General features: G+C 62.8%; 58 protein-coding genes (1 of these 58 running past the window's edge). 26 read left to right on the top strand and 32 right to left on the bottom strand.

Features of this window, described 5'->3' with window-relative positions:
• Together QM609_RS21495 and iolC are read right to left on the bottom strand one after the other, a co-directional pair.
• On the bottom strand, positions 1-405 hold a 405-nt coding region (locus tag QM609_RS21495; RefSeq protein ID WP_502942723.1), incomplete at its 3' end, for a Cgl0159 family (beta/alpha)8-fold protein.
• The gene (gene iolC / locus QM609_RS21500; protein WP_172933431.1) at positions 398-1,402 is read right to left on the bottom strand and encodes a 5-dehydro-2-deoxygluconokinase; all 1,005 of its coding nucleotides are present in this window, start codon (positions 1,400-1,402) and stop codon (positions 398-400) included. The genes iolC and QM609_RS21495, both read right to left, overlap by 8 nt.
• A gap of 199 nt (positions 1,403-1,601) precedes the next feature.
• On the opposite strand from iolC, the gene QM609_RS21505 reads away from it, so the two are divergent.
• From QM609_RS21505 to iri, 4 genes are all read left to right on the top strand, one after another.
• A complete protein-coding gene (locus QM609_RS21505) occupies positions 1,602-2,339 on the top strand; it encodes a GntR family transcriptional regulator (protein ID WP_050654863.1) in 738 nt (245 codons plus the stop codon).
• 106 nt (positions 2,340-2,445) lie between these two features.
• Complete coding sequence (locus QM609_RS21510) at positions 2,446-3,594, top strand: Gfo/Idh/MocA family protein (protein ID WP_050654864.1); 1,149 nt, start codon at positions 2,446-2,448, stop codon at positions 3,592-3,594.
• Positions 3,595-3,624: 30 nt separating this feature from the next.
• Positions 3,625-5,007: an MFS transporter gene (locus QM609_RS21515; protein ID WP_021332508.1), complete on the top strand. Its 1,383-nt coding sequence runs from the start codon at positions 3,625-3,627 to the stop codon at positions 5,005-5,007.
• 121 nt (positions 5,008-5,128) lie between these two features.
• Entirely contained in the window at positions 5,129-6,556 is a 1,428-nt protein-coding gene (gene iri / locus QM609_RS21520) for a rifampin monooxygenase Iri (RefSeq protein ID WP_050654865.1), read from the top strand.
• Between the two features lie 2 nt (positions 6,557-6,558).
• Here iri and def read toward each other — a convergent pair whose 3' ends face one another.
• From def to QM609_RS21535, 3 genes are all read right to left on the bottom strand, one after another.
• Positions 6,559-7,167 (bottom strand): peptide deformylase, encoded by a 609-nt coding sequence (gene def, locus QM609_RS21525; protein WP_228232563.1) that lies wholly within the window; start codon positions 7,165-7,167, stop codon positions 6,559-6,561.
• Between the two features lie 131 nt (positions 7,168-7,298).
• Positions 7,299-7,610 carry a hypothetical protein gene (locus QM609_RS21530; RefSeq protein ID WP_050654913.1) on the bottom strand — a complete coding sequence of 104 codons (312 nt, stop codon included), beginning with the start codon at positions 7,608-7,610 and terminating at the stop codon, positions 7,299-7,301.
• Positions 7,611-7,752: 142 nt separating this feature from the next.
• A complete protein-coding gene (locus tag QM609_RS21535; protein ID WP_050654866.1) occupies positions 7,753-8,937 on the bottom strand; it encodes a phytanoyl-CoA dioxygenase family protein in 1,185 nt (394 codons plus the stop codon).
• A gap of 192 nt (positions 8,938-9,129) precedes the next feature.
• On the opposite strand from QM609_RS21535, the gene QM609_RS21540 reads away from it, so the two are divergent.
• On the top strand, positions 9,130-10,170 hold the full coding sequence (locus QM609_RS21540) for a Gfo/Idh/MocA family protein (RefSeq protein ID WP_050654867.1): 1,041 nt from the start codon (positions 9,130-9,132) through the stop codon (positions 10,168-10,170).
• Here QM609_RS21540 and QM609_RS21545 read toward each other — a convergent pair.
• Together QM609_RS21545 and QM609_RS21550 are read right to left on the bottom strand one after the other, a co-directional pair.
• Positions 10,167-10,943, bottom strand: a complete 777-nt coding sequence (locus tag QM609_RS21545) for a TIM barrel protein (protein ID WP_080726629.1) — start codon at positions 10,941-10,943, stop codon at positions 10,167-10,169. The two genes, QM609_RS21540 and QM609_RS21545, sit on opposite strands and share 4 nt — an antisense overlap.
• Positions 10,940-11,965, bottom strand: a complete 1,026-nt coding sequence (locus QM609_RS21550; RefSeq protein ID WP_050654868.1) for a Gfo/Idh/MocA family oxidoreductase — start codon at positions 11,963-11,965, stop codon at positions 10,940-10,942. The genes QM609_RS21545 and QM609_RS21550 overlap by 4 nt, the downstream gene beginning before the upstream one ends.
• Before the next feature lie 115 nt (positions 11,966-12,080).
• Here QM609_RS21550 and QM609_RS21555 point away from each other — a divergent pair, with 115 nt between their 5' ends.
• The 4 genes from QM609_RS21555 (at position 12,081) to QM609_RS21570 (ending at position 16,182) form a co-directional block, all read left to right on the top strand.
• Complete coding sequence (locus QM609_RS21555) at positions 12,081-13,082, top strand: LacI family DNA-binding transcriptional regulator (protein WP_030535068.1); 1,002 nt, start codon at positions 12,081-12,083, stop codon at positions 13,080-13,082.
• Positions 13,083-13,242: 160 nt separating this feature from the next.
• Positions 13,243-14,244: a substrate-binding domain-containing protein gene (locus tag QM609_RS21560; protein ID WP_007727338.1), complete on the top strand. Its 1,002-nt coding sequence runs from the start codon at positions 13,243-13,245 to the stop codon at positions 14,242-14,244.
• A gap of 63 nt (positions 14,245-14,307) precedes the next feature.
• Complete coding sequence (locus tag QM609_RS21565; RefSeq protein ID WP_003940759.1) at positions 14,308-15,366, top strand: ABC transporter permease; 1,059 nt, start codon at positions 14,308-14,310, stop codon at positions 15,364-15,366.
• A 3-nt stretch (positions 15,367-15,369) separates the two neighbouring features.
• Positions 15,370-16,182, top strand: coding sequence for an ATP-binding cassette domain-containing protein (locus QM609_RS21570; RefSeq protein ID WP_007727336.1), 813 nt, complete (start codon positions 15,370-15,372; stop codon positions 16,180-16,182).
• Between the two features lie 58 nt (positions 16,183-16,240).
• Here QM609_RS21570 and QM609_RS21575 read toward each other — a convergent pair whose 3' ends face one another.
• Genes QM609_RS21575 through QM609_RS21590 form a run of 4 tightly spaced genes read right to left on the bottom strand, consistent with a single transcriptional unit; the run spans position 16,241 to position 19,933 of the window.
• Positions 16,241-17,242, bottom strand: a complete 1,002-nt coding sequence (locus tag QM609_RS21575) for a Gfo/Idh/MocA family protein (RefSeq protein WP_076948981.1) — start codon at positions 17,240-17,242, stop codon at positions 16,241-16,243.
• Positions 17,239-18,105: a TIM barrel protein gene (locus QM609_RS21580; RefSeq protein ID WP_050654869.1), complete on the bottom strand. Its 867-nt coding sequence runs from the start codon at positions 18,103-18,105 to the stop codon at positions 17,239-17,241. The genes QM609_RS21575 and QM609_RS21580 overlap by 4 nt, the downstream gene beginning before the upstream one ends.
• A complete protein-coding gene (locus QM609_RS21585) occupies positions 18,102-19,142 on the bottom strand; it encodes a Gfo/Idh/MocA family protein (RefSeq protein ID WP_050654870.1) in 1,041 nt (346 codons plus the stop codon). The genes QM609_RS21580 and QM609_RS21585 overlap by 4 nt, the downstream gene beginning before the upstream one ends.
• Positions 19,142-19,933: an SDR family oxidoreductase gene (locus QM609_RS21590; RefSeq protein WP_003940964.1), complete on the bottom strand. Its 792-nt coding sequence runs from the start codon at positions 19,931-19,933 to the stop codon at positions 19,142-19,144. The genes QM609_RS21585 and QM609_RS21590 overlap by 1 nt, the downstream gene beginning before the upstream one ends.
• Before the next feature lie 75 nt (positions 19,934-20,008).
• Between QM609_RS21590 and QM609_RS21595 the strand changes: the two genes are divergently transcribed.
• Positions 20,009-21,031 carry a LacI family DNA-binding transcriptional regulator gene (locus QM609_RS21595; protein WP_037129077.1) on the top strand — a complete coding sequence of 341 codons (1,023 nt, stop codon included), beginning with the start codon at positions 20,009-20,011 and terminating at the stop codon, positions 21,029-21,031.
• Between the two features lie 58 nt (positions 21,032-21,089).
• On the opposite strand, the gene QM609_RS21600 is transcribed toward QM609_RS21595, so the two are convergent.
• From QM609_RS21600 to sdhC, 4 genes are read right to left on the bottom strand one after another with little or no spacing between them, the layout of a single operon-like run.
• Complete coding sequence (locus QM609_RS21600) at positions 21,090-21,857, bottom strand: succinate dehydrogenase iron-sulfur subunit (protein WP_003940925.1); 768 nt, start codon at positions 21,855-21,857, stop codon at positions 21,090-21,092.
• On the bottom strand, positions 21,857-23,608 hold the full coding sequence (sdhA, locus tag QM609_RS21605) for a succinate dehydrogenase flavoprotein subunit (protein ID WP_003941011.1): 1,752 nt from the start codon (positions 23,606-23,608) through the stop codon (positions 21,857-21,859). The genes QM609_RS21600 and sdhA overlap by 1 nt, the downstream gene beginning before the upstream one ends.
• A gap of 15 nt (positions 23,609-23,623) precedes the next feature.
• The gene (locus QM609_RS21610) at positions 23,624-24,079 is read right to left on the bottom strand and encodes a succinate dehydrogenase hydrophobic membrane anchor subunit (protein ID WP_003940699.1); all 456 of its coding nucleotides are present in this window, start codon (positions 24,077-24,079) and stop codon (positions 23,624-23,626) included.
• A 1-nt stretch (position 24,080) separates the two neighbouring features.
• Positions 24,081-24,485 (bottom strand): succinate dehydrogenase, cytochrome b556 subunit, encoded by a 405-nt coding sequence (gene sdhC / locus QM609_RS21615; protein ID WP_020969155.1) that lies wholly within the window; start codon positions 24,483-24,485, stop codon positions 24,081-24,083.
• A 253-nt stretch (positions 24,486-24,738) separates the two neighbouring features.
• Between sdhC and QM609_RS21620 the strand changes: the two genes are divergently transcribed.
• From QM609_RS21620 to QM609_RS21630, 3 genes are read left to right on the top strand one after another with little or no spacing between them, the layout of a single operon-like run.
• Positions 24,739-25,143 (top strand): cytidine deaminase, encoded by a 405-nt coding sequence (locus QM609_RS21620; protein WP_042449639.1) that lies wholly within the window; start codon positions 24,739-24,741, stop codon positions 25,141-25,143.
• The gene (locus QM609_RS21625) at positions 25,136-26,431 is read left to right on the top strand and encodes a thymidine phosphorylase (protein WP_050654871.1); all 1,296 of its coding nucleotides are present in this window, start codon (positions 25,136-25,138) and stop codon (positions 26,429-26,431) included. The genes QM609_RS21620 and QM609_RS21625 overlap by 8 nt, the downstream gene beginning before the upstream one ends.
• A gap of 9 nt (positions 26,432-26,440) precedes the next feature.
• Complete coding sequence (locus tag QM609_RS21630; RefSeq protein ID WP_050654872.1) at positions 26,441-27,526, top strand: adenosine deaminase; 1,086 nt, start codon at positions 26,441-26,443, stop codon at positions 27,524-27,526.
• 15 nt (positions 27,527-27,541) lie between these two features.
• On the opposite strand, the gene QM609_RS21635 is transcribed toward QM609_RS21630, so the two are convergent.
• Genes QM609_RS21635 through QM609_RS21655 form a run of 5 tightly spaced genes read right to left on the bottom strand, consistent with a single transcriptional unit; the run spans position 27,542 to position 30,796 of the window.
• Entirely contained in the window at positions 27,542-28,780 is a 1,239-nt protein-coding gene (locus QM609_RS21635) for a SatS C-terminal domain-containing protein (protein WP_050654873.1), read from the bottom strand.
• 47 nt (positions 28,781-28,827) lie between these two features.
• Positions 28,828-29,127 (bottom strand): YbaB/EbfC family nucleoid-associated protein, encoded by a 300-nt coding sequence (locus QM609_RS21640; RefSeq protein ID WP_007727324.1) that lies wholly within the window; start codon positions 29,125-29,127, stop codon positions 28,828-28,830.
• Positions 29,124-29,465, bottom strand: coding sequence for a hypothetical protein (locus tag QM609_RS21645; protein WP_050654874.1), 342 nt, complete (start codon positions 29,463-29,465; stop codon positions 29,124-29,126). The genes QM609_RS21640 and QM609_RS21645 overlap by 4 nt, the downstream gene beginning before the upstream one ends.
• Positions 29,466-29,474: 9 nt before the next feature.
• Positions 29,475-30,485: a C40 family peptidase gene (locus tag QM609_RS21650; protein ID WP_050654875.1), complete on the bottom strand. Its 1,011-nt coding sequence runs from the start codon at positions 30,483-30,485 to the stop codon at positions 29,475-29,477.
• The gene (locus QM609_RS21655) at positions 30,482-30,796 is read right to left on the bottom strand and encodes a type VII secretion target (protein ID WP_050654876.1); all 315 of its coding nucleotides are present in this window, start codon (positions 30,794-30,796) and stop codon (positions 30,482-30,484) included. Before QM609_RS21655 ends, QM609_RS21650 begins: the two co-directional genes overlap by 4 nt.
• Positions 30,797-30,877: 81 nt before the next feature.
• Between QM609_RS21655 and upp the strand changes: the two genes are divergently transcribed.
• Complete coding sequence (upp, locus tag QM609_RS21660) at positions 30,878-31,501, top strand: uracil phosphoribosyltransferase (protein WP_007727319.1); 624 nt, start codon at positions 30,878-30,880, stop codon at positions 31,499-31,501.
• Here upp and QM609_RS21665 read toward each other — a convergent pair.
• Positions 31,498-33,090, bottom strand: coding sequence for a phospho-sugar mutase (locus tag QM609_RS21665; protein WP_050654877.1), 1,593 nt, complete (start codon positions 33,088-33,090; stop codon positions 31,498-31,500). The two genes, upp and QM609_RS21665, sit on opposite strands and share 4 nt — an antisense overlap.
• The gene (locus QM609_RS21670; RefSeq protein ID WP_283337433.1) at positions 33,087-33,884 is read right to left on the bottom strand and encodes a purine-nucleoside phosphorylase; all 798 of its coding nucleotides are present in this window, start codon (positions 33,882-33,884) and stop codon (positions 33,087-33,089) included. Before QM609_RS21670 ends, QM609_RS21665 begins: the two co-directional genes overlap by 4 nt.
• Positions 33,885-33,951: 67 nt before the next feature.
• Here QM609_RS21670 and QM609_RS21675 point away from each other — a divergent pair, with 67 nt between their 5' ends.
• The 4 genes from QM609_RS21675 to QM609_RS21690 are packed head-to-tail and all read left to right on the top strand — an operon-like array spanning position 33,952 to position 38,100.
• The gene (locus tag QM609_RS21675) at positions 33,952-34,650 is read left to right on the top strand and encodes an enoyl-CoA hydratase-related protein (protein WP_003940710.1); all 699 of its coding nucleotides are present in this window, start codon (positions 33,952-33,954) and stop codon (positions 34,648-34,650) included.
• A 12-nt stretch (positions 34,651-34,662) separates the two neighbouring features.
• Entirely contained in the window at positions 34,663-35,823 is a 1,161-nt protein-coding gene (locus QM609_RS21680; RefSeq protein ID WP_050654878.1) for a M20 family metallopeptidase, read from the top strand.
• Positions 35,820-36,968 carry a M20 family metallopeptidase gene (locus QM609_RS21685; RefSeq protein ID WP_003940741.1) on the top strand — a complete coding sequence of 383 codons (1,149 nt, stop codon included), beginning with the start codon at positions 35,820-35,822 and terminating at the stop codon, positions 36,966-36,968. The genes QM609_RS21680 and QM609_RS21685 overlap by 4 nt, the downstream gene beginning before the upstream one ends.
• Before the next feature lie 55 nt (positions 36,969-37,023).
• On the top strand, positions 37,024-38,100 hold the full coding sequence (locus tag QM609_RS21690) for a hypothetical protein (RefSeq protein ID WP_030535059.1): 1,077 nt from the start codon (positions 37,024-37,026) through the stop codon (positions 38,098-38,100).
• 13 nt (positions 38,101-38,113) lie between these two features.
• Here the strand turns inward: QM609_RS21690 and QM609_RS21695 are convergent, their stop codons facing one another.
• On the bottom strand, positions 38,114-38,584 hold the full coding sequence (locus QM609_RS21695; RefSeq protein WP_003940753.1) for a gamma-glutamylcyclotransferase family protein: 471 nt from the start codon (positions 38,582-38,584) through the stop codon (positions 38,114-38,116).
• A 154-nt stretch (positions 38,585-38,738) separates the two neighbouring features.
• On the opposite strand from QM609_RS21695, the gene QM609_RS21700 reads away from it, so the two are divergent.
• Together QM609_RS21700 and QM609_RS21705 are read left to right on the top strand one after the other, a co-directional pair.
• The gene (locus QM609_RS21700) at positions 38,739-40,142 is read left to right on the top strand and encodes an NAD(P)H-quinone dehydrogenase (protein WP_003940987.1); all 1,404 of its coding nucleotides are present in this window, start codon (positions 38,739-38,741) and stop codon (positions 40,140-40,142) included.
• Positions 40,143-40,323: 181 nt separating this feature from the next.
• Positions 40,324-41,505, top strand: a complete 1,182-nt coding sequence (locus QM609_RS21705; RefSeq protein WP_050654879.1) for an aminotransferase-like domain-containing protein — start codon at positions 40,324-40,326, stop codon at positions 41,503-41,505.
• On the opposite strand, the gene QM609_RS21710 is transcribed toward QM609_RS21705, so the two are convergent.
• Both QM609_RS21710 and QM609_RS21715 read right to left on the bottom strand, forming a co-directional pair.
• Entirely contained in the window at positions 41,486-42,271 is a 786-nt protein-coding gene (locus QM609_RS21710) for a CoA-transferase subunit beta (RefSeq protein WP_050654880.1), read from the bottom strand. The genes QM609_RS21705 and QM609_RS21710 overlap by 20 nt on opposite strands.
• Positions 42,268-43,182 carry a CoA transferase subunit A gene (locus QM609_RS21715; RefSeq protein ID WP_283337437.1) on the bottom strand — a complete coding sequence of 305 codons (915 nt, stop codon included), beginning with the start codon at positions 43,180-43,182 and terminating at the stop codon, positions 42,268-42,270. Before QM609_RS21715 ends, QM609_RS21710 begins: the two co-directional genes overlap by 4 nt.
• A gap of 83 nt (positions 43,183-43,265) precedes the next feature.
• Between QM609_RS21715 and QM609_RS21720 the strand changes: the two genes are divergently transcribed.
• Positions 43,266-44,162, top strand: coding sequence for a LysR substrate-binding domain-containing protein (locus tag QM609_RS21720; RefSeq protein ID WP_030535055.1), 897 nt, complete (start codon positions 43,266-43,268; stop codon positions 44,160-44,162).
• Here QM609_RS21720 and QM609_RS21725 read toward each other — a convergent pair.
• Both QM609_RS21725 and glpK read right to left on the bottom strand, forming a co-directional pair.
• Positions 44,159-45,574, bottom strand: a complete 1,416-nt coding sequence (locus QM609_RS21725) for an MFS transporter (protein ID WP_007727299.1) — start codon at positions 45,572-45,574, stop codon at positions 44,159-44,161. The genes QM609_RS21720 and QM609_RS21725 overlap by 4 nt on opposite strands.
• 171 nt (positions 45,575-45,745) lie before the next feature.
• Positions 45,746-47,236 (bottom strand): glycerol kinase GlpK, encoded by a 1,491-nt coding sequence (glpK, locus tag QM609_RS21730; RefSeq protein WP_007727296.1) that lies wholly within the window; start codon positions 47,234-47,236, stop codon positions 45,746-45,748.
• Between the two features lie 108 nt (positions 47,237-47,344).
• Here glpK and QM609_RS21735 point away from each other — a divergent pair, with 108 nt between their 5' ends.
• From QM609_RS21735 to QM609_RS21745, 3 genes are all read left to right on the top strand, one after another.
• A complete protein-coding gene (locus QM609_RS21735; RefSeq protein ID WP_003940825.1) occupies positions 47,345-49,087 on the top strand; it encodes a glycerol-3-phosphate dehydrogenase/oxidase in 1,743 nt (580 codons plus the stop codon).
• A gap of 174 nt (positions 49,088-49,261) precedes the next feature.
• Positions 49,262-49,729, top strand: coding sequence for a hypothetical protein (locus QM609_RS21740; protein WP_228232568.1), 468 nt, complete (start codon positions 49,262-49,264; stop codon positions 49,727-49,729).
• A 50-nt stretch (positions 49,730-49,779) separates the two neighbouring features.
• Entirely contained in the window at positions 49,780-50,496 is a 717-nt protein-coding gene (locus QM609_RS21745; protein ID WP_030535052.1) for a GAF and ANTAR domain-containing protein, read from the top strand.
• On the opposite strand, the gene QM609_RS21750 is transcribed toward QM609_RS21745, so the two are convergent.
• Complete coding sequence (locus QM609_RS21750; protein ID WP_050654883.1) at positions 50,465-51,412, bottom strand: LysR family transcriptional regulator; 948 nt, start codon at positions 51,410-51,412, stop codon at positions 50,465-50,467. The genes QM609_RS21745 and QM609_RS21750 overlap by 32 nt on opposite strands.
• Positions 51,413-51,565: 153 nt before the next feature.
• Here QM609_RS21750 and QM609_RS21755 point away from each other — a divergent pair, with 153 nt between their 5' ends.
• A complete protein-coding gene (locus QM609_RS21755) occupies positions 51,566-52,942 on the top strand; it encodes an MFS transporter (protein ID WP_050654884.1) in 1,377 nt (458 codons plus the stop codon).
• Positions 52,939-53,682 (top strand): 3-hydroxybutyrate dehydrogenase, encoded by a 744-nt coding sequence (locus QM609_RS21760; RefSeq protein ID WP_030535050.1) that lies wholly within the window; start codon positions 52,939-52,941, stop codon positions 53,680-53,682. The genes QM609_RS21755 and QM609_RS21760 overlap by 4 nt, the downstream gene beginning before the upstream one ends.
• 36 nt (positions 53,683-53,718) lie before the next feature.
• On the opposite strand, the gene QM609_RS21765 is transcribed toward QM609_RS21760, so the two are convergent.
• The 4 genes from QM609_RS21765 to QM609_RS21780 form a co-directional block, all read right to left on the bottom strand.
• Positions 53,719-54,603: an aldo/keto reductase gene (locus QM609_RS21765; protein ID WP_050654915.1), complete on the bottom strand. Its 885-nt coding sequence runs from the start codon at positions 54,601-54,603 to the stop codon at positions 53,719-53,721.
• Positions 54,604-54,689: 86 nt separating this feature from the next.
• The gene (locus QM609_RS21770; protein WP_102999358.1) at positions 54,690-55,613 is read right to left on the bottom strand and encodes a hypothetical protein; all 924 of its coding nucleotides are present in this window, start codon (positions 55,611-55,613) and stop codon (positions 54,690-54,692) included.
• Positions 55,603-56,076, bottom strand: coding sequence for a hypothetical protein (locus QM609_RS21775; protein ID WP_007727281.1), 474 nt, complete (start codon positions 56,074-56,076; stop codon positions 55,603-55,605). The genes QM609_RS21770 and QM609_RS21775 overlap by 11 nt, the downstream gene beginning before the upstream one ends.
• 324 nt (positions 56,077-56,400) lie before the next feature.
• On the bottom strand, positions 56,401-56,456 hold the 3' portion of the coding sequence (locus QM609_RS21780; RefSeq protein WP_003940745.1) for a hypothetical protein. The gene runs 481 nt beyond the window's last position; 56 of the gene's 537 nt are visible here — the last part of the coding sequence; its start codon lies off the right edge, out of view; its stop codon occupies positions 56,401-56,403.

Here is a 56,456-nt window from a genome sequence, read left to right on the forward strand (position 1 = left end):
GTATCCCGTCATGCGGTCGTCGAGTTCGAAGCTCGCGCCTGCCAGGCCGCCGCGGTTCATCGACGAGAAGACGACCTTGTCGTCGAGGGCGCCGAGGAGGAGCAGATCGTCGAGAATGTCCGCAGTACCGAGAACGCCGTCGACTCCAGGATTGTCGAGAGCAGTGCGCAACCGGTCCAGCAGATCGGTACGACTGTTCATCGCTGTCGGCTTGCCGCCGACAGACAGCGCCCCACGCGCCGGATGATCGGCCGCGACGATCATGAGCCGGCCATTGCCTCGAACAGTGGCGCGAGGAGTTCGCGCTGCCCAGGCCTTTTCGATGATCTGCGGATCGCTCGCACGCAGTTCCGTCACTTCGGCGTAGGTGGTGGCGAGGGGGCGGGCGGCGAGCTTGTCAGACATTGACTGCCTCCGTGGCTGTGGCTTCGGCGAGATCGTGGACTTCTTCGGCGGTCGGCATCGCAGTGGAGCATTCGAGCCGAGATGCGACTATCGCGCCGGCCGCGTTGGCGTACCGCAGTACCTTCTCCAGCGGCCACCCGGCCAACAGTCCGTGGCACAGTGATCCGCCGAAGCTGTCGCCTGCTCCCAGCCCGTTGACCACGTCGACGGCGTTGGGCGGCACGGTGATCGACTGCTTTCGCGTTTTGCCGAGTACACCCTTCGGGCCCTGCTTCACGATGGCCAGTTCGACTCCGAGGTCGAGAAGCGCGTCGGCGGCCTTGTTCGGGTTGGTCTCACCGACAGCGATTTCGCACTCTTCACGATTCCCCACGGCTACTGTCACGTGCGCCAGAGCGCGCTGCACCTGAGTGGTTGCTTCTTGGGGCGTCGACCAGAACATCGGGCGGTAGTCCAGATCGAGGACCGTCAGCGGGCGTCGTTCGCGGGCTTCCCAGGCCGCGAAGTGTGCACTGCGACTCGGTTCTTCGGACAGCCCCGTCACAGTCGACCAGTAGAGGGACGCTGTTCGAACGGCGTCGAGGTCGATGTCTTCCGGGGTGATCCGAAGATCGGGCGCATGCGGCTTGCGGTAGAAGTACAGCGGAAAGTCGTCCGGAGGGAAGATCTCGCAGAACGTCACCGGTGTCGGGTACTCGGAATTGGTGACGACAAACCTGTTGTCGACGCCCAGACGTGCCAACTCGCGTGTGACGAACTTCCCGAAAGGATCGCTGCCTACGCCGGAGATCAGTGCTGCTCGCCGGCCGAGGCGCGCGGCCGCCACCGAGACATTGGCTGCGCTGCCGCCGAGGAACTTGCCGAACGTCTCGACGTCCTCGAGTCCGACACCGGTCTGAAGTGGGTAGATGTCCACACCCGATCGGCCGATGGCAAGCACGTCGAAGGGTGCGTCAGGGATGTGTGACCCGCTCTGGTGAGTGTTGATGCTTGTCAAGACTGACTCCCGAGAGTTCGTGGTGGGCTGCCCGCGCAGGGCACCGTTGTATGACTGAAACTGTGCGCCGCGACACAGCGATTGTCAATAGTTTGTCTGGACATTATGACTTGCGGTCAAGTGAATGTTAGTGTTCGCATACACTGCCGAGAGAAGTAGCGTCGATACGGCGCCTTCCCAAGACAGATCGGAGTTGGCCGTGGTCGCAGCACTCGCCGTCGAGTTGGACCGCTCGAGCCCGGTGCCGCTGTATTTTCAGCTGGCACAGGCAATCGAGGGCGCTATTCTCGGTGGCGAACTTGCCCCAGGTGATCGCTTCGAGAACGAACTGGCGTTGGCCAAACGGCTCAATCTCTCACGTCCGACCACTCGACGCGCGATCCAGGAACTGGTGGACAAGGGACTACTTGTTCGTAAGCGGGGAGTCGGAACTCAGGTGGTGCAAAGTCCGGTGCACCGCCCGGTCGAGCTCACCAGCCTGTTCGACGACCTTGCGAGGGCCGGCCAGGCGCCGACGACCAAGCTGCTCGAGTTCACGGTGGGAGTTCCCGCCGAGGGCGTTGCCGCGGAACTCAACCTCGAACCTGACGCCGAAGTGGCCACCATCAGGCGTCTGCGAAGCACCAACGGCGAACCGCTTGCCGTGATGACCAATTACATTCCGGTGGACATCGCACCCGATCCCGAGGAGTTGGAGACGCAGGGGCTGTACCAAACCTTGCGAACTCGCGGCGTTCACATCCGTGTGGCGCGGCAGCGAATCGGCGCTCGGGCGGCGACTCGCGAAGAAGCAGGATTGCTCGACGAGAAAGTGGGTGCTGCCCTCTTGACCATGAGCCGCACTGCATTTGACGATTCAGGTAGCGCCGTCGAGTACGGCAGCCACTGCTACCGAGCGTCGCGTTACTACTTCGACACCACCGTGGTCGACCGCTAGATCTCGATCCCGGTGACACGAGTACCCGCCTGACCGAGTCAGTGGGGGTGATTTGTGATCCCAGCATTTCTGCGATCCTTCGATCATTTGACCCGAACGGAGCCTCATGACAGGCATTTCAGTAGCAGTTGCCGGATTCGGATGGATGGGCCGCGTCCACACGCAGGCGTATCTGCGTCTGCGGCAGCACTATCCGCAGCTTCCCGTGATCCGCCTGGCCGCCGTCGCCGACGAGGTGCCGGGCCGAGGGGAGGAAGCAGCGGACCAGTTCGGTTTCGAAGCTTTCACCCAGGATTGGCGCGATATCGCAGCCGATCCGGCCATCGACACGGTGAGCATCACGGCCCCGAACTTCTTGCACCGTGAAATCGGCGTCGCAATGGCAGAGGCCGGCAAACACATCTGGATCGAGAAGCCCGTCGGCTTGTCCACGGAAGACGCCAAAGCTGGTGCCGTAGCAGTCTCGAAGGCCGGTGTGCAGTCGACCGTCGGCTTCAACTACCGAAACGCGCCGGCTGTGGCCCTGGCAAAGAGCCTGATCGACTCAGGGGAGTTGGGCACGATCACGCACTCGCGTTTTCGTTTCCTCAGCGACTATGCGGCCCACCCTGAAGGTGCTTTGAGTTGGCGATACGAGCGTGAGCGCGGCGGCGCCGGCGTCCTGGGCGACTTGGCTTCGCACGGCATCGATCTGATTCGTCATCTTCTCGGTGACGTCGACGCTCTCGTTGCGGATACTGCGATCTTCATCCCGGAGCGTGCGCGTCCGTCCGCCGCTACCAGTGGACATGCGCGGGCCAGCGGTGGGGAGATGGGGGCTGTCGAGAACGAAGACTTCGTCAGCGCACTTCTGCGCCTCGGGTCGGGTGGCCGGTGCACCCTCGAAGCATGCCGCGTCGCCGTGGGAGAGCAGAACAATTACGGATTCGAGATTCACGGCACGAAAGGTGCCGTGTTCTGGGACTACCGCCGGATGGGTGAACTGGGCACCAGCCTCGGCTCGAAGTACCAGGACCAATCCGTCACGACGGTTCTGGTCGGCCCCGAGTCCGGTGAGTTCGGCCGCTTCCAGCCTGGCGCGGCCAACGCGATGGGCTACGACGACCTGAAAGTGATCGAGGCTCGCAATTTCATCGCCTCGATCGTGGACGGAGCGCCGCAGGGCGCGACCATCGCTGATGCAGTCGCGTCCGCACAGGCTCTGGACGCGATGGTCGCCTCGGTGACCTCCGGCAGCTGGATTTCTCTCGGCTGATCGACAGCTCCTCCGAAAGGCTCTGGTGCAGTGACATTTCCCCGCGGACTGGCGCTGCTCGTGGCAGCAGCGCTGTTCATGGAGATGCTGGACGCGACGATTCTCGCAACGGCACTGCCGTCGATCGCCCAATCTTTCGGAGTTGATGCCGTCGACGTCAATGTCGCCGTTTCTTCGTACCTCCTGGTGTTGGCCGTCCTGATCCCGGCGAGCGGATGGATGGCCGACAGATTCGGAACGCGACGTGTCTTCATCTCTGCCATAGTCGTTTTCACGGTGGCGTCGGTGGGATGTGCACTGAGCACCTCCCTCCCGATGCTGGTGGGAATGCGTGCTTTACAAGGGGTAGGCGGCGCCATGATGGTGCCGGTGGGGCGGCTCGCAGTATTGCGGGTGACGTCGAAGGCGGAACTCGTACGGGCTATCGCCTACTTGACGTGGCCGGCGCTCACAGCGCCGGTTCTTGCGCCCGCTGTGGGTGGAGCCATCGTGTCGATCGCTTCGTGGCGCTGGATCTTTCTGATCAACGTTCCGATCGGGATCGTCGGGTTTCTGCTGGCGTTGCGCATGGTGCCCGACATTCGGGAGGCGCAGAAACGGAGCCTCGACTGGCTGGGATTGGTGGTGATCGGAGCAGGCGTCGCAGTGCTTGTCGTGGCGCTCGATAACGTGCACAGTGCCGGAACCGACTGGCTACGAGTGGGCCTCGGGATCGTTGCGGCTCTGATCTTGTTGAGCTTGGCCGTCATTCACCTCGTCCGGTCGGATCATCCGCTCATCGCGCTCGGCGTCCTCCGACTTCGATCGTTTCGGCTCGTCGCGTCGAGCGGCTCGCTGTACCGGCTCGTGATCATGGGCGTGCCGTTTGTGCTGCCGTTGTTGTTCCAAGTGGGATTCGAAATGTCGGCGTTCAAGGCCGGTCTGCTGGTGATGGCTCTGTTCGCGGGGAATATCGCGATCAAACCGCTCACCACTCCGCTCATGCGCAGGTTCGGGATCAGACTAGTTCTGGTGGGAAACGGAGTTCTGTCGGTGGTGTGCTTCGGTGCGCTGGTACTGATCTCGTCGACGACACCGGACGTCGTAATCGCTGTCGCACTGTTTGTCAGTGGCGCGTTGCGATCCATCGGGTTCACCGCGTACAACAGCTTGGCGTTCGCCGACGTCGACTCGGGTGAGCTGACCGATGCCAATACTCTGCATGCAACGCTGCAAGAGTTGGCGTCCGGTCTGGGTATTGCACTGTCCGCTTTGGTGATCACGCTCTGTACACCGTTGGCGGAGTCGGAGGATCTGAGCGGCGGAGTGCCGTTTTCTCTGACGCTGGGTGTTCTCGGGGCCATGCTGGTGCCGACGGTGATCGAGAGTTGGCGGCTCCCACGCGATACGGGTGCTGTGGTGTTGGTGCGCTGATGAAGCGTCTTCCGCCACTTTCATCATAACGCGGGACCCGGGGCTTGCGGCAAGGCCCCGGTGATGGTGCACACTCGTCTGCTGCGAGCAAGCAAAAGCCTTGCCCGAAGGAGGGGATCGCATGAGTGATGTCATCATTGTCGGTGCTGGACCAACTGGATTGATGCTGGCAGGTGAGCTCCGGCTGCAGGGCGTCGATGTCGTCGTCGTGGACAAGGACGAGGAGCCGACTCAGTTCGTCCGTGCCCTCGGTATCCATGTGCGCAGCATCGAAATCATGGAGCAGCGCGGGTTGCTGGACAAGTTCCTCGCGCACGGCCGCAAATATCCGCTCGGTGGATTCTTCGCGGGGATCAGCAAACCGGCACCGGCGCACCTCGATACTGCGCACGGGTACGTACTGGGCATTCCTCAGCCCGAGATCGACAGGATTCTTGCCGAACATGCCACCGAAGTCGGTGCGGACATTCAGCGAGGGAAGCGCGTCGTCGCGATCCGTCAAGATACCGATAGCGTCACAGCGGAATTGTCCGACGGCACAACACTTCACGCGCGTTATCTCGTGGGCTGCGACGGCGGCCGCAGCACTGTTCGGAAGCTGATCGACGTCGGGTTTCCCGGCGAGCCGTCGAGCGCCGACACGTTGATCGGCGAAATGGACGTGACCATGCCGGCTGATGAACTGGCCGCCGTTGTCGCCGAAATCCGGGAAACGCACAAACGATTCGGAGTCGGTCCCGCCGGCAATGGTGCTTTTCGCGTCGTGGTACCCGCGGCCGAAGTTGCCGACGGTCGCGCGGTTCCCACCACCCTCGACGACATCAAGCAACAGCTACTGGCCATTGCGGGCACCGACTTCGGTGTGCACTCACCGCGGTGGCTCTCGCGCTTCGGTGACGCCACCCGTCTGGCGGAGCACTACCGGCGTGACCGGGTGTTCCTCGCCGGCGATGCCGCACACATCCACCCACCGATGGGCGGACAAGGCCTCAATCTCGGTGTCCAAGATGCCTTCAACCTCGGCTGGAAGCTCGCCGCAGAGATTAACGGTTGGGCGCCGGAGAGCCTGCTCGACACGTACGAATCGGAACGGCGTCCGGTGGCTGCCGACGTTCTCGACAACACGCGCGCGCAGGCGGAGCTGATCTCCACCGCAGCCGGTCCACAAGCTGTGCGACGCTTGATCTCCGAGTTGATGGACTTCGAAGACGTCAAGCGTTATCTGACCGAGAAGATCACTGCGATCTCGATTCGCTACGACTTCGGCGAAGGTGACGACCTACTCGGTCGGAGGCTGCGGAACATCGCGTTGACGCGCGGCAACCTGTACGACCTGATGCGATCCGGCCGCGGACTTCTTCTCGACCAGGGTGGCCAACTGTCCGTCGATGGTTGGAGCGATCGCGCCGACCACATCGTTGACACAAGCACTGAATTGAACGCTCCGGCTGTCCTGCTTCGGCCGGACGGTCATGTGGCATGGGTCGGGGATTCGCAGGCGGAGTTGGATACTCAGCTGTCCATGTGGTTCGGCCGGCCAACGGCGTAGGGCTATCTGGTTCCACCTCTAAGCCGACTGGTCGCTTGACACGCCGGCCAATGGGCTGTGTATTGGTCCGATACTTCGTCGTGGTCGCGATAGAGCTGTTTGCGTTTGCGCGTTGGAAGTCGGTCGCCGAAGACAATGCCGTTGATGTGGTCAGTCTCGTGTTGGAAGCAGCGCCCGAGGGTGCCACCTGCAGTGATTTCGATCGAGTTGCCGTATTGATCGTTTCCGCGACAGGTGGAGAAGTCGGGTCGTGCGAGGTCAGTGTATGAACCGGGAAGGGACAGACAGCCTTCGCCGTAGTCGACTAGCTGCCGGTGGACTCCTTCAGGAAGGTCGACGACCGGATTGCAGACGACGCCGGTGCGTTGCGTCCCTACTTCGTCGGTGCAGTCGTAGATGAACACCGCGAGGTCGACGCCGATCTGTTGAGCTGCGAGTCCTGCGCCGTGTGCGGCGGTGTTGGTAGCGAACATGTCTGCCAGCAGATCTTGGAGATCGCTGCCGAATTCAGTCACTGGCCGAGCAGGCGCATGAAGGACAGGGGTGCCCCAGCGAATGATCGGTTGCGCGGTACCTAGGCGGAGAAGTTCGGAGACAGGCATGAGGTTCATGTTCCGCTCTGCTCCTGCCCAACGCAACGAGAGTGTTCGCGTTCGACCGTTGTGTTTCTCACTGCAGTACATTGCCGATTTACTCTCGGGCGTCGCGGACCGCTGTCTGAACATTGGATCTGGTGCAACTTTCACTCAGCTCGCTTGGCGGTCCCTTCGCCTCCACGCTGTCGAGCCTGACCTGGGTTGATGTGGAGTCGAACACCCTCGTAGGTGACTGTGTACGGCACGTCGTCGTCCGGGTCGCCGGAGTCCGCAGGGTCCGGTAGTTCCGCGATCTGTTCGATGACGGTCTGGGCTCGCGCAGCGCCGGGATCGAACATCTCCTGAAACGGCCCGACGAACGATCCGCCGAGTCCGCGGCGCTTCGCCCGGACAGCCGCCCACCCGAATACGGCCAACGGGCCGATCATGGCGAACAGCACTAACAAGTCCCACCCCATGCTTCGAGCGTACCGACCGACCGCCTTCAAACGGCATTTCGGCCATTCCGGACGGCGCATGGCCCAACATCAGTGCGAAAAACGCGCGGCTATTCGACACAGGGACTCCTTCGCTATGGTCAGGCCGTCCTGCCAAGTCTCCTCAGCTCATTCGTCTCTCGGACTGTGCCTTCAGTAGATCGGCCAGTCGATCAGGTGAGATCCGCTCGCGAACCGCCTCCGTCACGAGTTCGGCCTGCGTCTGAGGCGCGAGGCCGTCGATCGGTTGGTCTCGGTCCAGATTGGTCGGGAAGGCGTAGCCCTCGGCCGAGGCGGCGACGGCGCACCGAACTGCCTCGTCGGACCCCGCCTCGCTGAGAGCGAGCAGTGCAGGATAGATCGCGTTGACGAGTGCCTCCCGGTCGATGGTTCCGAGGGCTCGACCGAAGGCCGACGACACCTGGAGAAGATTTGCCATACGCAGGACGTCCGCGGACTTGTTGTGGCCGGCGGCGTGGAATAGTGCTGGGTTGAAGAAGACGGCATCTCCCTTCTTCAAAGGTAATTGGACGTAGTTGGCTTCGAAGAACTCCTTGAACTCGGGACGCTCGAACGCGAGGTATCCGGATTCGTATTGCTGGGAGTACGGCAGATACTTCGTCGGGCCCGTTTCGGCAGGCATATCCACGTGGGCGACGGCACCTTGCAGGGTGAGGGCCGGGGTCAATCGGTGAACATGCGCCCGAAACTTTGCGGCTACGTCGCTCGACATGAAGCCGAGGTGGTAGTCGCGATGTGGATTCTGTGCGGCGCCACCGGGATTGACGACGTTGACGTCTGACGTCACCTGATACATGGGGCCGAGCCAGGCTTCCGAAGCTAAAGCGACAATGCTGTTTGCGTAGTAGTCGACGTAAGCCTTGGGATCTTCGAGCGCCAACTTCAGTTGTGCTCCCCAGATCCGGTCATTGGCTCCGGGTTTGGCGAAGTGATCCCCGGACGTCGCGCCGGATTCGTGTTGGCGCGCAATGAGTTCACGGAAGACCGCACTGGCGCGATCCAATACCTCCGCGTCGAACGCGCCTTGGAAGACCGTGATGCCTGGACCGGTGAGTAACGCGCGGGCGATCTCGTCCTGAATCTCCGCCCGGATTTCAGGATTCGACAATTTGTCGACCAGAGCATCCGAGCGGTAGAGAAGAACGCCGTCGGCCACCGAATGGGCGTACGGGTAATCGGCGGGGTCTGTCTCGTGTGCGACCAGAGCGGCGAAGTCTTCGATGTTGCAATCTTCTCGGTGCAACCTACCCGCGGACGGCACGGTGTTGTCGGTCAGTGCTCGAGTCATTCGGGGACCTTTCCTGCAGTGTTCAAGATGCGCTGTACCTCAAAGACTGCCAAGGAGAAGCCATCGAAACTACCCCCGAAATCCATCAAAAAGACCTCAGAATTCTTCGCTCAATAGCTTGATCCAGTTCCAATTTAGCTGGACAACATAATGTCCTTACATATTTCGAGATTCGACTCTACAGTTCGAGGCATGACAACTTCTACTGTTCTGGAACTTCCTCGCACCCGGGTTGCCGATCCGATCGACGCCCCGACTTTGTGCTGGGGGATCCTCGGTCCCGGCTGGATTGCACAGTGCTTCGTGGAATCCCTGCAGACCGATACAGCTCAAGAGGTGGCGGCAGTTGCTTCGCGCGGACTGGCCCGAGCTCAGGCCTTCGCGGACCAATGGGGGATCCGATGCGCTCACGGTAGCTACGGCGCTTTGCTTGCGTCCGAGGAGGTGGACGTCGTCTACGTTGCAACGCCGCACACAGCCCATTTCGATTGTGCGATGGCTGCATTGGATCACGGCAAGCATGTCGTGATCGAAAAACCGCTTGCCTTGAACGGTGCACAGGGGCGTGCCATTCGAGAGAGGGCAACGGCGCTCGGACTGTTCTGTATGGAAGCGATGTGGACGTCGTTCTTGCCCAAGTTCGACGTGATCGACCAGATCATCGAGGCTGGATTTCTGGGAACCATACGTACGGTTCTGGCAGATCACGGTGAACGGTTCGAGACCGATCACCGTATTTACGATCCGGCGCTCGCGGGCGGGCCGCTTCTCGACCTCGGGACCTATCCGGTCAGTCTTGCGCATCGCGTACTAGGTGTTCCGAGTTCGGTTCTCGCTCTCGGCCAACCGGCCAACCACCAAGTGAACGGCCAGATTTCCGCGGTGCTCTCGTGGTCCGGTGTAGCTCAGGCCAGTCTGAGCACCACCATCCTCGCTGACACGCCCAACACCGCGTCGATCTGCGGTGACAAGGGGATGATCATTCTGGACTCGACGTTCTACCGCCCCGGGTCCTTTACGGTCCGGCTCGGAGACGGAAGATCTGCGCGCTACGACGACCCGGTCGACGGATACGTCGGAGGTCTCGCGTTCGAGGCGGCCGAGGCGGCGCGGCGGATCACCGCCGGGGATATCGAGTCGCCGGTCCATCCGCTCGACGCGGCCATTGCGACGCTCGACATCCTCGACGAGATCCGCCGTCAGGTAGGGATCACGTTCCCGGGGGAGGCCTAGAGTGTGAAGGCGTTCCGGAAAGCAGTGAGTGCGGTGTCACTGTCTCCGGATGCCCAGCCCTCCAATCCGATCGTGCCGGTGTAACCCTGCTCGGCGAGAACGCGTGCGATGGCTGGGTAGTTGATCTCGCCGGTTCCGGGTTCGCATCGGCCGGGTACGTCGGCCACCTGAATCTCGCCGATGTTGTCACCACAACGCCGCACGAGTTCGATGAGGTTTCCTTCGCCGATCTGTGCGTGGTAGAGGTCGAGCATCATCTTGAGGTTGGGGTGTGAGACGGATTCCACCAGTGCCAGAGTGTCTTTGGCTCTGGCCATCGGTACGCCAGGGTGATCGACGATCGTATTGAGATTCTCGAGGCAGAAGACGACTCCGGCGTCTTCACCCAGTCGCGCGATCTTCTCGAGAGCGCGTTGGGCCGTCAGCCACATCGCTCCCGTAGTTCGATACTGCGGGCGCGCGGCCTGTCCGTCGATCAGCTCGCCGGTATGGAAGTTCAGCCGAGGAACGCCGAGTTTCGCTGCCGGCGTGAGGCATAGCGCCGCTGTACGTACGAGTTCGGCGCTGCCCGCTTCGTCGAACAAATCGCCGTGAAGATAGCCGGTCATCGAGGAGAACCGAGCCCCGGTGGCGACCAGAGCATCGAGGTCCTTGTCTTGCCAACTCCAGATCTCGGCTGCGAACCCCGCCTCCGAGATCCGCCGAATGCGTTCGACGACAGGGAGTTCGGTGAACGTCATCTCGGCAGAGACTGCCAAATCGAAGGGGCTCACTGCGGCACCGACAGCAGCGATACGGGCAGTCCGGTTTCCACGGATTCTTTTGCAGCCAGTGCGATTTCCAGGGCGTTGCGAGCATCGAGACCGTCGACCGACGGCGCGCTGCCGGAGCGGATGCAGTCTGCGAAGTGCGCTAGCTGGGCAACATAGGCGTCGTGAAACAGTTCGATGTTCACCCGAGGTGTGTCGGCCCGAACGCCCGGTGAGCTGTAATGACGCATCGCGGTCCGCGTGACCTCGCCTGCACTCACCATTCCACCGGAACCGAAAACCTCGCCGCGAACGTCGTAACCGTAGGTGGCCTGGAAGTTGGCCTCGGCCGACGCGAAGGCGCCGTTGTCGAACCGCAACTGAACCATCGACGTATCGAGGTACCCCTGCTCCTTGTACTGCGGATGGACGAGAGCATCGGCCTGCGCGAACACCTCGACGACGCGTGCCCCCGGGTTGAGCCAGAGCAGGGCGTCGAAGTCGTGAATCAGTGTCTCGTTGAAGATCGTCCACGGCTTGACTCGAGAGGCGACGTCGGCGGTGATTCCCGGATCGCGAGTCAGAGAGCGAAGTAGCTGCGGTGTCCCGATCCCACCGGAGGTGATCACGTCGTGTGCCGCGGCGAAGTCGGCGGCGAAGCGCCGGTTGAAACCGACCTGCAGCGCAACATTGTTCGCGGCGCATGCGCCGATTGCGCGATCGGCGTCCTCGAGTGTCAAAGCCATCGGCTTTTCGCAGAAGACATGCTTGCCGGCCTCCGCTACTGCTACCACGAGATCGGTGTGAGTTGATGCGGGCGTACTGATGAGCACCGCTTCGACGGTCGGATCGGCAATCAGCTCAAGGGCGTCGGTGTACGCGCGGGCGTCGGGACTGACACGTTCGATCAACGACGCCGCAGCGCCGGGCGCAGGATCGGCGACGGCGACGAGACGGGTGCCGGGGATACGCAGCGCGACGGACTCGCCGTGGAAACGGCCGATCCATCCAGCGCCGATCAGACCGACTGCAACAGAGGCAGACATGGGGGCTCCGTTCGGAGTGAGGATGAGGAACTAGATCGTTCTAGTCGTGTCAGTAAAGCGCTGGTTGCCTCGTGCGTCAACGTTTCGGCGTGTATTCGCTGGAACGATCTAGTCTGTGGAGGTGAACAGTCGACGCCCCACCTTGCAAGACGTAGCAGACCTGGCCGGTGTGTCACGCGCACTGGTGTCCATCGTCATTCGTGATGTCCCGGGTGCCAGCGATGCGACGCGGGTACGGGTCAAGGCGGCCGCGGACGAACTCGGCTATCGACCCGACAACGCGGCGCGACTGCTGCGCCAGCATCGCAGCCGCCTGATCGGTGTCAGTTATGTTGCCGCGCAAACCTTTCACGCGGAGCTGCTCGACGAGATCTACGACGCAGCCGAACGCTTGCGCTACGACGTCGTTCTCAGCGCCGTCTCGGACCGCAGGCCTGGCTCGCGCGCCGTGCGCACCCTGCTCGACGACCGATGCGAGGCGATCTTGCTGTTGGGTTCGCAGGCGCCGGAATCGGAGATCGTCGACCTGGCGGCCAAGGTTCCCGTCGTCGTGCTCGCCCGGAAGATGCCCTCAGCACAGGTGGACGTTGTCCGCACGGACGACGAGGCGGGCGCCGTGATGGCCGTGAATCATCTCGTCGGACTCGGGCACCGCTCGATTGTCCATGTCGACGGCGGACGCGGTCCGGGCGCCCAGGAGAGGCGTCAGGGCTACCGGAAGGCCATGCGGGCGGCCGGACTGGAATCGCGGATACTTCCCGGCGGCCTCACGGAGGAGTTCGGCGCGGACGCCGCGCGGTCGATGGTCGAACAAGGGATTCCCGGTGCGGTCTTCGCTTTCAATGATCGTTGCGCGCTAGGAGTCCTGGACGTCTTCTTGCGTGCGGGAGTCTCGGTGCCCGGCGACGTCTCCGTGATCGGATTCGACAACAGTGCATTGGCAGGTTTGGCGCACATCGATCTGACCAGTGTCGGGCAGGACACGGCGTTTCTGGGTGGCGCCGCGGTGGAGCGAATCTCCGAACGCCTCGACGGCGGAAGTGGACTCTTGGGCAGGGACATAGTCGCGCAACCACAACTTGTAGTTCGAGGTTCAACTGGACTCGTAGGGCGTTGACCTGGTTTTTCGACCTAAACTCGTTTGTCCGGTCTTTGATAAGCAGTCCTAATGTCAGAACAAACTATTGACATTCGACTGTGACGGGTATTACATCTTTCACATACAACCGAGCACCATCCGTTCGCGGGCCGTTGGTTGATGTCGAGAGGGAGTTCACATGTCGTTTCTCACGGGACGCAAGAGCGTTGCCGTACTGGCCGGAGCCTCAGTCGTGGTCTTGGGTCTGGCCGCCTGTTCCAGCACCGGCGGTAAGCCGGATTCTTCCGGATCCGGAATGGGCGCGGGTACGGCGGACACGCCCCGCGCCACCATTGCGATGATCACCCACGAAGTTCCCGGTGACACGTTCTGGGATCTGGTGCGCAAGGGCGCCGAAACCGCAGCGGCCAAGGACAACATCGAACTTCGGTACTCCGCCGATCCCGAGGCGCCGAATCAGGCCAACTTGGTTCAGAGTGCGATCGACAGCAAGGTCGACGGGATCGCCGTCACCCTCGCGAAGCCCGACGCCATGGTTGCCGCGGTCCAAAGTGCCACCGCCGCGGGCATTCCGGTGGTCGCCCTCAACTCGGGCCTCGAAACCTGGAAGGACATGGGCGTCAAGGAGTACTTCGGTCAGGACGAGTCGATTGCCGGTGAAGCTGCCGGCGAGCGACTCAACACCGAAGGTGCCACCAAGGTGCTGTGCGTGATTCAGGAGCAGGGCAACGTGAGCCTCGAATCACGGTGCGCCGGTGTGAAGAAGTCGTTCAAGGGAACGACGGAGATTCTCAACGTCAACGGCAAGGACATGCCGTCGGTGGAGTCGACCATCACCGCGAAACTTCAACAGGACCCGGCAATCGATCGAGTTCTCGCGCTCGGTGCGCCGTTCGCATTGACGTCCGTGACGTCGGTCGGCAATGCGGGCAGCAAGGCGAAGGTCGTCACCTTCGACACCAACGCGGCGCTCGTCGACGCCATCAAATCCGGTGACGTGCAGTGGGCAGTGGACCAGCAACCCTTCCTGCAGGGCTACCTCGCCATCGATTCGCTGTGGCTTTACCTCAACAACGGCAACGTGATCGGTGGTGGCTTGCCCACCCTGACCGGACCCGCGTTCATCGACAACACCAACATCGACTCGGTCGCCGAGTACGCCAAGAACGGAACTCGCTGATCCGGGCGCACGGAGGGCTGAGAGTCCGCCCTCCGTGCGCCTGTCCAGCACGGAAGGGAAATCATGTCCACTCAGGCAGATCTCGACCTTGCCGCCCATAAAGTCGTGACCGATGAACGGGTGAAGGAGCAAAAGCGCATTCAGCGTCTGCTGCTCCGCCCGGAGATGGGTTCACTTGTCGGCGCCATCGCCATCTTCATCTTCTTCTGTATCGTCGCGGCACCGTTCCGTACGCCGGAAGCGCTTGCGACAGTGCTCTACTCCAGCTCCACGATCGGCATCATGGCGTGCGCGGTCGCCCTGCTCATGATCGGCGGCGAGTTCGACCTCTCCGCCGGCGTCGCAGTCACCACGTCCTCGCTCGCCGCGTCGATGATCGCCTACAACCTGCACCTCAACCTTTGGGTGGGCGCGATTCTGGCGCTGGTCGTCTCGCTCGCCGTCGGATTCTTCAACGGCTACCTCGTCATGAAGACGAAGATTCCCAGCTTCCTCATCACCTTGAGTTCTTTCCTGATGTTGACCGGTATCAACCTGGCCGTCACCAAGCTCGTGAGTGGTCAGGTGGCCACACCCAGCGTCTCCGACATGGCTGGATTCGATTCCGCCAAAAAGGTATTCGCGTCGTCGTTCTCGGTCTTCGGGGTGTCCGTCAAGATCACGGTCGTGTGGTGGCTGCTGTTCACCGCGATTGCAACATTTGTTTTGTTCAAGACCAAGATCGGCAACTGGATCTTCGCGGTCGGCGGCAATCAGGACAGTGCCCGCGCGATCGGTGTGCCGGTGACCGCAGTCAAGATCGGTTTGTTCATGACCGTCGGCTTTGCTGCCTGGTTCGTGGGCATGCATCTGCTGTTCTCGTTCAACACCGTTCAGTCCGGTCAGGGTGTCGGTAACGAGTTCCTGTACATCATCGCCGCAGTCATCGGCGGTTGCCTGCTCACCGGTGGTTACGGAACCGCGATCGGCGCTGCGATCGGCGCATTCATCTTCGGTATGACCAACCAGGGCATCGTCTACGCAGGCTGGAACCCGGACTGGTTCAAGTTCTTCCTCGGCGCCATGCTGCTGTTCGCGGTCATCGCCAACAACGCATTCCGCAACTACGCTGCGAAAAGGTGACACATGAGTACCACAGCTGAAGTTCCCGCTCTCTCGAACTCGGGCGGCAACGTGCCACTGATCGAGCTCAAGGACGTCGGTAAGCAATACGGAAACATCATCGCGCTCAAGGGAATCAACCTGCGCGTCGGTGCGGGTGAAGTAACGGGCGTGCTCGGTGACAACGGCGCAGGCAAGTCCACGCTGATCAAGATCATCGCCGGTCTGCACCAACAGAGCGAAGGTGAACTACTCGTCGACGGTGAACCGACAACGTTCCACTCGCCGAAAGAAGCTCTCGGCAAAGGCATCGCGACGGTCTATCAGGACCTCGCCGTCGTTGCGTTGATGCCGGTGTGGCGCAACTTCTTCCTCGGGCAGGAACTGCGCAAGGGTGGTCTGATCAAGTCGCTCGACGCCAACGCCATGCGCGCGACGACTCTTTCGGAACTGTCGAAGATGGGCATCGAACTACCTGACGTCGACGCACCGATCGGTAGTCTCTCGGGCGGTCAGCGTCAGTGTGTTGCCATCGCCCGCGCCATCTTCTTCGGCGCGCGCGTGCTGATTCTCGACGAGCCGACAGCAGCGCTCGGCGTCAAGCAGTCGGGAATGGTGTTGCGCTACATCACCGCTGCCAAGGAACAGGGATTCGGCGTCATCTTCATCACGCACAATCCGCACCACGCGTACATGGTCGGCGATCACTTCGTGCTCCTCAACCGAGGCAGGCAGAAGCTCGACGCCAAGTACGACGACATCTCACTCGAAGAACTGACCAAGGAGATGGCGGGCGGTGACGAGCTCGAGACGCTGACCCACGAGCTTCGCCGCTAGATCAAAACCTCGCGACTACAGCCTCGGTTCGAATCGAACCGAGGCTGTAGTCGTTTCGTCAGAGGATGGTCGTCGGCCGAACCCCGAGGCCGGAATGCATGTACGCCTCGTCGATCATCGTCATGTTGGCTACCGCGTTGCCCGGCCCGATCGGCAGCGCCGAGACCCCGGACAGATGATCGGCGAACGCTTCGAGTTGACAGGTGTACGACGACTTCGTGCCCAGATGCTCGACGCTCGTGCGCCCACCGGCCGTGACGGAGACACGGTCGTCGATGTTCGGCTGCAGGAAGTTGTGCACCAGGACGTCTCCTTCAGTGCCGAATACTCGGAAGGTGAAGTGATACCGCTCGTCCAACATCGTGGTCACCACGGATGCCGTGGCGCCGCTGGGGTATTCGAGTTCGATGTCGAACCACGAATCGACCCCCGGAGCGTATTCCTCGTGGCGGGTCCCGGTCACCACTGGCGCACCGCCACAGACGTCACTCAGCGTCCGGGAAGCATGTAACCCGTAGCAGCCCAGGTCCATCAGTGACCCGCCTGCCAATGCGAGCTCCCACCGCGGGTCGTTCTCGGATGGTGTGGGCATCCGCAGTACGGTTTCCACCCGAGTGACCGCGCCGACTGTGCCGCTCCGAACCACATCCAGCAGGCGCCGGTTCACCGGATGAAAGAGGTAGTGGAACCCCTCGAGCAGCGTCACTCCGCTCACGCGCGCTGCCTCGGCTACAGCACGCGCTTCCACCGCGTTGCTCGAAAACGGTTTCTCAGTCAGCACGTGCTTGCCGGCCCGAACGGCGGCGAGATTCCACGGTCCGTGCAGGCTGTTGGGCAGCGCGTTGTAGACGACGTCCACCTCCGGATCCGAGATCAGCTCGGCGTACGAACCGACCACCCGTTCGATCCCATGCTGGGCCGCATAGGCTCTGGCCCGCTCGGGGTCGCGTGCGGCAACGGCCACCAGGCGGTGCCCGGTGGCCGTTGCAGGTTTGATCATCGCGTTCTCGGCGATGCGTGAGGCTCCCAGAATGCCTATCCGCAGCGGGGTAGGTGTCACAGAACCGACCGCAGATACTCGACGCTCGCTCGCACATCGCGCACCGGTCCCTCGTCCGACGGCGCTTCGGCCAGAATGGTGTCCTGCTCGAGCACGTACCACCCGTCGAAACCGTGGCGCTGCAATATGGCTGTGACACCGGCGATGTCGACGTCGCCGCCACCGAGTGGACGGTACATTCCCGCCTTCACGCCGTCGGTGTAGGTGAGCTCACCACTGCGAACGCGTGATGCGAGGGCATCGTCGACGTCCTTGAGATGCACGTGGGTGATGCGCTCGGGAGCCTGACGCGCCAGGTCGACCGGATCGGTGCCGCCGATCAACAGGTGGCCGGTGTCCAGGCACAGGGGGATGGCCGAGCCGTCGAGCACTCGCAGGACCTCGTCGCGCTGCTCGATCATCGTTCCGACGTGAGGGTGGACAACTGCCCTGATTCCGCGCTCGGCCGCGGCGTCGGTGAGGCGATCGAGATTGTGCAGCAGGGTTTTCCAACTCTGCTCGTCCAATTCCGGACGCGAATCGTAGCCGTCGGAACCCGTCGCGGCGGCCAGGACCAAAACCTCGGCACCCGAGGCGACGAAACCATCGAGGATGGGGGAGATGCCGGGAACCGGATCATGATCGCGATCATGCAGCAGTACCGGTGCGAACCCGCCGACTGCGCTCAGATCGTGATCCGCGAGCACCTTGGCCATTTCGGCGGGTGCAGTCGGCAGAAATCCCTCCGGTCCGATTTCCGTTGCCGCCAGACCGACTTCGCGCATTTCCCGGAGGACTTGCGCAGCGTCGAGCTGGTAGCCCCAGCCCGGGACTTCGCACACGCCCCAGGAGATCGGTGCGCCGGCGATGCGAGGAGTGCTCATGTGTGTGCCTCATTCTTGTCGTGAAGGAACAGATCTTTGACTTCGGTGATCGTGACGGGCCGACCCTGGCGCAGAGAGTGCGTTGCAGCTTCGGAGATCCAGGCCGACTCGACCGCATCTGCGGGCGTGCACGGTGATTCCCGACGCCCGGCGACAACGCCGAGGAATGCTTCGAGTTCCGCACGGTAGGCGGACGTGAAGCGGTCCATGAAGAACGTGTACGGCTCCTTCGAGGGGAACGATGTTTCGGGGTCGAGAGAGCGCAGTGGCAAGCGGTCGTCCAGCCCGGCAACGACGGAGTCCGCCGAGCCGAGTACCTCGAGTCGGCAGTCGTAGCCGCGGCCGTTGTAGCGGGTATTCGACACGACCGCGATGGTTCCGCCTTCGAAAGTGAGAACCGTTGCGGCGGTGTCGACGTCACCGGCATCGGCGATCCCGCGATCACCCTGATTCGAGCCGGTGGCAAAAACCGTGGTGACTTCGCGGCCGCTGATCCACCGGACGATGTCGAAGTCGTGGATCGAGCAGTCGCGGAAGATGCCGCCGGAGTGTTCGATGTACGAGATCGGCGGGGGAGCGGGGTCGAGGGTGGTCGATCGGAGAGTGTGGATCCAACCGAGTTCTCCAGATCGAACCGCGTCGTACGCCGCCACAAATGACGGGTCGAATCGGCGCTGAAATCCGATCTGGACTGGTACCGACGTCTGTTCGGCAGTCGCGAGTACACGAACGGAGGATTCGATGGAGTCGGCTACCGGCTTTTCGCAGAACGTCGGGATGTCTCGGCGGACAGCGGCTTCGATCAAATCGGCATGTGAACTCGACGACGCGGCGATCAGAACGCCGTCGATGCCCGACGCTAGAAGCGCGTCGGGATCGGCAGCGGACTCCACGTCGAGTTCGCTTGCCACGTCCGAGGTTCGACGTGCGTCGACATCGGTGACAACCAGTGCGTCGACGCCGTTTAGCGTCAGTAGATTTCGGGCGTGGTAGCTGCCGATTCGTCCGAGGCCGACGACTCCGATGCGAGCGCCCATCAGTCCAGCCCTCCGAAGACGTTCTGGTCCCAGTCGATGATCGAACCCGTCACGACTCCGCTGCGATCGGAGAGCAGGAAGACGACGAAGTCGGCGATTTCGTCGACCTGTCCGAGCTTGCCCATGGGGAGGGTGCTGCCCGCGCGTTCCTGCCAGTCGTCACCAGCGTCGTGAAAAGCTCTCTGCGTGAGGTCTTCACCCTCGGTCTGTGTCCACCCGATGTCGAGACCGTTGATCCGGATACGATCCCAGCGATGCGCATGGGCCGCGTTGCGGGTCAGCCCCGCCAGCCCGGCCTTCGCTGCCACGTACGGCGCGAGATAGGGCTGCCCGCCGAGTTCGGACGTGGAGATGATGTTGACGATGGACCCGGGGACCGCACGCTCGCGCATGTCTTTGACTGCTGCCTGCATCGTGAAGAACGGACCGCGAAGGTTCACCGCGATGTGCTGGTCGAAGAGTTCTTCGGTGGTGTCGAGCAGCGTTCCGCGTGAAGTGAGCCCGGCGGAATTGACCAGAGCATCCACGCGGCCGAAGTGAGAGATCGTCTCGGCCACGCTGTCGAGCGCGGAATCCGTCTGTGCCACATCGGCTTCGATGAAGTGAGTTCCCGGAAGTTCTGTCTCGAGAGCCTTTCCGACGTCCGGGCGTCGGCCGGTGAAAGCCACCTGAGCGCCCTCACGGACTGCGGCGCGTACGATTCCGGCGCCGACGCCTTGCGAGCCGCCACTGACCAGTAAGACGGTGTCGGCCAGGAGTGCGGGCCTGGTTACGCCCGGCGTAGAAGTCATGGGTTTAGTCTGGCTGTGACGAAGACCTCGAGCAACAGCAAAAAACCATCAAATATCCATCATCGTGAGGTAGTTGTGGCGCATCGATTCAAAGTACGGGAGATCGCTCAGCAGTCGGGCCTGAGTGAGGCCACCGTCGACCGGGTGCTCAACGACCGTCCTGGAGTTCGCGACGGCACACGATCGGAGGTTCGCCAGGCGATCACGGACCTGGAACGTCAACGCTCGCAACTGAAACTGGTCGGTCGCACGTTCATCGTCGACGTCGTGTTGCAAACTCCTGCAAGGTTTTCCGACGCTGTCCGTGACGCGCTCGAGGCCGAACTGCCCACCCTTGCACCCGCTGTTGTTCGTTCTCGGTTTCACTTTCGTGAAACCGGTTCGGTAGAAGCGATGACATCGACGCTCGACAAGATTCGCCGGCGCGGGTCCCACGGTGTCATCGTCAAGGCTCCCGACACTCCGGAAGTCGTGGCGGCGATCGATCGGTTGGTGGCGGCAAGGATTCCGGTCGTCACGTTGGTGACCGACGTTGCCGGCAGCAGGCGAGCCGCCTACATCGGCATCGACAACCGAGCCGCCGGAGCCACCGCCGCGTACTTGATAGATCAGTGGCTGGGGGATCGGGAAGGCAACGTGCTGGTCAGCATGAGCAGCGGGTTCTTCCGCGGGGAGGAAGAACGGGAGATGGGATTTCGCTCCGCCATGCGAGTCTCGGCTCCGCATCGACGGTTGATCGACATTCCGAACAGTGACGGTCTGGATCAGACGAGTAGGAAACTGGTGCGAGCGGCACTCGAATCCGATCCGCAGATCCGTGCCGTGTATTCGATCGGTGGTGGCAACCTGGCCACTGTCGACGCGTTCGAAGAACTGAACCGGGAGTGCAGTGTCTTCATCGCCCACGATCTCGACGGTGACAATCGAAAGTTGCTGGGGGAGAGGCGAATATCAGCGGTGCTCCACCACGATCTGCGGGCGGATGTTCGCACTGCCTGTCAGGTGGTCATGAAGGAACACGGCGCCATGGGCGCTCACTTCGGCTTTACGACGTCACCGGTTCAAGTCGTGACACCGCTCAACATGCCCCCGACATAGCTGTGCGCGGTCAAGGAGTCCGGAGACTCCCTAACCGCGCACAGGGCCGAAGGCCTGACTATCGAGCGAAGAGCAGTGCTCGCTTGACTTCCTGAATAGCCTTTGTCACCTGGATGCCGCGGGGGCACGCGTCGGTGCAGTTGAACGTGGTGCGGCAACGCCACACGCCGTCTTTGTCGTTCAGGATGTCGAGACGCTCGGAAGCGGCCTCGTCACGGCTGTCGAAGATGAACCGGTGTGCGTTCACGATGGCAGCGGGACCGAAGTAGCTGCCGTCGCTCCAGTACACGGGGCACGACGTGGTGCAGCATGCGCAGAGGATGCACTTGGTGGTGTCGTCGAAACGAGCACGGTCGTGCTGGCTCTGGATGCGCTCACGAGTGGGCTCGTTGCCACTGGTGATGAGGAACGGCTTCACGGCGCGGAATGCGTCGAAGAAGGGCTCCATGTCGACAACCAGGTCCTTCTCGACGGGCAGGCCCTTGATGGGCTCGACCGTGATGGTGACCGGCTTGCCGTCCTTGGGCAGCATGTCCTTCATCAGCAGCTTGCAGGCCAGACGGTTCACACCGTTGATCCGCATGGCGTCCGATCCACAGACACCGTGTGCGCAGCTGCGACGGAACGTGAGGGTGCCGTCGAGGTAACCCTTCACGTACAGGAGCAGGTTGAGCAGACGGTCGGTGGGCAGTGCCGGGACCTGGAAACTGTCCCAGTGCTGGCCCTCGCCCGATTCGGGGTTCATCCGCGCGATCTTGAGAGTGACCATGACGGCCCCCTCGGGAACAGCGGGGAGTTTGGGTGCATCTACAGCAGGCGCAGACATCAGTACTTACGCTCCATCGGCTCGTAGCGGGTCTGGATCACCGGCTTGTAGTCCAGACGGATGTCGGAGAGCAGGCCGTCACCCTCCTTGTACGCCATCGTGTGCTTCATGTACTCGGCGTCGTTGCGGTCCGGGAAGTCCTCGCGAGCGTGGCCGCCGCGCGATTCCTTGCGGTTGAGGGCGCCGACGACGGTGACCTCTGCCATTTCGAGGAGGAAGCCCAGCTCGATGGCCTCGAGCAGGTCGCTGTTGTAGCGCTTGCCCTTGTCCTGGACCGTGATGTGGTTGTAGCGCTCCTTGAGAGCACGCACATCCTTGAGAGCCTGGGTGAGGCGCTCTTCGGTGCGGAAGACGGAGGCGTTGTTGTCCATCGACTGCTGCAGCTCGGTGCGGATGTCCGCAACGCGCTCGTGGCCGTGATCGGACAGGATGACGCCGACCCAGTCTTCGACCATCGCGGCGGGGGTTTCCGGCATGTCGACGAACTCGGTGGAGTTCGCGTACTCGGCCGCAGCGATGCCGGCGCGACGGCCGAACACGTTGATGTCGAGGAGCGAGTTGGTACCGAGACGGTTTGCACCGTGTACGGAGACACAGGCGCATTCGCCGGCCGCGTACAGACCCTTGACGATCTCGTCGTTGTTGCGCAGCACCTCACCGTTGATCTTGGTGGGGATACCGCCCATGACGTAGTGGCACGTCGGGTAGACGGGCACGGGCTCCTTGACGGGGTCCACGCCGAGGTAGGTGCGCGAGAACTCCATGATGTCGGGGAGCTTCTCGTCGAGAACTTCCTCGGGGATGTGCGTCACGTCGATGTAGACGTAGTCCTTGTTCGGGCCGGCGCCGCGGCCTTCGAGAACCTCGAGGACCATCGAACGCGCCACGATGTCACGCGGAGCGAGGTCCTTGATGGTGGGTGCGTAACGCTCCATGAAGCGTTCACCGTCGGCATTACGGAGAATGCCACCTTCACCGCGGACGGCTTCCGAGATCAGGATGCCGAGACCGGCGAGTCCTGTCGGGTGGAACTGGTGGAACTCCATGTCCTCGAGGGGCAGGCCCTTGCGGAAGATGATGCCCATGCCGTCACCGGTGAGGGTGTGCGCGTTGGACGTCGTCTTGTACATGCGTCCCGAGCCGCCGGTCGCGAAGACGATCGACTTGGCGTGGAAGATGTGCAGCTCGCCGGTCGAGAGCTCGTAGCAGATGACACCGGTGGCAACCGGGCCGTCCTCGGTCTCGGTGATGGCGATGTCGAGCGCGTAGAACTCGTTGAAGAACTCGACGTCGTGCTTGACGCAGTTCTGGTAGAGCGTCTGCAGGATCATGTGACCGGTGCGGTCGGCGGCGTAACACGCACGGCGGACGGGTGCCTTGCCGTGGTCGCGTGTGTGGCCACCGAATCGACGCTGGTCGATCTTGCCTTCGGGCGTGCGGTTGAACGGCAGACCCATCTTCTCGAGGTCGAGCACCGCATCGATGGCCTCCTTGGCCATGATCTCGACGGCGTCCTGGTCGGCGAGGTAGTCGCCGCCCTTGACGGTGTCGAAGGTGTGCCACTCCCAGTTGTCTTCCTCCACGTTCGCCAGTGCGGCACACATGCCGCCCTGGGCCGCGCCGGTGTGGCTGCGGGTGGGGTAGAGCTTGGTCAGTACGGCCGTGCGGGCACGGGGGCCAGCTTCGATTGCCGCACGCATGCCTGCGCCACCGGCGCCGACGATGACCACGTCATAACGATGTTCCTGCATGAAGTCTGTGCTCCCCTAGCTCGCCGAGATATTGGGGTCGAAGGTGAAGATGACGTACGTGCCCAGGCCCATGATCAGGATCATCGAGAGAACGAGGATCGTGGTCAGCCAGAAGCGCGTGGAGTCCTTGCGGGAGTAGTCCGCGATGACCGTGCGCAGACCGTTACCGCCGTGCAGCTGTGCCAGCCACAACATCGTCAGATCCCAGAACTGCCAGAACGGGCTGGACCAGCGACCTGCGACGAACGCGAAGTTCAAACGGTGAACGCCACCGTCGAGCATCAGCATGATGAACATGTGGCCCAGGACCAGAACGATCAGGGCGACGCCGGAGAAGCGCATGAAGAGCCATGCGTACAACTCGAAGTTGTTCCGAGCCTTCGCGCGCGGGGACCGCGGGTTGTCCAGGCTTGCGGGACGGTCGTATGAGGTGCCCAGGCTCTTGGCTTCGGGTCCGTGAGTAGTCGCCATGTCAGTGCTCCGCAAACATGTTGATGAGGATGCGTCCGGCGCCTGGGATCATCACCAGGAACCAGATCGTCAGAATGGTCCAGAGCATGACGCGCTGGTACTTCGGGCCCTTCGACCAGAAGTCCACCAACATCACGCGCACGCCGTTGAGGGCGTGGTAGAGGACTACGCCGACGAGGCCGATCTCCATGAGGCCGACGAGGGGGTTCTTGTACGTGTCGATGACGGCGTCGTACGTATCGGGATTGACCCGAACGAGTGCCGTATCGAGAACGTGTACGAATAGGAAGAAGAAAGTAGCGACGCCTGTGATCCGGTGTAGAACCCAGGACCACATTCCGGGGTCGCCCCGGTAAAGCGACCTCGTGCGCTCCTTCTGAGGAGCGGCTTCAGTCGTAGTACTCATCGAGTGCTGTGCCTCCAACGTCATTGGTGGACGCGTCGAGCCTGCAGAGAGCTTCGATGTACCTCAGCCCGGGCTCGACGGGATCCTGAACCGACTTGACTCAGACTCTAAACCTATGTGAAACCGGGAACTAATCAGATGCGGGATTCGTACGCGTACCAAACTCTTTGTAAGGTTTGCCTTTCCAATCTCGCCGAGACGGTTTCGGCGTGGTTTCTGCATCCATTCAGTCGGCGTGATTGGATAACGAACCATGGGTGACATCGACTGGAAGTTGTTGCGGCACAACGCGCAAGTGGTCATGCGGCAGGCTTATGCACCGTACTCGGGCTATGCAGTGGGTGCAGCTGCCCTGGTAGACGATGGTCGGATCGTCTCAGGATGCAATGTGGAAAATGTCTCATACGGTTTGAGCCTGTGTGCCGAATGTGGACTCGTCGGTAACTTGGCCGCCACCGGGGGCGGGCGGCTGATTGCCTTCACGTGCTGCGATGCGAAGGGCTCGATTCTGATGCCATGCGGCCGGTGCAGACAGCTTCTTCTCGAGCACGGCGGGGGTGAGATGCTTGTCGACACGAGCAGTGGGTTCAAGCCGCTGAGCGAGCTGTTGCCTGATGCTTTCGGGCCGGAACAAGCAGAGGGGCTCCGCCATGTTTGACGCAGTTTCCATCATCGGCGCCAAGCGTGACGGCCGCGAGCTGTCGGGAACCGAGATCGACTGGATAGTTCAGGCGTTCACTGAGGGGGTCGTCGGCGACGAGCAGATGTCGGCGCTCGCGATGGCGATCTATTTCCGAGGAATGTCGCGAGCAGAGACCGGCCGATGGACCGAGGCGATGATCGAATCCGGCGGGAGGATGGACTTTTCGGACTTGCCGCTGCCCACCGTCGACAAGCATTCGACCGGTGGAGTGGGGGACAAGATCACCCTTCCGCTTGCACCCCTCGTCGCTGCCTGTGGTCTTGCAGTCCCGCAGTTGTCGGGCCGCGGACTCGGCCACACCGGTGGAACTCTCGACAAGCTCGAGGCCATTCCAGGTTGGCGAGCCGAGCTCACGGCGACGGAGATGGTCGACATTCTCTCGGACCCGAAAATCGGCGCGGTGATCTGCGCTGCCGGAGCGAATCTGGCCCCCGCGGACAAGAAGCTCTACGCGCTGCGCGACGTGACCGGAACGGTGGAATCCATTCCGCTGATCGCAAGTTCGATCATGAGCAAGAAGATTGCCGAGGGAACCGGCGCCCTGGTGCTCGACGTCAAGGTCGGTTCCGGAGCGTTCATGAAGGACCTCGGCGACGCGCGAGAGTTGGCACGCACGATGGTCGAGCTTGGCAACGACGCCGGCGTGCGTACAAGCGCTCTCATCACCGGGATGGACACCCCGCTCGGATTGACGGCAGGCAACGCCCTCGAGGTACGTGAATCCGTCGAGGTGCTGGCAGGCGGCGGGCCGTCGGACGTCGTCGAGCTGACCCTGGTCCTGGCTCGGGAGATGCTGTCAGCGGCTGGGATCGACGGTATCGACCCCGCCGACAAACTGTCCGACGGCACAGCCATGGACCGGTGGCGCGCGATGATCGCCGCCCAAGGTGGGGACCCACACGCGACGCTGCCGACAGCTCGGCACAGCGACGTCGTCACCGCGGACCGAGACGGCGTACTGACCCGACTCGACGCCATGGCGGTGGGCATCGCGGCCTGGAAACTGGGAGCCGGACGCGAACGGCAGGGCGAAGCCGTTCAGGCCGGTGCCGGCATCGAGATGCATGCAAAGCCTGGCGACGTGGTCCGTGCCGGGCAGAAGCTGATGACACTGCACACCGACACTCCCGAGAGATTTGATGCAGCGCGACGAAGCCTCGGCGGTGGATGGTCGATCGGGACCGATTCCGACACCGTTTCGCGACCGTTGCTCATCGAGCGAATTGTGGGTGATTCGCGTTAGCGTTGGCGAATGAACGCACCGGAGTTGACCACGATCCGCAGCGCACCCAAAGTTCTTCTCCACGATCATCTCGACGGAGGACTCCGACCCGAGACCGTTCTCGAACTGGCCGAGCAATGTGGCTACGACGAGCTGCCGGCGAATACGGCATCCGAACTGGCGCAATGGTTCCGAACTGCCGCTGACAGTGGATCGCTCGAGCTCTACCTCGAAACGTTCGCGCACACAGTCGCCGTGATGCAGACCCCCGAAGGGCTTGCACGGGTGGCACGTGAGTGTGCCGAGGATCTGGCCGACGACAACGTCGTCTATGCCGAGGTCCGTTTTGCGCCCGAGCAGCACCTGGAACAAGGCCTGAGTTTGGACGAGGTCGTCGAGCACGTTCTCGAAGGTTTCCGGGCCGGCGAATCCGCTGCCAGGGTCGCGGGACGGGAGATCCGCATCGGCTGTCTTCTCACGGCGATGAGGCATGCCGCGCGGTCGCGGGAGATCGCCGAACTCGCGGTGCGATTCCGGGACCGCGGGGTTGTCGGGTTCGACATCGCCGGTGCCGAGGCCGGTAACCCACCGAGCCGGCACCTCGATGCTTTCGAGTACATGCGTGATGCGAACGCTCACTTCACGATTCACGCGGGTGAGGCTTTCGGGTTGCCGTCGATCCACGAAGCCATCGCCTTCTGCGGAGCGGATCGGTTGGGCCACGGCGTGCGGATCGTGGACGACATCGACGTAGGAGTGCAAGGTGGGGCAGAGTTGGGTCGGCTCGCGAATTACGTCCGTGACATGCGCATTCCCCTGGAACTGTGCCCGAGTTCGAACGTGCAGACCGGGGCCGTAGCCGCCCTGGCGGACCATCCGTTCGGACTCTTGGCGGACTTGCGCTTCCGAGTGACCGTCAACACTGACAACAGGCTGATGAGCGACACCACCATGAGCCGGGAAATGGCCGCGTTGGTCGAGACCTTCGGTTACGGATGGACCGATCTCGAACGCTTCACCATCAACGCGATGAAGTCGGCCTTCATCCCGTTCGACGAGCGCCTCGCGTTGATCGACGACGTCATCAAGCCGGGCTACGCCGTGCTCATCGGCTAGATGACGTGCGCCCGACTACTCAGATCGAAGCCGGGTCTCGAACTCGCGTTCGAGTTCGCGCCAGGCCTCGGATTCCTTGGTGAACGGCGCACTCGGAGCCATCCGCGACGGATCGGGGTTGAGGAGGTACGAGACGTACCAACCCAGCTCGTTCGACGCGGACAGAGCCTCCTCGGTGGAGTCGTCGTCGGCGAAATCTGCTGCATCGGTGAACAATTCGACTGCGAGTTCCAGCTGCTCGGCATCTACGACGTCCGGGCCCTGGGCGAGGTCGTCGGCGATACCGGGCAGAACGTAGACGTTCTCGTCCGTGACCTCGATTTCGAGTGAACCGTCGACGGCCGCATTCTGAATTTCGCCGTACGTACTGACCTGCGAGAGATCGTGTTCGTGGTTGTCGGCGAGGTAGCGAGCGAGTGCGCGCTCGCTACGGAAGACGGTGATCAGTCCGTCCTTGCCGAGGAAGATCGCCTGATCTCCCATGTAGCAGCGCAGAGTGTAGAACGTCTCGGCCGAGGTGATGATGCGGATCGGGTCGACACCGACCTCGCCCCAGAAGGTCTCGACTTCGTCTTCGTCCTCTTCGAGGTCGTCTTCGTCGAATTCCTCGTCCTCGCCCTCCTCGGCGACATCGTCGGCGTCGACGGTGTTCTCGGCGGCAGCGAGCAGTTCAGCTTCGGCGACCGCGACGGCGGCTGCATCGACCTTCGGGGAGGTGACCACCTTGTCGATGGCGTCGAGAACGGCGTCCCAGTCCTTGACGATCGCAGCGCCGACCTGGTCCCACAACTCCAGGCCTTCGCGGCCTTCGAAGGTGCCGGCGCCGGTGGCAAGCGCGCCGAGTACCGGATGGCCGCTGAAGAAGCGGATGACCGCGTCGAGTTCGCACACCTCACCGATGTTGCGAGCCATGTTCAGGGTGTCTTCGAGTTCCGAGACCGCCAGTGCCTCAGGGTCACCTGCGGCCAGTTCCGGCACGCCGACGAAATCGAACGTGAAGTTCTCTTCCGGTTCCAACTCGGCTGCCGACAGTCCGGAGACGACGGCCCACGCCGGATGCTCGACCAGGTCGTTGTCGGAGTCCGTTCGGATGAAGGCCGCGAGTTCCGCGACGGAGGAGAACCCGTAGAGGTCTTCCTCATGGCCGAGAAACGCTTCCCACTCGTCGTCGCCCTCGCGCCAGCGAGGTGCCCACAAAGTGACGAGGTCTCCGTCGGTGAGTCCGATTTCGATAGGGACGATGTCTCCAGCCATGGGCGGAAGCCTATCCACCGCAGCGCGAAAGGCATAGCGGGGGTTCGTCACGTTTGTTTCAGGGCTACTCGGAGCTCACTGACCAGTCGCTCGCGTTCGTCGTTGGACTGTTGAACTGCCTGGTGAATCGTGGCCACCGTCAATGCGGCCACCGTCTGAGAATTCATCGCGGTGATTGCGTCGGTGATCCGTAGGTCGACCAGAGCGCCCAGCCCGTCGACAGTCGCCGTGACTATCCCACCCTCGCTCGAGACGACTACCCGAAGAGCGCCGACCCCGTCGACGGCGTCCTGCAAGAGTCCCGTCCGGTGTTTCGCCAGCTCCATGATTCGATCAATCTCGCTCATATCGAACGCATCCAGCTCGACGGAAGGTTCTGGCCCTCGGCGGCGTCGACATCGGCCAGTTCGTCTCGGGTCGGGAGACCGAGCCGATCGAGGATCGCTGCCGGGACTCCGGTCTCCTCGAGCTCCACACGATGGCGGGCGCCGGCTTCGATTGCTGCATGTGAGCACAGCGTGAGTATCTGCTGTGCCAACCGCTGCCCGCCGTACCGCAGTTCGTCCTGGCTGATCCTCAGGTCCACGGGCACGGCGTGCTCCGTGGCGCGGACCGCGATGGTTCCGTTGCGGTTGACGGCTACGGCTGTGATGATCGGCGGTGATTCGCGCTTGTTCTCGGGCATGATTCCCTGTCATTCCGTCGGACGGTAGAAGCCGTGAAAGCCCATGCCGCTGTTCGTGGTTCGGATGGCGCTGATCTCGACAGGATCGCCGGCTTCGACCATCTGACCGTTGCCGATCACCATGGCGACGTGTCCGTCCCAGACCGCGAGGTCGCCCGGCATCAGATTGTTCTGATCGACCTGGTTCCCGATTCCCTGTTCCTGAGCCAACCTCGGAATATCGACTCCGGCCTGGCCGTACGCCCATTGCGTCAGACCACTGCAGTCCAGACCGACTCCGGGTGTCGTGCCTCCCCAGGCGTACGGGACACCCTGTTGAGTGAGCGCGTTGCGTACGGCAGCAGCGGCCTCGGCGTTCGGTGCGGTGGCAATCGAGCCGTCGGGAAGTTCGACCTCAACGCCACCGACGGAACCGGAACCACTTGCGGAACCGGAACCACTTGCGGAACCGGAACCACTTGCGGAACCGGAACCACCCGCCGACTCGGAGACCCCAGGTGCGGGATCGGGTATCGGGACGGACGGGACGAGTGCGGACATCTTGTCGGTCGACCCGGCCAGCTCACCGCGTACCCGCTCGATCACCGATACCGCGCGTCCGAGGTGCTCCAACGCGGCCGACAACAACATCAATTGGCCCGTCGGTGTCATCAGCGTCGGCCCGGCCTTGATCGCGAGTGTCAGAAAGGACTGGAGAATCTCACCGAGTTCGGTCATTCCCGCGTACACGGACGTTGTCGCTTCGTCCACGACGCCGGCGATGTCGGTCCCACGATCGGCGAGGTTTCGCGTCGACGTCTGCGTCTGCTCGGTTTTGGTCACCGCAGCAGTGAGGGCAGTCGACGAACTCTGAGAGGACGCCAGTTCGCTCAGTGCCGCGCTTCCCAGTTGGTAGGCGATCTCGAGGGCGTCCGTGGCGATTCGGATGCCGACGTCGGGTCCACTTGCGCTGGGGACACCAGTCCCGACAGTGTCGACCAGGTCGATGATCGGTCGTGCGAGTGCGTCGACGTCGATCATGAGCGTGCGGCTTCAGCGAGAGTCCTTCGTACCGATTCCTCGGAGTCGAGATAGACGGCGTGAGCGTCGCGGGTGGCTGACTGGACGCTGGAGATCACAGCGGACAGTCGATCGATGTCGTCGATGTGCGCTTGCTGTGCTCGGCTCGCGACATCGACGAAGTCGCCGCCGATCAGCCCGAGCACAGCGGACAGAGCCATGTGATCGCCACCCGCTGCGTCCTGTCGAGCTTGCGCGACGTTGTCGGCAACAGTGCCCAACCGCCTGGCGAACTCCGCGATGCTTTCAGTGTCCAGATCCAGATTTGTCAACTTGTCTTCCCCCCGTTGCGCTTACTCCTTCTTGGACGCCGCGCGGGGTGCTCCGGTTCCCGAGGAACTATTCTGATGGTCATGCAAACGCACGTAGTCGACCATCCGCTCGCGGCGGCCCTCTTGACGACAATGCGTGATGCACGCAGTGAGAACGCAACTTTTCGTTCCGCACTTCGCAGGCTCACGCACATGCTGGTCTACGAGGCCATGCGTGACGCGGAGGTCGAGGAATTTCCGGTCGACACCCCGGTAGCAGCGACGACGGGCATCCGGCTCGCGAAGCCGCCGTTGTTGGTACCGGTGCTGCGGGCCGGTCTGGGCATGGTCGAACAGGCGAGTGCGCTGATTCCGTCGGCCGGCGTCGGCTTTGTCGGAATGGCACGTGACGAAGAGACTCATCAGCCGGTTCCGTACCTCGAATCCCTGCCGGCGGATCTGTCCGGTATCCCGGTGTTCGTGCTCGATCCGATGCTCGCCACCGGTGGTTCGATGGTGCACACCATCGACTTGCTGGTTGCGCGTGGCGCGACCGACGTCACGGCAGTGTGCGTCGTGGCCGCTCCGGCCGGCGTCGACGCGCTGGCAGCGTCCGGCCACCCGGTTCGTCTGGTCATCGCGAGCATCGATGACGGACTCGACGAGAACGCTTTCATCGTCCCCGGTCTCGGTGACGCCGGCGATCGGCAGTTCGGACCCCGCTAGAGCGAAAGGGCGAAGGTTCGGAGTTCGGCCAGCCGGGCCTTCGCCTGCTCTACTGCGTTCGCGAGGTCGTCGCGGTTCGCCACCGGGACGACAACTTCGAGATAACACTTGAGCTTGGGCTCGGTGCCGGACGGTCGCACCACCACGCGGATCGACGGTCCGTCGAATATCACTGCGTCCGTGCGCATACCACCGCGAACCTCGGCCAAGTCCTCGACGGTGACCGGCTCGCCCGCGAGTTGGCTTGGCGGATCGGCGCGTAGTCGTTTCATCATTTCGGCGATGTCGCTCGAATCCTCGACGCGGCGGGATACTTGGTCCCCACGATGCAGTCCGAATTCGACGGCATAGTCGCCCAGAACGTCCAGCAGGGTTCTGTTGCTGACCGCGAGGGTGGCAGCCAAGTCGGCCACCAGCACGGCAGCCGAGATTCCGTCCTTGTCCCGCACCACATCCGGATCGACGCAGTGCCCGATCGCTTCCTCGTAGGCGTAGACGAGTCCGTCGCCGGCACGCGTGAGCCACTTGAAACCGGTGAGTGTCTGCGCAAACCTGGCTCCGCGGGCTCTCGCCAACTTCGAGAGCAGGGTCGAGGAGACGATCGTCGTCGCCACCAACGAATCTTCGGGCGCCGTGCTCAGTACGTGGTCGGCCAGGAGCACCCCGGTTTCGTCGCCGCGCAACATGCGCCACTGATCACCGTCGCGAACTCCGACGGCGCAGCGGTCGGCATCCGGGTCGAGTGCGATCGCCAGATCCGCGTCGACACTTCGGGCAAGGGCGAGCAGGCGGTCTGCGGCGCCGGGCTCTTCGGGATTGGGGAACTCGACGGTCGGAAACGTGGGGTCGGGATCGAACTGCTCCGCCACGACGTGCAGGTCCTCGAATCCTGCTGCTCGCAGAGCCGCGGTCGCAGTCTCGCCGCCGACGCCGTGCATTGCCGTGAGCGCAATCCGGATCGAGCGGGCGTCGCCGTGCGGGAGGGTCGCGATGCGGGCGATGTACTCCTCGACCAGAGAATCGTCGGCCGGAATCACCGATGCCCGCGCGACGTCGGCGGCACCACCGATGCGGGCGATCTCGCTCTCGATTTCACGATCGGCGGGGGAGACGAGTTGCGCTCCGCCCGAGAGATACACCTTGTAACCGTTGTCGGCGGCAGGATTGTGGGAGGCGGTGATCTGGATACCTGCCGCTGCCCCGAGCCTGCGCACCGCGAACGCCACCAGCGGTGTCGGCAGTGGGCGGGGGAGCAGGGTCACCTCGAACCCGGCCGCTGCCATGACCTCGGCGGCGGCGAGAGCAAATGCCTCTGAACCGAGCCGGGCGTCGCGGCCGACCACAACGCGGGACCCGCCCTGGCAGCGAGCTGTCAGCCAGGCCGCCAGACCGGCGGTGGTCCGGATGACGACCGCGAGGTTCATGCCGTTGGGTCCACCGCGCACCGGCCCGCGAAGCCCAGCAGTGCCGAACGTCAGTGGTGCGGAAAAGCGTTCGGTCAGTTCATGTTCGGAAAGGGCGGCTAATTCTGCGCGGGTAACCGGGTCCGGATCGGCGTCGATCCACTCGGTGACGTTCAGTGGTGTCACAGCTGCTCGACCAGTTGACGCAGCAGCACTCCCATCCGGGCCGCCGAGGCTTTGCCTGCCGCCAGCACTTCCTGATGGTCGAGCGGGGCGCCCGTGATTCCGGCGGCCAGATTGGTGACCATGGAGATGCCGAGAACGCGAGCGCCGAGCGCGCGAGCCGCGATGGTCTCGTGAACTGTCGACATGCCGACCAGATCGGCGCCGAGTGTACGAAGCATTCGAATCTCGCCTGGAGTCTCGTAGTGCGGACCGGGAAGCCCGGCGTAAACACCCTCGGCAAGGTCCGGGTCGATCGAGCGAGCCAGCGCACGCAGTTCCGGCGAGTAGGCGTCGACCAGGTCGACGAACTCTGCGCCGACGAGGGGAGAGCGGGCCGTCAGGTTCAGGTGGTCACTGATCAGCACCGGTTGACCGACTGTGTAGTTTTCAGCAATACCGCCGGCCGCATTGGTGAGGATGACCGTTTGGGCACCGGCAGCAATGGCTGTCCGGACCGGGTGGACGACGGTACCGAGATCGTGGCCCTCGTATGCGTGCGCGCGCCCGAGCAGCAGCAGGACTTCGGTGTTTCCGACGCGCACCGAACGAATGGTGCCCGCATGGCCGAGAGCGGACGGTGGGGCGAAGCCAGGAAGATCCGCCATCGAGACTTCGGCTGTCACGTCCGCACCGGCGTCGCCGAACACGTCTGCGGCATCGGTCCACCCCGACCCGAGCACGATGGCGACTGACGGTGACGAAGAGCCAGTCATGGCGGACAGAGCAGCGGCGGCGGCCTCGGCGATCGTTCCCATGTGAGCAACCCTACTGAGGAGTCGGGTCGGTTCGCCGGGTGAGTTGGCGGGCGTTACTCTCCCATCCATGCCTTATCTCGAACGCGACGGCGACGTATTCATCCTGTACCTCGGCAACGAGGGCGAAACGGACAACGAGAACCGCTTCGGCCCTGAGTGGATCGACGCTGTTCACAGCAAGTTGGACGAGGTCGAAGCGCACGAGGGGCCCGCAGCCCTGGTGACGACGGCGACGGGCAAGTTCTACACGAACGGCCTGGACACGACGTGGATCTTCGGCAATCTCGACGGTCTCCCCGGCTACCTGGACAAGGTCCACACCATCTACAGCCGTTTGCTGACCTTCCCGATGGCCACGGTCGCGGCCGTGCAGGGGCACGCGTTCGGCGCCGGCGCCATGCTCGCGTCCTCGCACGATTTCCAGATCATGCGCGCGGACCGCGGCTTCTACTGCCTGCCCGAGGTGGGACTGAACATGCCGTTCACTGTCGGGATGTCTGCACTGCTGAACAGTCGTCTGCCCAAGCAGACGGCAGTCGATGCCATGACGACGGGGCGTCGCTTCGGCGGCGCCGACGCACTCGCTGCCGGCATCGTGCAGGAAACGGTCGACGGCGACGGAGTACTCGCCGCTGCTGTGGCCAAGGCGTCGGCACTGACGTCGACTCACGGCAAGAACTTGGCGGGAATCAAGGCAGGCATCCACCGCGATGCTCTTGCAGACCTCGCTCAGGTGACTGACAAGAGCAACTTCTCCTTCGGGTGAGACAATGATCGCGTGAACCAGAATGTCGACAGCGCAGTCAGGTCCGTAGAGGCCGATCTGATTGCGCTGTCGCATTCGATTCACAGCGACCCGGAACTCGCCTTCGAGGAGTTCCGCAGCGCTGCCAAAGTGTCGGACCTGCTGGCGCAGCACGGTTTCGCGGTCACTCGCGGGATCGTCGATCTGCCGACGGCTTTCGATGCCACCTACGGCAGCGGAGAGTTGGTCATCGCGATCTGCGCCGAGTACGACGCGCTGCCCGAGATCGGTCATGCCTGTGGGCACAACATTATTGCCGCCGCCGCGGTCGGGGCCGGCATCGCGTTGGCTACCGTGGCCGACGAACTGGGGATCACCGTCCGAGTGATCGGTACTCCCGCGGAGGAAACCGGTGGCGGCAAAGTTCTGATGCTCGAGCGTGGTGCATTCGACGGCGTCGGCGCGGCCATGATGGTTCATCCAGGGCCGATCGACATCATCGGTGCGACCTCGCTGGCCTTGGCGGACATCGCCGTGAGCTATCACGGTCGCGAGGCGCATGCGTCTGCTGCGCCGGAATTCGGGCGTAACGCCGCCGACGCAGCGACTCTCGCTCAGGTGGCGGTCGGACTGTTGCGTCAGCACCTGCAGCCAGGTCAGCAGATTCACGGAATCGTCAGTGACGGCGGCACGGCTCCCAACATCGTTCCGGCTCGGTCCGAATTGCTCTACTACCTGCGTGCCGAAACGGCCGCGTCGTTGGCCAATCTGTCCGAGCGTGCCGACGCGTGCTTCGCCTCGGGTGCACTCGGCACCGGGTGCACCCACGAAATCCGCACGGTATCGCCTACTTACACCGAGTTGACCCCCGATCCGTGGCTGGCGGCGGCGTACCGTGAACAGATCGTCGATCTCGGGCGGGTGCCACTGGCAGCGGAATGGGAGCGCTCCCGTCCACTGGGTAGCACGGATATGGGTAATGTGACCAATGTGATTCCGGGAATTCACCCGGTCATAGGCTTGGATTCATCGGGGGCAGTGACACATCAGCCGGAGTTCGCGGCTGCGTGTATCACCACCTCCGCAGATCGAGCGGTAGTCGACGGTGCAATTGCGTTGGCCCGCACTGCTGTCCGGGTAGCGTCCGATCCAGAACAACGCGCCCGTCTGTTGGAAGGGGTAGATCGCCGGTGAACGCGGCAATCGACACGTGGATTCACGCGCACACCGACGACCTCGTCGCGTGGCGTCGACACATCCATGCCAACCCGGAGTTGGCTCGCCGCGAATACGCGACCACCGAATTCGTCGCCACCCGCCTCACTGCCGCTGGATTGTCGCCGAAGATCCTTCCCGGTGGCACCGGTCTCACGTGCGATATCGGACCGGAGGGTCCACGAATCGCACTGCGCGCCGACATGGACGCTTTGCCGATGCAGGAGGCGACCGGGGCGACGTACTCGTCCACGGTCCCCGGTGTGTCCCATGCATGCGGGCACGACGCCCACACCACCATCTTGCTCGGCGCCGGACTGGCTCTGGCCACGCTGCCCGAACTTCCCGTCGGGGTTCGGCTGATATTCCAGCCCGCCGAGGAAGTCATGCCTGGCGGAGCACTCGACGTCATCGCCGCGGGCGCGCTCGACGGTGTGTCCAGAATCTTTGCTCTGCACTGCGATCCGCGACTCGAGGCAGGCCAGGTCGGAATGCGCCTGGGTGCGATCACCTCTGCTGCCGACACGATCGAGGTCGTCCTCGACTCTCCGGGTGGGCACACGTCGCGGCCGCATTTGACCACGGATCTGATCTACGCGCTCGGCACCGTCGTGACCGGGCTGCCGGGAATGCTCAGCCGTCGTATCGATCCGCGTACCGGAACCGTCATGGTGTGGGGCGCGGTCAGCGCAGGTCAGGCGCCCAACGCGATTCCGCAGACCGGCATGATGACGGGCACGGTACGTACCGGCGATCACGACACCTGGGAGTTGCTCGAACCGCTCGTGGAAGAAATCGTCCACGGACTGCTCGCACCCACCGGAGTTCGCTACCAACTCAACTATCGTCGCGGAGTGCCTCCGGTCGTCAACGACGAGGTGTCCACTCGGATGTTCGAGGACGCCATCGCGACCGTCGGACAAGATGCTTTGGCGGACACCCCGCAATCCGGTGGTGGCGAAGACTTTTCGTGGTACCTCGAAACGGTGCCGGGGGCCATGGCGCGGCTCGGCGTGTGGTCGGGTGAAGGCGATCAGCTCGACATCCACCAACCCACTTTCGATCTCGACGAGCGAGCACTCGGCGTCGGTGTGAAGGTTCTGACGAGCCTGGTTCTGGGATAGTTCCGGTTCCCGTCGGGGGTACCGTTTTTCGTGTCGTTCGAGTGAAGGTACGGGCATGTCCATAGGTGTGGGAGTGCGAATCGGCACATTGGTGTCGACGGCTGTCGTTGCGTCGAACGATCCGGGTTCGGCCGATCCGGTGGTATTGGTTCGGGACACGATCCTCAATCAACGCAAGGACGGAACGACGGTGCTCGGTGGCACCGAGCAACTGGGTGCCGGCCGTGAGTTCGCCGAGAGCTGGTCGGGCTTTGTCGGTCGCGTCGGGGACCCGAGTGGCGTCGCGGGAACTGCCGATACTCGTTACCGCGCCGAGGATTTGGTGGCGACCTCGATTCGCTGTCTGTTGCAGGAATGCGAGCCGCTGCCCGATCGTGGTGGTCGAAGCGGGGGAGCGCCCGACATCGTCGCGACCTACCCGTCACGCTGGGACTCGTCGACAGCGGCCCTCATGCAGGATTCGCTGGTCTACGCGGGCCTCGAACGGGTCACACTCGTCTCGGATGCCGAGGCCGTGTCGGCGTGGTTCGAGTCGGAAATCGCGGCACTCGCCGGCACGCTCATCGGCATCTATCACGTGGACGACACCGGGGCAGCGGTCACCCTCGTGCGTTCTGGTGTCGCGGCCGGCCGTGCATTCGGCTTTGCCGGCGACGGGAGTTCGCCGAGTTCACGCCTCGCGACGGCTCTGGGTGCGTTCGGTTGGATGCCGGAGAACCTGGACGCCGTAGTCGTCACCGGTGACGGCGAACCGGCGACAGACAAAGCGGCCATGATGTCCATAGCGGCCGGGATTGCCGAAAAGCTCGGTGTCAGATGTGAACTCGGTCCCGGACCTGAGCAGTCGGCTGCGCTGGGAGCCGCAATTCTGGCTGCCGGATTCACCTCGACGTCGCACACTATCGTGCCGATCGGATTGCCGCCTTCACACGACGTGACCGAGGTGTTCGACACCCTGGGACGCGAGAAGGTGGCGGCAGAAACCGCTGCCGGGGTGGCGACCGCCGAGCCGGAAACTGCAGTTGTCGCAGGCGAATCGGAGTCGCGCGGTTCCAAGCGTGTGCTCATCGGCGTGACGGTTGTGGTGGTGCTCGCAGCACTGGCAGTGCTCGCGTATTTCCTGCTGCTTTGAGCAGGACAGCTATCTAATCGGTAACACCGTTACCCGGACCGACATTGCGGCTGTTTCTCGTCCGCAACTCTCGTACGTACTCGGCCGGCGCTCCGGCAATCTCGGCAGCGTCGGCCATCACACCGATGTAGCGGGCCGACGGCAGCCCGCCTTCGTACGCATCCATGACGTAGAGCCACGCAAGTACCGCGTCGCCGGCGGTGTCGACCCGCACGCGGATCTTGCGGTGCAGACCCAGTTCGGCACCTTCCCAGCGGTCCAGACTCACTTCGTCCTCTTCCGGGACGTCGTAGAGCACCACGAAAACACTGGAATCGGGATCTTCGACCACGGTGGCGAGAGCACCCTCCCAGCCGAGGTCCTCGCCGCTGAAGGTCAGGCGCCAGCCTCGCAGCCACCCTGTCCCGGACATGGGGGAGTGTGGGCAGCGCAACAACATCTGCTCGGGATGCATGTTGGAACCGTAGGCGGCATAAATCGACACGGGCGCAAGCCTAAACCGTGGTCCGAGGGTGTGGCGAAGCGGACCACCGGACGCAAGTAATCTGGTACAAGCACTGCGCGACACGTGGTGCTCGAATAGCGTGACACTGGTCGACGGGAGACCCCTGCCGGCCACGCGAGGACTTGGAGGACACATGACCCGGATCGTGATCATCGGTGGCGGACCCGCCGGCTACGAGGCGGCACTGGTAGCCGCGCAGCACGGGGCCACGGTCACCCTGGTCGATTCGGACGGCGTCGGCGGTGCGTGTGTGCTGTTCGACTGTGTCCCGTCGAAGACGTTCATCGCGTCCACCGGAATCCGCACCGACATGCGTCGTGCATCCGACCTCGGCATCACTCTGGATCCGGAGCAGGCTTCGGTGTCACTGCCGAAGATCCACTCCCGAGTCAAGAGTCTCGCGTTGTCCCAGTCCTCGGACATTCGCGCACGGTTGCAGACGGTAGGCGTCGAGGTTCTCTCCGGCACCGCCGAACTGACCGATCCACTCCTCGGCATGGCAGCACACCAGGTTCGCGCGACGCTCGGAAGCGGCGAGCAGAAGACCATCGACGCAGACGTCGTGTTGATCGCCACCGGCGCCAGCCCCCGCATCATCCCGGGAGCCGAGCCCGACGGTGAGCGAATCATGACGTGGCGCCAGCTCTACGACTTGGACGAGCTTCCCGAGCACCTGGTCGTGGTCGGTTCCGGTGTCACCGGTGCCGAGTTCGTCTCCGCGTACACCGAGATGGGCGTCAAGGTCACGCTCGTGTCCAGTCGCGACCGTGTTCTGCCCGGCGAGGATGCCGATGCGGCGCTCGTGCTCGAGGACGCCCTCGCCGAGCGAGGTGTCACCCTCGTCAAGCACGCCCGCGCGGACGCCGTCGAGCGCACCGAGAAGGGCATCGTCGTCAAGCTCTCCGACGGCCGCACGGTCGAAGGAAGCCACGCTCTGATGACCGTCGGTTCCGTCCCCAACACCAACGGTCTCGGCCTGGAGCGGGTCGGCATCGAGTTGGACAAGGGTGGATACCTGCGTGTCGACCGGGTCTCGCGCACCACGGTTTCCGGTATCTACGCTGCCGGTGACTGCACCGGACTGCTCCCGCTCGCGTCGGTGGCTGCGATGCAGGGACGTATCGCGATGTACCACGCACTGGGTGAAGGCGTCAGCCCGATCAAGTTGAAGACCGTCGCGTCGGCCGTCTTCACACGCCCCGAAATTGCAACGGTGGGTGTTTCGCAGGCAGCGATCGACAACGGAGAGGTGCCTGCGCGCACCGTCATGTTGCCGCTCAACACCAACCCGCGCGCCAAGATGTCCGGTTTGCGTCGCGGATTCGTGAAGATTTTCTGCCGCCCGGCTACCGGCGTGGTCATCGGCGGTGTTGTGGTCGCACCCACTGCTTCGGAATTGATCCTGCCGATCGCGATCGCCGTACAGAACAACCTGACGGTCAACGACCTGGCGCAGACGTTCTCGGTGTACCCGTCGCTGACCGGATCGATCACCGAGGCTGCTCGTCAGCTCATGCGTCACGACGACCTGGACTGACAACCGACCAGAGTCTTCTTACAATGTGGGAACTCTGTTTCACATACTGAAGTATTGGTGGGATAGTCGAGATACCGACCGAATCAAGGGTCGGTATCTCGGCGCTCTCCCGCCCCGTTGACCCAGGACGGCTCAGGGTGTTTTTCCTCTGACCTTCATTCTGCGTGCCTGGGAGCTTCATATGACACACGCCGCGCTGTCCGCTCGCATGGACGGACTCCGTAGTTCTGCAATTCGCGATCTGCTCACCCTGACTGCCCGGCCCGACGTCATCAGCTTGGCCGGCGGACTGCCCGATCCCGATTTCATTCCGCGGGAGCGAATCTCGAAGGCAGCCCACGACGCACTCGGTGACCCCTCGTCCGTTCAGTACGGCGAGACCTCCGGCCTGCTGCGCCTCCGTGAGGTGATCGCCGAGCGCGAATCATCCAAGATCAAGCGGACACTCGACGTGTCCGAAGTCGTGATCACCCACGGTTCTCAGCAAGGTTTGAGCTTGCTCGCGCAGGTCCTCCTCGACGCCGGTGACGTCGTGGTCGTGGAGGAACCGGCATATACCGGTGCGCTGCAGGTCTTTCGAACGGCGCAGGCCCGTCTCGTTCCCGTCCAGCTCGACGAGGACGGAATGGACACCGACGCGCTCGAAGCGAAACTCGACGCCGGTCTTCGGCCCAAAGTTGTTCACACCGTGAGCAATTTCCACAACCCGCGCGGCGCGGTGCTTTCGGCGCAGCGGCGAGCGCACTTGGCGGCACTGGCGGACCGATACGGGTTCTGGGTTCTCGAGGACGACCCGTACGGCGAACTGTACTTCGGCGAGAAACCGCCCGCACCGCTGGCGGCGTTGTCGGACAGGGTGATTCGGCTGTCCAGTGCTTCCAAAGTGTTGGCACCGGCGCTGCGCGTCGGCTGGCTGCACGGCGACCGAAAGGTCTGCGAGGCGGTCGAACTGATCAAGCAAGGCGCTGACCTGTGCGGGTCTTCGCTCACACAGCAGATCGCCGCAGACCTCTTCTCCGACGTCGAATGGTTCGACGCGCATCTCGACGTGCTTCGAGCGGGGTACGGCGCGAGGGCGAAGGCGTTGGTCACGGCCGCCGAGGCGGAATTGAGTGGGCGTGCACGCTTTTCCGAGGTCCGCGGCGGGATGTTCTGTTGGATGGATTTCCTCGACGACGTCGACACCACCGAACTCCTGGGTGCCGCGCTCGCGCATGGCGTGGCATTTGTCCCAGGTTCGGCCTTCGCGGTCGAAGCGGACCTTGGTCGAAGCGCTCGACTGTGTTTCGCGACGTATCCCGAAGCGGTGCTGGTCGACGCCGTCGGCAGGCTCCGGGACAGTGTCACCGCAGGTACAGCCTGACTTTGTCGATAGTGTTGCGGAGCAGATCGATCTCCGTACCGGACGGCGGGGTGGTGACGGTGACGTGGTCGGCGACGGCCAGATCCCATCCCGTCGCCTCTCGCACCTGATGGACCGAGATGCCTTCGTGGACACTGGTCAGCTCCAACTCGCCGCCGGGGCCCTGGTGTGTCAGGACACCGAGGTTGGTGAACACCTTTGTCACTCCTGCACCTGCCGGCATGATGCCCTTTCCGCTGGCGTGGGCGCGGGCGGGGCTGGGTGAGGTGCAGAAGTCGAGCGCGGCCGGAAAGGAACTGAGGTCGTGGCGACGCATCACGACGAAGATCTCGGCCGCGTTCGCGATGATCTCGACGGCCCCGCCTGCTCCGGGCAGTCTGACCGTCGGGTTCTTCCAGTCACCGATGAAACTTGTGTTCAGGCTTCCCGTTCGATCGATTTGAGCGGCCCCGAGAAAACCGACGTCGACGTTGCCACCTTGCAGGACATAACCGAAGAGTGCGGCCATACTGAGCACGGATTCGGCGCCGGAGACCACGACGGAGTCGGCGATACCTTCGGCCATCGCCGACGGATGCGCGCCGCACACTCCGGATTCGTAGATCAGTTCTACGTCCGGATTCGACGTGTGGCGCGCGAGATCGACTGCGAGCGTGGGGAGCCCGACTCCGGCGAAGACCCGGCGCTTACCCGCCAACTCGCGTGCCGCGACGGCGACGATCGTTTCGGTGGAGGTGGTGTTGCCGCTGACAATCGTGGTGGTCACAGTCTGCTCCCGTAGTCGACTGGTGTGGAGAGTTTTGGTCCGACCTCGAGATCCGACCAGTAGTCGGCTCCGAGCTTGGCGAGATATTCGTCGTGATCGCCGAGTGTGTACACCCATTCGTCGAGCCAATTTCTCAGCAACGAAGGGTCTTTGGAAATCTCGGTCCAGCGTCGGTAGAAGCCGCAATCGCGGTCGTAGTATCCCTGTGCGTACGACGGGTGCGCGCCGCGCGGGCAGACGACAACCGCGTCGACGGCGTGCGAGGGAATCAGAGTTCGGCTCGGATCTGACCTGATGACCTCGTCGTCGACAAGCTCTTCCACAACGACGATCGCCTTCTTCGCGGCGTAAACGGCTTCTTGCTGCACCCCGGCGATGCCCCAGATCTGTGCGTTCCCGGACGTGTCCGCTCGCTGTGCGCCGATGATCGTCACATCCGGATTCAACGGCGGCACAACGTAGACGCTCCCGCCTCCGTACGGATCCTCGACGAGTCTCAGTTGTGGGTTGAGTGCGGGTAGATCACTACCGGCGTACGACCGCAGCGGGAAGAAGGGAAGTCTGGCCGCTCCCGCCTGATACCGGCACACCATGCCGTAATGGCTGTATTCCTCGACTTCGAGGGGGAGCGGGTCCTGGTTCTCGATGCGTCTGCGTAACTCGTACAGAGAATCTGCGGAGCCGCTGGCGAAGAACGAGGCAACCAGCTTTCGGACGCAGCCGGCGGCGACGAGTTGATCGGAAACGATGTCCGGCGTCATCCGGCAGAGCGTGAGGTCCTTTCTGCCCTGCCGGATGATCTCGTGTGCCGCGGCAAAAGGAATGAGATGCGAAAATCCCTCCAGCGCAACGGTCATCCCGTCTTCGACGTATCGGCCGACGGCCTCTTTCATCGAGAGGGTCTTGTCCACGTGTGTACCTCTTCTTGTTCTTTCGCGCACTCGGTCGGTTTCGGAACTTGACATGTTCGGACGGTGTGGCGCAACAATGTCGGGTGGAAATTCATCAGATCAACGCATTTCTCGCGGTGGCTGAGGAGCTACATTTCGGCCGTGCGGCGCAGCGGCTTCGGATTGCGCAACCGCCGCTGAGTCGAACGATCAGGCAATTCGAGAAACAGCTCGGTTCGCCGTTGTTCGATCGGAGCACTCGAACTGTGCGGCTCACTGCTGCCGGTGAAGCGCTGCTGCTTCCGGCGCGCGAGATTCTGGACGCGTGCCGGATGGCCGAGATCGCGGTGTCTGCGGCAGGCAAGGGAACGACAGGTCGCGTTCGCCTGGGTTTCGCGGGGACTTCTTCGCATCTGCTCGTCGGGCGGTGGGCGAAATTGGTGAGAAAGACCAATCCCGGTATCGAATTCGTGCTCGACAGTTCTGCTTTCGCGAACGAGGCGTTGTTGATGCTGCTCGATCGACGACTCGACATCGGGATGGTGCGGTGGACCGTACCGCCGCTCGGGATCACGTCGAGATTGATCGCCGAGGAGAACTTTCTGGTGGCCATGTCCAAAGACCACCCGTTGGCGTCGAGGGACTCGGTTCGGTTGATCGAATTGGAGTCCGAGAATTGGGTGACGCTTCCGGCGGAGCCAGGTTCGATTCTGCGGGAGTCTCTGCTCACTGCCTCGAAGAACGCAGGGTTCCTGGCTCGCATCGTGCAGACGGCACCGGATTCGATGTCGTTGATCGCGCTGGTGTCCGCGGAAATCGGATGCTCGTTGACCATTTCCTCGGTGGCCCAGAGCATCGTGAATCCTGATGTTGTCTTTGTTCCGGTCATGGACCCACCTCCTCCTCTTCAACTGCGTATCGCCTGGCGAGAGGGAGACGACAGACCTGCTCTTCTCGAAGTGTTGAAATTGTCCGAGCAGGCGCTGCCGTCCCTGGCCTAGACGGTTGCCCGACCGGTAGGAATCTCACCCGCTTCGGACTTCGGTGAGTTCGCAGTATCGACAAGAGTGTTTTCGAGTTCGAGTTCGTCGTAGTCCGCTTGTTCGGCCGTCGAGAGTTCGCCCGCGTTGTAGCCGGTACGTCGGAGCAGGAGCAGGGTGCAGATCAGCGAGACAAGGGCGTACAGCCCGGATACGATCGCGACCCCGACGATATTGCCTGACGTGTTGAGCATCCACTGCGCCAGTACGGGAGTTCCGCCGCCGACGACAAGGGAACACAATTGGTACGCCGTCGACAGACCGGTATAACGGATGTTGGCGGGGAAGGCCCGAGCGAGAACGCCGGCGATGGCGCCGTAGAACATCGAGTGCGGGATCGTGGCCAGACACATCGCGACGACTGCGATGGTGAAGTTCCCGGTTCGGATCGCGAAGAACATGGCGGGCATGAGGACGAACTCCGGTATCACCATCAGGCACATGGCTTTTCGCATGTCGATCTTGGAGACCAGGACGGCACCGAAAGGTTGGACGATGAACTGCACGACGAGCGCGATCGCGATGGCGGCCAGGAAGGTTCCTCGATCGTATCCGAGTTCTTTTGTAGCCCAGGACAATGCGAAGGTGTTCTTGAAATAGGTGACCTGGGCGAGGGGAAGTGCGCCGGCGCCGAGGAGAACCAGTACCCAATGCTTGCGCAAGACTTCGGCGAGCGGAAGCTTGACGACCTTCTTGCGTGCGAGAACGGCCTTCATCTCGTCCGACTCTTCGAGTTTGAGGCGAATGATCATCCCGAGAATGACCAGCACCGCCGAGATGATGAACGGGATGCGCCATCCGTACAGGAGGAACGACGGCGTCGGCATCGAGGACAGAAGGAAGAACGCGATGGTGGCCAACAGATTTCCGGCGGGTGAGCCCTGTTGGGCGAACGCGGAGTAGAGGATGCTCTTGCCCTTCGGTGCATTTTCGCTGGCAATGAGCACTGCGCCGCCCCACTCGCCACCGACCGCGACTCCTTGGATGACGCGAAGGGTGACCAGACCGATCGGCGCCCAGATCCCGACCTGTGCGTAGGTGGGGAGGAGTCCGATGCCGACCGTGGCGACACCCATCATCATCAAGGTGATGACGAGAGTGTTCTTGCGTCCGATCCGGTCGCCGAGGTGTCCGAAGATGATCCCGCCGATCGGCCTGGCGAGGAAGCCTGCCCAGAGCGTGATGAAGGCGAGGAGAGTTCCGACTCCGTTCGGGAGAGTGTCGGAGAAGAAGATGTCGCCGAATACCAGGGCAGCGGCAGTGCCGTAGATGTAGAAGTCGTACCACTCGATAGTGGTTCCGATGAACGAAGCGATACCGGCTCTTCGCGCCTTGGCGTTGATCTCCTCGGAACTGCGAGTGGGTGAACTCATGCGTGGCGACCTTTCTCTGCAACATTCGCGGCGCCGAAACGTGGCGTGCCTGAATGAGATTCGCAGAGTGGTGTAGGTCACGTCCAATACCAACTTGGTCGCCTATTGATACCTCAGGAGTATCAATAGGCGACCATGATCAGCTCTTCCGGTATGGAAGGATCGGGGTGATTACTCGGACCAGTTGTACGTCCGCTCGACGGCCTTGTTCCACTCCGCGTACAGCCGTGACCTTTCGGACTCGTCCATCGCCGGTTCCCACGTCTTGCCGACGGCCCAGTTGTTGCGGATGTCTTCGGTATCGGCCCAATAACCGATGGCGAGGCCCGCTGCGTATGCAGCACCGAGAGCTGTCGTTTCGTTGACCACCGGACGGATGACGGGAACTCCGAGGATGTCCGACTGGAACTGCATCAGGGTTTCGTTGACCACCATGCCGCCGTCGACCTTCAGTGCGGACAGTTCGACTCCCGAATCCGCTCGCATGGCGTCGATGACCTCGCGGGTCTGGTATGCCGTCGCCTCGAGCGCTGCGCGGGCCAGGTGTCCCTTGTTGACGAAGCGCGTCAGGCCGACGATGACACCCCGGGCATCCGGTCGCCACCGAGGTGCGAACAGCCCGGAGAACGCGGGCACGAAGTAGGCGCCGCCGTTGTCATCGACACTTGCGGCGAGCGGCTCGATGTCCTTGGCGTTCTGAATGATTCCGAGATTGTCTCGAAGCCACTGGACCAAGGAACCCGTCACGGCGACGGAACCTTCGAGTGCGTACACGGCAGGGGCTTCGCCGAGTTTGTAGCAGACGGTCGTCAGTAGTCCGTGCTTGCTGTGCACCGGCTTCGTGCCCGTATTGAGAAGCATGAAATTGCCGGTGCCGTAGGTGTTCTTGGCTTCACCCTCGGAGAGGCAGGCCTGGCCGAATGTGGCTGCCTGCTGGTCACCGAGGATTCCGGCGACCGGCACACCGGCGAGATTGCCGCGTGGACGTCCTGTGCCGTAGACCTCTGAGGAACTACGGATTTCCGGGAGCATCGACATCGGGATTCCGAAGTCCGCACAGATCGATTCGTCCCACTGGAGGGTCTCGAGATCCATCAGCATCGTGCGTGACGCATTGGTGACATCTGTCACGTGGACGCCCTCGGTCAGGTTCCACACGATCCACGTGTCGACAGTGCCGAAGCACAATTCGCCGGCCTCCGCTTTTGCTTTCGCACCGTCGACGTTGTCGAGAATCCAGCGGATCTTCGGCCCAGCGAAGTAGGTCGAGAGTGGTAGTCCGGTCTTGTCTCGATACTTGTCCGGACCCTCGTCGCCGCCCAGTTCGACACACAGTTGATCCGTGCGCGTGTCCTGCCACACGATCGCGTTGTAGATCGGCTTACCCGTCGAACGTTCCCAAACGACGGTCGTCTCACGCTGATTCGTGATTCCGACGGCAGCGATGTCGGCCCGAGTGAGATCGACCTTCGCGAGAGCGCCGGCCACCACCTCCCGAGTGTTGATCCACAGCGCCACCGGATCGTGCTCGACCCAACCTGCTCGCGGGAAAATCTGCTCGTGTTCTTTCTGCGCAACGCTCACCACGGCGCCGTCGTGATCGAAGATCATGCAGCGGCTCGACGTCGTGCCTTGGTCGATGGCGGCGATGTATTGATTCACTGTGCTCCTAGGTTCGGGCGTGTTCGCAGTAATCCGTGCGCTGTCGCAGTATGTGGATCAAGCTACTAGCCTGTAAACGGATTCGTCGTCGACTTACAGGAGACCGGGTTGAGTAAGCAGCAAGGTGCGCAGTTTCTCGGCCCGCAGCAGCGCGAAGCTGCTTGGGAACAACTTCAGACCGAGCAATTCGACGTCGTCGTGGTGGGCGGCGGTGTTGTCGGTGTCGGAGCGGCCCTCGATGCGGCCACCCGCGGGCTCAAGGTTGCGTTGGTCGAGGCCCGTGACTACGCATCCGGCACGTCCAGTCGTTCGTCGAAGATGTTCCACGGCGGTCTCCGCTATCTCGAGCAACTCGAATTCGGCCTCGTTCGTGAGGCGTTGCGTGAGCGCGAACTCTCGCTGACCACGCTCGCTCCGCACCTGGTCAAGCCGCTGAAGTTTCTGTTCCCCTTGGCTCACCGAGTGTGGGAACGCCCGTACATGGCCGCGGGAATCTTCCTCTACGACCGGATGGGCGGCGCCAAATCGGTCCCCTCCCAGAAGCACTTGACGCGGGCGGGCGCACTGCGCATGTCGCCGAGCCTCAAGCGCAGTTCACTGACCGGTGGCATCCAGTACTACGACACCGTCGTCGACGACGCTCGGCACACCATGACCGTTGCACGGACCGCCGCCCACTACGGCGCGGTCGTCCGAACATCGACGCAGGTCGTGGGATTTCTGCGTGAAGCGGACCGGGTCTCGGGAGTTCGTGTTCGCGACTGCGAAGACGGCCGTACCGCGGAGGTCAAGGGTCACGTCGTCATCAATGCAACCGGTGTCTGGACGGACGAAATCCAGGCCCTCTCACGTCAGCGCGGACGGTTCCGGGTGCGAGCGTCGAAGGGCGTACACATCGTCGTCCCGCGCGATCGCATCGTCAGTGAAGCCGCCATCATCCTGCGTACCGAGAAATCGGTGCTGTTCGTCATTCCGTGGGGCAGTCACTGGATCATCGGCACCACGGACACCGACTGGAACTTGGATCTCGCTCACCCAGCGGCAACCAAAGCAGATATCGACTACATCCTCGGCCACGTGAACTCCGTTCTGGTCACGCCGCTGACGCACGCCGACATCGACGGTGTCTACGCTGGCCTGCGTCCGCTGCTTGCCGGTGAGAGCGACGAGACGTCGAAGCTCTCGCGCGAGCACGCCGTTGCCCGTGTGGCTCCAGGCCTGGTCGCCATCGCCGGTGGAAAGTACACGACGTATCGGGTCATGGCGGAAGACGCCGTCGATGTCGCAGCAGAAGACATTCCGGCGCGAGTGGCGTCGTCGATCACGGAGAAGGTGCCGCTCGTCGGCGCCGACGGATACTTCGCGTTGATCAATCAGACTGTGCAACTGGGCGAGCAGTACGGCTTGCATCCGTATCGCGTCAAGCACTTGCTCGACCGCTACGGTTCACTCATCACGGAGGTCCTCGAACTCGGCCGACAGACGCCGGAGTTGTTGCAGCCCATCACAGATGCCCCCGATTACCTTCAGGTCGAGGCTGTGTACGCCGCCGCGGCCGAGGGTGCATTGCACCTCGACGACATCCTGGCTCGCCGCATGCGCATCGCAATCGAGTACCCGCATCGTGGTGTCAACTGTGCGCAACAGGTTGCCGGATTGGTTGCCCCGATTCTCGGTTGGGATGCCGCCACCGTCGAGCGCGAGGTCGACACGTACCGAGCGCGCGTCGAAGCGGAGATCGAGTCGCAGACCCAGCCGGACGACGAGTCGGCCGACGCCTTGCGCGCCGCAGCGCCGGAGTCTCGGGCCGAGATCCTCGAACCCGTCGTCGTGGTGCCGGATCGGGTCTGAGTCGCCCGTCGTTTGTTCTCGGTCTGTCGCGGGTAGGCGGATGTCGAATCACCACCCGTGTCAGCACAGACCGGTCGAGCGTCGCCCAGGAGGATCCCAATGTTCGGTAGTCGGTCGAGATCTGCTGAGGAACACATAGCCACTGCTTATCTGGTCACTCACCTGTGCGGAGCGATGGTAGGGCTGCAACTCTCGCGGTCACTCTCGGACTCGTACGGCGCGTGGGCCGACGGTGAGCTGGACTCGTTGCCGGGTGAGCTCGAGTACGAGATCGAGCAGCTGCTGCAACTGATCGAGGACACCCAGGGCATATCTCTGCCGCGGTACTCCAAGATCGACGCGACGGTCAATCGGATCAGGCGCCTCGTCCATGTCGACGCCATCTGGCGCAACCGTCTCGTGAAGCTGGCAACTCTTGAGATCATGCGGACGGCTCTGTGCGGCAAGAGTGCGATGTGGGAGGTCCTGAGAGACATTCCGGCCGGGGAGACGGAGGAGCAGTACCGCGAGCTCAACGACCTGGTGTCCAAGCAGATCACCACCGTCACGGCTCTGCATCACCGCGCGGCTACGGAAGCTTTTCAGGGGACGGACGGGCGGGAATCGGCGAGCGGCGGCGACCCCATCCGCTCGAGTAAGTAAGGTTTGTACCGTTCGGTGAAGAATTCGATGAACGGTAGACCCCGAGGTGTATGGAGATGGCTGAGCGCGACCAAGCACTGACAGAACCCACGGCAGTGTTCGCGGCGTTGGCGGAGATCCTCTACTCCGCCGCAGACAGCGCCGAGGTGTACTCCGCGATCTGTTCGGCGGCTGTCGAGTTGATTCCCGGTTGCGATCACGCAAGCCTGATGCTGCGACGGGGAAACACCAACGTCACGGTAGCGGCAAGCGACGAGATCGCCGAGTATGCAGACGATCTCGAACGTGCGACTGGCGAGGGGCCGTGCATCGACGCCCTCGACACGGAGGCGCCGCAGCTCGAGTCAGATCTTCGCACTCCGAATCAGTGGCCCGAGTTCGCTCGGAAAGTAGTGGCAGAGACACCCATTCGTGGCTCGATGGGGTTCCGACTGATGGTCGATCGTCAGAAGTTCGGTGCCCTCAACCTCTTCTCCGACACTCCGGGAGCATTCACGGAAACTGTTGCCGACCACGCGATCATGTTGGCATCGTTTGCATCCGTGGCCGTCACCGCACTGAACCGAGGAGAGGATGCCGACTCGCTGCGGCGAGGCCTGGCGAGCAGTCGCGAAATCGGTCAGGCCGTCGGTCTGCTGATGGCATTGCATCGGGTGTCCGACGACGAGGCCTTCGACATTCTGGTGCGAACCTCGCAGAACATGAACGTCAAGATCGCCGAGTTGGCGCGCAAGGTCATCGTCCAGCATCGTTCGACTCTGGACTGAGCGCTTCGTTCGCCCCGGGAGAGCCGAGGAGTTGAGATCGCTTGCGATCCACCGTCTCTCGAAGAGCTGTCACCACCGCTGCGACTTCCGGGCGGCGCAAGGATTCAGAACGAGCCACCAACCAGTACGAAAGTCTGACTTCGATGTGAGCGGGCAGCACGCGAATCAGATCGTCGTGCTGCTCAGCCATGAAGCAGGGGAGCAGGCCGATGCCGGCACCCGCGCGCGTTGCCTCGATGTGGACGAACACGTTGGTGGACGTGACGGCCTCGCGCATGGAAACCGTGAGCTTGCGGGCCAGATCGAGTTCGTCGACCTGCAGCATCGAGTCGATGAAATACACGAGCGAGTGTTCGGCCAGATCTTCGGCACTTTCGGGAACTGCATTCTGACGTAGATACTCTCGGGAGGCGTACAAACCCAGCGCGTAGTCGGCCAGATGGACGGCCTCGGCGCGGTGAACTTGAGGTTTGCCGACAACAACCTCGATGTCGAGCCCCGAGCGTATCTGCGACGCCTTTCTGGTCGCGACGACTATCTCCACGCTCACGCGAGGATGGCGTCTGCGAACCGCTGCGCCGGCGGGGGCCGCGATGTATGCGCTGAAGCCGTCGGTGGCCGAGACCCGCACGACGCCGTCGAGTTGCTGCTGACCGGTGGAGTCGAGTGCCAGTTCGTTCACCGCGGCCTCGATGCGCTCGGCCGCGCTGAGGGCTTGTCTGCCCAGGTCGGTCAACTCCCAGCCGCCGGACGAGCGGACCAGTACACGGCCGCCGAGGCTCTTCTCGAGCGAGGCGATGCGGCGCGAAATGGTGGTGTGGTTGAGGCCCAGGTCGTCGGCGGCGGTGTTGAAGCGGCCGGTGCGACCGACCGCGAGAAGCACCAGTAGGTCGTCCGGGCTCAGTCCGAGTGTCATATCTGCATTTTTGCACCTGTATGGTGCGAGATTTGTCATTGTCGTGCTAAGAATCTGCACCGATACTCATCGAGTCACAAAAAATGTGCGAGCGGTCACATTCCTGATCGTGAAGAGCAGGCGAATCGCGAACTGAAGACGAGGGAGTCCACGATGAGCGTCGACAACATGCCGAAACCCGAGAGCCAAGCCCCACCATCGGGGCTGAAGAAGGTGGTCGGCGCCTCGATGGCGGGCACCGTGGTCGAGTGGTACGAGTTCTTTCTGTACGGCACGGCGGCCACGCTGGTCTTCAGCAAAGTCTTCTTTCCTGGCGGCGGCAACGAGCTGGATGCGATCATCGCGGCTTTCATCACCTACGCCGTCGGATTCGCCGCCCGGCCACTCGGCGGAATCGTCTTCGGATTTTTCGGAGACAAGTTCGGCCGGAAGCAGTTGTTGCAGTTCAGTTTGCTGCTGGTCGGTGCCGCGACCTTCCTGATGGGCTGCCTACCGACCTACGGTCAGATCGGCTACTGGGCGCCGGCACTGCTGGTCACGCTGCGCTTCATCCAAGGATTTGCTGTCGGCGGCGAATGGGGTGGGGCGGTACTCCTTGTCGCCGAACACAGCCCGAATCGATCTCGCGGGTTCTGGTCGTCCTGGCCTCAGGCCGGCGTGCCGATGGGCAACCTGGTGGCCACTGTCGTGCTGTTGATCCTGACGTCGACGCTCTCGGACGAATCCTTCATGAGTTGGGGCTGGCGCGTTGCCTTCTGGCTCTCCGCGGTGATCGTTCTGGTCGGGTACTACGTTCGGACCAAGGTCACCGACGCTCCCATTTTCATTGCGGCGCAGAAGGAAGCAGAACTGGTCAAGGCAACCTCGTACAGCGTTTTCGAGGTGGTCAAGCGTTACCCGCGCGGAGTGTTGACCGCGATGGGCCTGCGTTTCGCCGAAAACGTCATGTACTACCTTGTGGTGACATTCTCGATCACCTACCTCAAGGTCGTCGTTCATGCGGACACGGCGCACATCCTCTGGTGGATGCTGATGGCACATGCCGTGCACTTCGCAGTGATTCCGTTGGTAGGCAAACTGTCCGACACGATCGGTCGACGCCCGGTGTACATGATCGGCGCCGTCACCGCCGGAACATGGGGATTCTTCGCCTTTCCGATGATGAACAGCGGGCACAATGCAGTCATCTTGTCGGCAATCATCATCGGGCTTGTGTTCCACGCGTTCATGTACGCCGGCCAACCCGCGATCATGGCCGAGATGTTCCCGACCCGGATGCGCTATTCCGGTGTCTCCCTGGGATATCAGGTCACGTCGATCGTGGCAGGTTCACTGGCTCCGATCATCGCGACCGGACTGCTGAGCAAGTTCGACTCCTCGGTCCCCATCGCGATCTATCTCCTGCTGGCATCCCTGGTCACTATCGTCGCAGTCGTTTTCGCGCGGGAGACCAAGGGAATCTCGCTCGAGTCCGTCGATGCCGCCGACGCACGAGTGCTCGCCGACGAGCGGGCCGGTGTTTCCGCATGACGCTCTCCGGCAAAACGGCACTGGTCACCGGTGGTGCCAGCGGTATCGGCGAGGCGTGTGCTCGACTCCTTGCCGCCCGCGGCGCCCACGTCACCGTCGCTGATCTCGACGACGTCGCCGCGAAGGCGCTGGCCGACGAGATCGACGGCACTGCGTGGGCCGTCGATCTCCTCGACACCGACCAACTCGTGGATCTGGCACTCGAGACGGACGTACTTGTCAACAACGCCGGCATTCAACGGGTCAGTCCCATCGAGGATTTCGACGTCGAGGACTTCCGGAAGATTCAACGCCTCATGGTCGAAGCGCCGTTCCTCCTGGTCAGAGCGGCCCTGCCGTACATGTACCGCAAAGGATTCGGGCGCATCGTCAACATTTCCTCGGTCCACGGGCTCCGCGCTTCGGCATTCAAGAGTGCGTACGTCACGGCAAAGCACGGACTCGAAGGGCTGTCGAAAGTTGTTGCGCTCGAAGGTGCCCCACACGGTGTCACCAGTAACTGTGTCAATCCGGGCTACGTCCTGACACCACTCGTGCGATCCCAGATCTCCGACCAGGCAAAGGTTCACGGAATCAGTGAATCCGAGGTTGTCGAGAAGGTGATGCTCACCGAGAGCGCGATCAAACGGATGGTCGAGCCCGCAGAAGTGGCATCGCTGGTGGGGTGGCTGGCATCGCCCGAGGCGTCGATGGTGACGGGGGCTTCGTACACCATCGACGGCGGGTGGAGCGCCAGCTAGATCACTGGGGCTGCTGTGTTGTTCAAGCTGCCGGGTTCAGGCTTCGGGAATCTCGATTCCGAACTTCTCGCGGGTGATGACCTCGGGTTCGGGACCGCCGCGAACTCCGGTGTCGAGTGCGTCGATTGCGGAGAGTTCTTCGGCGGTGAGTTCGAAGTCGAACACGTCGAAGTTCTCCGCGATCCGCGAGGGAGTCACCGACTTGGGGATCACCTGGCGGCCCTGCTGGAGGTGCCAGCGCAGCATCACCTGTGCAGGCGACTTGCCGTGAGCGGTCGCGATGGCGCCGATGGTGGCGTCCTCGAGGGTCGAGCCGTGGGAGCCGTCGCGGTAGAACGTGATTCCGCCGATCGGTGACCAGGCCTGAGACAGAATCCCGTGATCGGCGTCGGCCTCGAGCAAAGTCGACTGCCTGAAGTACGGATGAACCTCGATCTGGTTGACCGCCGGCACCACGGACGTTGCGTCCAGGAGTCGGGTGAGGTGATCCGGCATGAAGTTACTGACTCCGATGGCGCGGACCTTGCCGTCGGCCAGAAGCGTTTCCAATGCCCTGTACGCGTCGATCGTGCGCTCGAACTCGCTCGGCAACGCCTGATGGAGGATCAGGAGGTCGAGTTGTTCGACACCGAGTTTGCCTGCGCTCTTGTCGAAGGCATGCAGAGTCTCGTCGTATCCGTAGTCGGTGATCCAGACCTTCGACTCGACGAAGATGTCCGCGCGATCGAGTCCGGATCGCCGGATCGCCTCACCGACGCCCTTCTCGTTGCCGTAGGCCGCGGCAGTGTCGATATGGCGATAACCCGTCGACAGCGCGGACTCGACGGCGGCGAGTGTTTCGTCCGGCGGCGTCTGGTACACGCCGAAGCCAAGCGCGGGGATGTCGACGCCGTTGTTCAGTTTCAGACTCGGGATTCTCATGTCGTCCACGGTAGCGGCGGCCGGGGGTTCGGCGGGAGTGACTGCTCAGCCGGGTAACGGCAGTACCTCCCTCGACCGGCAGTACTTCAGCTCGGTTGGCAGGTGCCGCCGATGGGTAAAGCCTGCGCTCGTTCGCCTACCCAGCGGCCGATGTCGCTGAGCATCGCAGTACCGTCGGCGAAAGTGCCCGAGTCCGGCTTGGCTGCGATGGCGACAGCGAGTTGTCCGGTGCCGCTGCTGATGATCCCGAATTGGCGGACCAGATAGCCGCCGTCGTCGTCCGGCCCCCACCCACCTTTGAATCGAGCGGCTGGGATCACTCCCAGGCCCCACTGTTGGTCGGGGCTGATGCTGCCCATGAGCCCGAAGACTTCGGTGGCGTCGCTCCGGCATGGCAGGGTGGCGGCGAATTGCGCTTGGACGGCAAGTGGCCATTGTGTTTGACCGAACGAGCTGAATTCTGGTCGTAGCGTGCGTGATTCCACGGTGGTGGACATATCGCCGGAGGCCACGAGGACTGACTCGACCTTCGCTGCGGCAGTGGTCGGATCGCCGAGGCCTCGCCACAGTTCTTCGGCTGATTCGTTGTCGGAGGTGGTGATCGCCTGCTTGACCGTTGTGAGTTCTGTGTTGTCGGTTTCGTGGAGGGCTGCGATGGACAGTGGGACTTTGATGGTGGACCAGGCGACTCCGTTCTGCCACTCGCCGGCAACGAGTGACTGACCTCCGCCGACGGGCACGAGTGCGATACCCACGGCGCCGCCGAGGGTGTTGCCCAGGGCCTCGAATCCGGCGAGCGGGCCGACACCGTTGCCCGGGGCGGCAGGAGTCTCTGTCGGCTCCGGTGGAACGACGACGATCTCGGTGATCGTCTCGACCTTCTCCGACGACTCGTCTCGCGTCGGAATCGTGCAGCCCGCGAGGGCTGCTGCAGAAGCAGTGGCGAGTGCAACCGCCAGGAGTCGTCGGCGCGTCCCGCTACGAGCCTCGACGCACTGCTCAATAGACATAGACCACCGCGTTGTTTCCGCCGGTACACGTGACGACTTTGTTGCCGGCGCAGTTCATCGAGTACCGAGTTCCCGTGACCGGACTGACCGCGCTGATGGAGACCGGGCCGCCGCGTCGACCCTGGCTCACGTACTGGTAGCGCACTTCTTCGGCGAACTCACAAGACGTCACGCTGGTGCCGACGGCGGACGTCGTGAATTCGTTGTTCGAGAACACCGATCCACAACGCGCTGCGCTGGCAGGGACCGACTCGTTGGGCGCGGGTGTGACGACGCCGTTCTGCGGCGCGGCCGCAGGTGAGGTGATCACCACGGTTTCCGTGCGTGCGGTGTTCTCGTCGGAATTGTCGTTCAAGACGAGAGGGAGAACCCATACGTAGACCACGACGGCGACGAGTGCGACTGTGACAACTCCCAGTAGGACCCACAGCCATGCATACGATTTCGGCGGGCGGGGAGGCATCGGCGAATATCCAGTGCCTTGACCGTATGGGGGCCGGGGCGGGGTGTAAGCAGGCTGATGTCCCGAGTACGGAGCCTGACCGGGTGTGATGCCCGGCGGCGGAGGAGGGGGCGGAGGGAGAGGTGTCGTGTGGTTGGGGTCGTTGTTCCAGGGATACGGCGACTGTGGTGTTGTCATTGCGGGCTGCTCCTCTGCCTACTTGATAGAAGTGGGCCGAGTTAGTCGTCGATCACCGCACATCGAAATTGCCGATTGTTAGGTTTCTGCGAATTGCCCGTCTTAGTTATATACGACCGGTCTGACTTCTTTTGCACTTGTGGCTCGTCAATGAGTGAGCACTATCTTCAACCCGACTATGAGGGTGGCGACGGCGGCGAGGC

It is taken from the genome of Rhodococcus sp. IEGM 1302 (genome assembly GCF_030056935.1).
GTDB classification, from domain to species: domain Bacteria; phylum Actinomycetota; class Actinomycetes; order Mycobacteriales; family Mycobacteriaceae; genus Rhodococcus_F; species Rhodococcus_F qingshengii.

Excerpts from the sequence above, each read along its gene's own strand:
- QM609_RS21560 (WP_007727338.1), top strand. The coding sequence starts at position 13,243 with ATGTCGTTTCTCACGGGACGCAAGAGCGTTGCCGTACTGGCCGGAGCC.
- QM609_RS21675 (WP_003940710.1), top strand. The coding sequence starts at position 33,952 with ATGCCTTATCTCGAACGCGACGGCGACGTATTCATCCTGTACCTCGGC.
- QM609_RS21620 (WP_042449639.1), top strand. The coding sequence starts at position 24,739 with ATGGGTGACATCGACTGGAAGTTGTTGCGGCACAACGCGCAAGTGGTC.
- QM609_RS21705 (WP_050654879.1), top strand. The coding sequence starts at position 40,324 with ATGACACACGCCGCGCTGTCCGCTCGCATGGACGGACTCCGTAGTTCT.
- QM609_RS21625 (WP_050654871.1), top strand. The coding sequence starts at position 25,136 with ATGTTTGACGCAGTTTCCATCATCGGCGCCAAGCGTGACGGCCGCGAG.
- QM609_RS21750 (WP_050654883.1), bottom strand. The coding sequence starts at position 51,412 with ATGACACTCGGACTGAGCCCGGACGACCTACTGGTGCTTCTCGCGGTC.
- QM609_RS21510 (WP_050654864.1), top strand. The coding sequence starts at position 2,446 with ATGACAGGCATTTCAGTAGCAGTTGCCGGATTCGGATGGATGGGCCGC.
- QM609_RS21630 (WP_050654872.1), top strand. The coding sequence starts at position 26,441 with ATGAACGCACCGGAGTTGACCACGATCCGCAGCGCACCCAAAGTTCTT.
- QM609_RS21610 (WP_003940699.1), bottom strand. The coding sequence starts at position 24,079 with ATGGCGACTACTCACGGACCCGAAGCCAAGAGCCTGGGCACCTCATAC.
- QM609_RS21740 (WP_228232568.1), top strand. The coding sequence starts at position 49,262 with ATGGTAGGGCTGCAACTCTCGCGGTCACTCTCGGACTCGTACGGCGCG.
- QM609_RS21645 (WP_050654874.1), bottom strand. The coding sequence starts at position 29,465 with ATGCCCGAGAACAAGCGCGAATCACCGCCGATCATCACAGCCGTAGCC.
- sdhA (WP_003941011.1), bottom strand. The coding sequence starts at position 23,608 with ATGCAGGAACATCGTTATGACGTGGTCATCGTCGGCGCCGGTGGCGCA.
- iri (WP_050654865.1), top strand. The coding sequence starts at position 5,129 with ATGAGTGATGTCATCATTGTCGGTGCTGGACCAACTGGATTGATGCTG.
- QM609_RS21690 (WP_030535059.1), top strand. The coding sequence starts at position 37,024 with ATGTCCATAGGTGTGGGAGTGCGAATCGGCACATTGGTGTCGACGGCT.
- QM609_RS21535 (WP_050654866.1), bottom strand. The coding sequence starts at position 8,937 with ATGACTCGAGCACTGACCGACAACACCGTGCCGTCCGCGGGTAGGTTG.
- def (WP_228232563.1), bottom strand. The coding sequence starts at position 7,167 with ATGAACCTCATGCCTGTCTCCGAACTTCTCCGCCTAGGTACCGCGCAA.
- QM609_RS21590 (WP_003940964.1), bottom strand. The coding sequence starts at position 19,933 with ATGACTTCTACGCCGGGCGTAACCAGGCCCGCACTCCTGGCCGACACC.
- QM609_RS21745 (WP_030535052.1), top strand. The coding sequence starts at position 49,780 with ATGGAGATGGCTGAGCGCGACCAAGCACTGACAGAACCCACGGCAGTG.
- QM609_RS21670 (WP_283337433.1), bottom strand. The coding sequence starts at position 33,884 with ATGGGAACGATCGCCGAGGCCGCCGCCGCTGCTCTGTCCGCCATGACT.
- upp (WP_007727319.1), top strand. The coding sequence starts at position 30,878 with ATGCAAACGCACGTAGTCGACCATCCGCTCGCGGCGGCCCTCTTGACG.
- QM609_RS21540 (WP_050654867.1), top strand. The coding sequence starts at position 9,130 with ATGACAACTTCTACTGTTCTGGAACTTCCTCGCACCCGGGTTGCCGAT.
- QM609_RS21600 (WP_003940925.1), bottom strand. The coding sequence starts at position 21,857 with ATGTCTGCGCCTGCTGTAGATGCACCCAAACTCCCCGCTGTTCCCGAG.
- QM609_RS21760 (WP_030535050.1), top strand. The coding sequence starts at position 52,939 with ATGACGCTCTCCGGCAAAACGGCACTGGTCACCGGTGGTGCCAGCGGT.
- QM609_RS21755 (WP_050654884.1), top strand. The coding sequence starts at position 51,566 with ATGAGCGTCGACAACATGCCGAAACCCGAGAGCCAAGCCCCACCATCG.
- QM609_RS21635 (WP_050654873.1), bottom strand. The coding sequence starts at position 28,780 with ATGGCTGGAGACATCGTCCCTATCGAAATCGGACTCACCGACGGAGAC.
- QM609_RS21700 (WP_003940987.1), top strand. The coding sequence starts at position 38,739 with ATGACCCGGATCGTGATCATCGGTGGCGGACCCGCCGGCTACGAGGCG.
- QM609_RS21565 (WP_003940759.1), top strand. The coding sequence starts at position 14,308 with ATGTCCACTCAGGCAGATCTCGACCTTGCCGCCCATAAAGTCGTGACC.
- QM609_RS21765 (WP_050654915.1), bottom strand. The coding sequence starts at position 54,603 with ATGAGAATCCCGAGTCTGAAACTGAACAACGGCGTCGACATCCCCGCG.
- QM609_RS21775 (WP_007727281.1), bottom strand. The coding sequence starts at position 56,076 with ATGCCTCCCCGCCCGCCGAAATCGTATGCATGGCTGTGGGTCCTACTG.
- QM609_RS21580 (WP_050654869.1), bottom strand. The coding sequence starts at position 18,105 with ATGAGCACTCCTCGCATCGCCGGCGCACCGATCTCCTGGGGCGTGTGC.
- QM609_RS21640 (WP_007727324.1), bottom strand. The coding sequence starts at position 29,127 with ATGAGCGAGATTGATCGAATCATGGAGCTGGCGAAACACCGGACGGGA.
- QM609_RS21570 (WP_007727336.1), top strand. The coding sequence starts at position 15,370 with ATGAGTACCACAGCTGAAGTTCCCGCTCTCTCGAACTCGGGCGGCAAC.
- QM609_RS21530 (WP_050654913.1), bottom strand. The coding sequence starts at position 7,610 with ATGGGGTGGGACTTGTTAGTGCTGTTCGCCATGATCGGCCCGTTGGCC.
- QM609_RS21585 (WP_050654870.1), bottom strand. The coding sequence starts at position 19,142 with ATGGGCGCTCGCATCGGAGTCGTCGGCCTCGGACGAATCGGCAGCTAC.
- sdhC (WP_020969155.1), bottom strand. The coding sequence starts at position 24,485 with ATGAGTACTACGACTGAAGCCGCTCCTCAGAAGGAGCGCACGAGGTCG.
- QM609_RS21650 (WP_050654875.1), bottom strand. The coding sequence starts at position 30,485 with ATGATCGACGTCGACGCACTCGCACGACCGATCATCGACCTGGTCGAC.
- QM609_RS21550 (WP_050654868.1), bottom strand. The coding sequence starts at position 11,965 with ATGTCTGCCTCTGTTGCAGTCGGTCTGATCGGCGCTGGATGGATCGGC.
- QM609_RS21770 (WP_102999358.1), bottom strand. The coding sequence starts at position 55,613 with ATGTCTATTGAGCAGTGCGTCGAGGCTCGTAGCGGGACGCGCCGACGA.
- QM609_RS21725 (WP_007727299.1), bottom strand. The coding sequence starts at position 45,574 with ATGAGTTCACCCACTCGCAGTTCCGAGGAGATCAACGCCAAGGCGCGA.